Annotated in this window: 47 protein-coding genes and 1 tRNA gene (1 of these 48 cut by a window edge); 22 read left to right on the top strand and 26 right to left on the bottom strand. The window is 46.0% G+C overall.

All coding sequences use genetic code 11. The features are described 5' to 3' along the window. Positions 1–14: 14 nt before the first annotated feature. Entirely contained in the window at positions 15–896 is an 882-nt protein-coding gene (locus tag C9I98_RS05945) for a putative PEP-binding protein (RefSeq protein WP_107271705.1), read from the bottom strand. A 629-nt stretch (positions 897–1,525) separates the two neighbouring features. On the opposite strand from C9I98_RS05945, the gene C9I98_RS05935 reads away from it, so the two are divergent. From C9I98_RS05935 to C9I98_RS05915, 5 genes are all read left to right on the top strand, one after another. After that, the gene (locus C9I98_RS05935; RefSeq protein WP_107271704.1) at positions 1,526–2,584 is read left to right on the top strand and encodes a 3-deoxy-7-phosphoheptulonate synthase; all 1,059 of its coding nucleotides are present in this window, start codon (positions 1,526–1,528) and stop codon (positions 2,582–2,584) included. Positions 2,585–2,625: 41 nt separating this feature from the next. Then, entirely contained in the window at positions 2,626–3,108 is a 483-nt protein-coding gene (locus C9I98_RS05930; RefSeq protein ID WP_107271703.1) for a YajQ family cyclic di-GMP-binding protein, read from the top strand. Between the two features lie 292 nt (positions 3,109–3,400). Beyond that, a complete protein-coding gene (locus C9I98_RS05925) occupies positions 3,401–5,056 on the top strand; it encodes a glycoside hydrolase family 19 protein (protein ID WP_051902173.1) in 1,656 nt (551 codons plus the stop codon). A 521-nt stretch (positions 5,057–5,577) separates the two neighbouring features. Next, on the top strand, positions 5,578–6,870 hold the full coding sequence (locus tag C9I98_RS05920; protein WP_036821979.1) for an HAAAP family serine/threonine permease: 1,293 nt from the start codon (positions 5,578–5,580) through the stop codon (positions 6,868–6,870). A gap of 176 nt (positions 6,871–7,046) precedes the next feature. Beyond that, on the top strand, positions 7,047–7,886 hold the full coding sequence (locus tag C9I98_RS05915; RefSeq protein ID WP_107271702.1) for a pirin family protein: 840 nt from the start codon (positions 7,047–7,049) through the stop codon (positions 7,884–7,886). A 73-nt stretch (positions 7,887–7,959) separates the two neighbouring features. Here C9I98_RS05915 and C9I98_RS05910 read toward each other — a convergent pair whose 3' ends face one another. The 10 genes from C9I98_RS05910 to C9I98_RS05865 all read right to left on the bottom strand — a co-directional run bounded on the left by C9I98_RS05910 (position 7,960) and on the right by C9I98_RS05865 (position 25,173). Next, a complete protein-coding gene (locus tag C9I98_RS05910) occupies positions 7,960–9,261 on the bottom strand; it encodes an HlyD family type I secretion periplasmic adaptor subunit (RefSeq protein ID WP_051902416.1) in 1,302 nt (433 codons plus the stop codon). Further along, on the bottom strand, positions 9,258–10,982 hold the full coding sequence (locus C9I98_RS05905) for a type I secretion system permease/ATPase (RefSeq protein ID WP_051902314.1): 1,725 nt from the start codon (positions 10,980–10,982) through the stop codon (positions 9,258–9,260). The genes C9I98_RS05910 and C9I98_RS05905 overlap by 4 nt, the downstream gene beginning before the upstream one ends. 81 nt (positions 10,983–11,063) lie before the next feature. Next, positions 11,064–16,937: a calcium-binding protein gene (locus C9I98_RS26995; RefSeq protein WP_107271701.1), complete on the bottom strand. Its 5,874-nt coding sequence runs from the start codon at positions 16,935–16,937 to the stop codon at positions 11,064–11,066. A 301-nt stretch (positions 16,938–17,238) separates the two neighbouring features. Beyond that, positions 17,239–18,621 (bottom strand): alanine/glycine:cation symporter family protein, encoded by a 1,383-nt coding sequence (locus C9I98_RS05895; RefSeq protein ID WP_036825364.1) that lies wholly within the window; start codon positions 18,619–18,621, stop codon positions 17,239–17,241. Positions 18,622–18,833: 212 nt separating this feature from the next. Next, positions 18,834–19,763, bottom strand: a complete 930-nt coding sequence (gene lpxL / locus C9I98_RS05890) for an LpxL/LpxP family Kdo(2)-lipid IV(A) lauroyl/palmitoleoyl acyltransferase (protein WP_036825366.1) — start codon at positions 19,761–19,763, stop codon at positions 18,834–18,836. A gap of 316 nt (positions 19,764–20,079) precedes the next feature. After that, positions 20,080–21,045 (bottom strand): LpxL/LpxP family Kdo(2)-lipid IV(A) lauroyl/palmitoleoyl acyltransferase, encoded by a 966-nt coding sequence (gene lpxL, locus C9I98_RS05885; RefSeq protein WP_036830899.1) that lies wholly within the window; start codon positions 21,043–21,045, stop codon positions 20,080–20,082. 341 nt (positions 21,046–21,386) lie between these two features. Beyond that, on the bottom strand, positions 21,387–21,968 hold the full coding sequence (locus tag C9I98_RS05880; protein WP_036830897.1) for a NapC/NirT family cytochrome c: 582 nt from the start codon (positions 21,966–21,968) through the stop codon (positions 21,387–21,389). A gap of 10 nt (positions 21,969–21,978) precedes the next feature. Next, positions 21,979–22,434: a nitrate reductase cytochrome c-type subunit gene (locus tag C9I98_RS05875; protein ID WP_036830895.1), complete on the bottom strand. Its 456-nt coding sequence runs from the start codon at positions 22,432–22,434 to the stop codon at positions 21,979–21,981. A 10-nt stretch (positions 22,435–22,444) separates the two neighbouring features. Then, positions 22,445–24,937, bottom strand: coding sequence for a nitrate reductase catalytic subunit NapA (gene napA / locus C9I98_RS05870; protein WP_107271700.1), 2,493 nt, complete (start codon positions 24,935–24,937; stop codon positions 22,445–22,447). 86 nt (positions 24,938–25,023) lie between these two features. After that, positions 25,024–25,173, bottom strand: a complete 150-nt coding sequence (locus C9I98_RS05865; RefSeq protein WP_425440724.1) for a periplasmic nitrate reductase, NapE protein — start codon at positions 25,171–25,173, stop codon at positions 25,024–25,026. Between the two features lie 164 nt (positions 25,174–25,337). Between C9I98_RS05865 and C9I98_RS05860 the strand changes: the two genes are divergently transcribed. Continuing rightward, a complete protein-coding gene (locus C9I98_RS05860) occupies positions 25,338–25,631 on the top strand; it encodes a winged helix-turn-helix domain-containing protein (RefSeq protein ID WP_036829331.1) in 294 nt (97 codons plus the stop codon). A 103-nt stretch (positions 25,632–25,734) separates the two neighbouring features. On the opposite strand, the gene C9I98_RS05855 is transcribed toward C9I98_RS05860, so the two are convergent. Continuing rightward, positions 25,735–26,088, bottom strand: coding sequence for a YajD family HNH nuclease (locus tag C9I98_RS05855; protein WP_107271698.1), 354 nt, complete (start codon positions 26,086–26,088; stop codon positions 25,735–25,737). 358 nt (positions 26,089–26,446) lie between these two features. Between C9I98_RS05855 and C9I98_RS05850 the strand changes: the two genes are divergently transcribed. The 4 genes from C9I98_RS05850 (at position 26,447) to C9I98_RS05835 (ending at position 32,303) form a co-directional block, all read left to right on the top strand. Beyond that, positions 26,447–27,106 carry a DUF2760 domain-containing protein gene (locus C9I98_RS05850; protein ID WP_036817952.1) on the top strand — a complete coding sequence of 220 codons (660 nt, stop codon included), beginning with the start codon at positions 26,447–26,449 and terminating at the stop codon, positions 27,104–27,106. Beyond that, entirely contained in the window at positions 27,106–28,941 is a 1,836-nt protein-coding gene (locus C9I98_RS05845) for an Hsp70 family protein (RefSeq protein ID WP_036817953.1), read from the top strand. Before C9I98_RS05850 ends, C9I98_RS05845 begins: the two co-directional genes overlap by 1 nt. Positions 28,942–29,157: 216 nt before the next feature. Continuing rightward, positions 29,158–31,992: an Hsp70 family protein gene (locus C9I98_RS05840; protein ID WP_036817954.1), complete on the top strand. Its 2,835-nt coding sequence runs from the start codon at positions 29,158–29,160 to the stop codon at positions 31,990–31,992. Positions 31,993–32,099: 107 nt separating this feature from the next. Beyond that, positions 32,100–32,303 (top strand): hypothetical protein, encoded by a 204-nt coding sequence (locus tag C9I98_RS05835; RefSeq protein ID WP_036817956.1) that lies wholly within the window; start codon positions 32,100–32,102, stop codon positions 32,301–32,303. 98 nt (positions 32,304–32,401) lie between these two features. Here C9I98_RS05835 and C9I98_RS05830 read toward each other — a convergent pair whose 3' ends face one another. The 3 genes from C9I98_RS05830 to C9I98_RS05820 form a co-directional block, all read right to left on the bottom strand. After that, positions 32,402–33,244, bottom strand: a complete 843-nt coding sequence (locus C9I98_RS05830) for an ABC transporter (RefSeq protein WP_107271697.1) — start codon at positions 33,242–33,244, stop codon at positions 32,402–32,404. Next, positions 33,244–34,095 (bottom strand): ABC transporter ATP-binding protein, encoded by an 852-nt coding sequence (locus tag C9I98_RS05825; RefSeq protein ID WP_036830907.1) that lies wholly within the window; start codon positions 34,093–34,095, stop codon positions 33,244–33,246. Before C9I98_RS05825 ends, C9I98_RS05830 begins: the two co-directional genes overlap by 1 nt. Before the next feature lie 401 nt (positions 34,096–34,496). After that, positions 34,497–34,799 carry a hypothetical protein gene (locus C9I98_RS05820; protein WP_036830905.1) on the bottom strand — a complete coding sequence of 101 codons (303 nt, stop codon included), beginning with the start codon at positions 34,797–34,799 and terminating at the stop codon, positions 34,497–34,499. A 493-nt stretch (positions 34,800–35,292) separates the two neighbouring features. On the opposite strand from C9I98_RS05820, the gene C9I98_RS05815 reads away from it, so the two are divergent. The 4 genes from C9I98_RS05815 (at position 35,293) to C9I98_RS05800 (ending at position 39,270) form a co-directional block, all read left to right on the top strand. Continuing rightward, positions 35,293–36,240, top strand: a complete 948-nt coding sequence (locus C9I98_RS05815; protein WP_158262662.1) for a ribonuclease T2 family protein — start codon at positions 35,293–35,295, stop codon at positions 36,238–36,240. Between the two features lie 143 nt (positions 36,241–36,383). Further along, positions 36,384–36,460: transfer RNA gene (locus C9I98_RS05810), tRNA-Pro, on the top strand. A 159-nt stretch (positions 36,461–36,619) separates the two neighbouring features. Beyond that, entirely contained in the window at positions 36,620–37,309 is a 690-nt protein-coding gene (locus C9I98_RS05805; protein ID WP_036830911.1) for a SanA/YdcF family protein, read from the top strand. A gap of 590 nt (positions 37,310–37,899) precedes the next feature. Continuing rightward, entirely contained in the window at positions 37,900–39,270 is a 1,371-nt protein-coding gene (locus C9I98_RS05800) for an SLC13 family permease (RefSeq protein ID WP_107271696.1), read from the top strand. Between the two features lie 93 nt (positions 39,271–39,363). Here the strand turns inward: C9I98_RS05800 and C9I98_RS05795 are convergent, their stop codons facing one another. The 8 genes from C9I98_RS05795 to C9I98_RS05760 all read right to left on the bottom strand — a co-directional run bounded on the left by C9I98_RS05795 (position 39,364) and on the right by C9I98_RS05760 (position 48,533). Continuing rightward, positions 39,364–40,344, bottom strand: coding sequence for a Gfo/Idh/MocA family protein (locus tag C9I98_RS05795; RefSeq protein ID WP_036824649.1), 981 nt, complete (start codon positions 40,342–40,344; stop codon positions 39,364–39,366). Positions 40,345–40,470: 126 nt separating this feature from the next. After that, positions 40,471–41,721, bottom strand: coding sequence for a DEAD/DEAH box helicase (locus tag C9I98_RS05790; protein ID WP_107271695.1), 1,251 nt, complete (start codon positions 41,719–41,721; stop codon positions 40,471–40,473). Between the two features lie 100 nt (positions 41,722–41,821). After that, the gene (gene nagK, locus C9I98_RS05785) at positions 41,822–42,784 is read right to left on the bottom strand and encodes an N-acetylglucosamine kinase (protein WP_107271694.1); all 963 of its coding nucleotides are present in this window, start codon (positions 42,782–42,784) and stop codon (positions 41,822–41,824) included. Between the two features lie 167 nt (positions 42,785–42,951). Beyond that, positions 42,952–43,692 carry a tRNA-uridine aminocarboxypropyltransferase gene (locus C9I98_RS05780; RefSeq protein WP_107271693.1) on the bottom strand — a complete coding sequence of 247 codons (741 nt, stop codon included), beginning with the start codon at positions 43,690–43,692 and terminating at the stop codon, positions 42,952–42,954. A 67-nt stretch (positions 43,693–43,759) separates the two neighbouring features. After that, the gene (locus tag C9I98_RS05775) at positions 43,760–45,799 is read right to left on the bottom strand and encodes a methyl-accepting chemotaxis protein (RefSeq protein WP_036822703.1); all 2,040 of its coding nucleotides are present in this window, start codon (positions 45,797–45,799) and stop codon (positions 43,760–43,762) included. 215 nt (positions 45,800–46,014) lie between these two features. Further along, complete coding sequence (locus tag C9I98_RS05770) at positions 46,015–46,374, bottom strand: DUF3802 family protein (protein WP_036822701.1); 360 nt, start codon at positions 46,372–46,374, stop codon at positions 46,015–46,017. Between the two features lie 159 nt (positions 46,375–46,533). Next, positions 46,534–47,523 (bottom strand): GGDEF domain-containing protein, encoded by a 990-nt coding sequence (locus C9I98_RS05765; protein WP_036822698.1) that lies wholly within the window; start codon positions 47,521–47,523, stop codon positions 46,534–46,536. Beyond that, the gene (locus C9I98_RS05760) at positions 47,523–48,533 is read right to left on the bottom strand and encodes a response regulator (protein ID WP_036822710.1); all 1,011 of its coding nucleotides are present in this window, start codon (positions 48,531–48,533) and stop codon (positions 47,523–47,525) included. Before C9I98_RS05760 ends, C9I98_RS05765 begins: the two co-directional genes overlap by 1 nt. A gap of 375 nt (positions 48,534–48,908) precedes the next feature. On the opposite strand from C9I98_RS05760, the gene C9I98_RS05755 reads away from it, so the two are divergent. From C9I98_RS05755 to C9I98_RS05745, 3 genes are all read left to right on the top strand, one after another. Further along, entirely contained in the window at positions 48,909–49,271 is a 363-nt protein-coding gene (locus C9I98_RS05755; RefSeq protein ID WP_036824663.1) for a glutathione S-transferase N-terminal domain-containing protein, read from the top strand. Between the two features lie 161 nt (positions 49,272–49,432). Continuing rightward, the gene (locus tag C9I98_RS05750) at positions 49,433–50,110 is read left to right on the top strand and encodes a DUF3334 family protein (protein ID WP_036824661.1); all 678 of its coding nucleotides are present in this window, start codon (positions 49,433–49,435) and stop codon (positions 50,108–50,110) included. Positions 50,111–50,300: 190 nt separating this feature from the next. Continuing rightward, on the top strand, positions 50,301–51,428 hold the full coding sequence (locus C9I98_RS05745) for a ParB/Srx family N-terminal domain-containing protein (protein WP_051902309.1): 1,128 nt from the start codon (positions 50,301–50,303) through the stop codon (positions 51,426–51,428). 76 nt (positions 51,429–51,504) lie between these two features. Here the strand turns inward: C9I98_RS05745 and C9I98_RS05740 are convergent, their stop codons facing one another. Together C9I98_RS05740 and C9I98_RS05735 are read right to left on the bottom strand one after the other, a co-directional pair. Further along, on the bottom strand, positions 51,505–51,972 hold the full coding sequence (locus C9I98_RS05740) for a YaiI/YqxD family protein (protein WP_107271692.1): 468 nt from the start codon (positions 51,970–51,972) through the stop codon (positions 51,505–51,507). A 97-nt stretch (positions 51,973–52,069) separates the two neighbouring features. Continuing rightward, positions 52,070–53,665 (bottom strand): ABC-F family ATPase, encoded by a 1,596-nt coding sequence (locus tag C9I98_RS05735; protein ID WP_107271691.1) that lies wholly within the window; start codon positions 53,663–53,665, stop codon positions 52,070–52,072. A 216-nt stretch (positions 53,666–53,881) separates the two neighbouring features. On the opposite strand from C9I98_RS05735, the gene C9I98_RS05730 reads away from it, so the two are divergent. The 5 genes from C9I98_RS05730 (at position 53,882) to C9I98_RS05710 (ending at position 57,662) form a co-directional block, all read left to right on the top strand. Then, positions 53,882–54,796 carry a DUF6731 family protein gene (locus C9I98_RS05730; RefSeq protein ID WP_036821535.1) on the top strand — a complete coding sequence of 305 codons (915 nt, stop codon included), beginning with the start codon at positions 53,882–53,884 and terminating at the stop codon, positions 54,794–54,796. A 1-nt stretch (position 54,797) separates the two neighbouring features. Continuing rightward, the gene (locus C9I98_RS05725) at positions 54,798–55,301 is read left to right on the top strand and encodes a hypothetical protein (RefSeq protein WP_036821532.1); all 504 of its coding nucleotides are present in this window, start codon (positions 54,798–54,800) and stop codon (positions 55,299–55,301) included. A gap of 1,069 nt (positions 55,302–56,370) precedes the next feature. Continuing rightward, positions 56,371–56,934 carry a hypothetical protein gene (locus C9I98_RS05720; protein ID WP_036821530.1) on the top strand — a complete coding sequence of 188 codons (564 nt, stop codon included), beginning with the start codon at positions 56,371–56,373 and terminating at the stop codon, positions 56,932–56,934. 54 nt (positions 56,935–56,988) lie between these two features. Further along, positions 56,989–57,372, top strand: a complete 384-nt coding sequence (locus tag C9I98_RS05715) for a hypothetical protein (protein WP_036821528.1) — start codon at positions 56,989–56,991, stop codon at positions 57,370–57,372. Next, a complete protein-coding gene (locus C9I98_RS05710) occupies positions 57,372–57,662 on the top strand; it encodes a hypothetical protein (RefSeq protein WP_036821526.1) in 291 nt (96 codons plus the stop codon). Before C9I98_RS05715 ends, C9I98_RS05710 begins: the two co-directional genes overlap by 1 nt. Here the strand turns inward: C9I98_RS05710 and C9I98_RS05705 are convergent. Further along, positions 57,659–57,671 carry the end of a recombinase family protein gene (locus C9I98_RS05705; RefSeq protein ID WP_245907093.1) on the bottom strand. The gene runs 803 nt beyond the window's last position, so 13 of the gene's 816 nt are visible here — the last part of the coding sequence; the start codon falls outside the window, past its right edge — the gene reads right to left on this strand; its stop codon occupies positions 57,659–57,661. The two genes, C9I98_RS05710 and C9I98_RS05705, sit on opposite strands and share 4 nt — an antisense overlap.

Genomic DNA, 57,671 nt, shown 5'->3' with positions numbered 1-57,671 from the left:
GGTAAAAAACCGGCTTACTGAGTAATGACCGTATCAACATCATGATCAAGCAGCCATGACTGAAGCTTTGGTGCTTTCTCAATGTAGTGGCTAACCACAGCACAACCCTTGCCAGTTGTCGCAGCAGCTTTCAAGGCTTGGCGCACAAGTAGCAAGACCGCTTCATTTTGATCATCATGAAGGTAATCCAGCGATGGATGGGTTTGGTCAAGCCCAAGCGAGAATTGAGCAAGCTGATCAATGTCGATCACCAGGCCATCGAAGTATTGTAAGAACTTATCTGCAAGCAATGCATTCGCAGGCAGCTCCGCCATTAGATGTACTTTCAAACCATGCGCGCCGCGGCATAGGCCTTGCTCAGCCAGCAAATCGATAATTGTCGCCGCTTCGCTGAACGTTCGTACAAATGGAATCACCAGTTCAATATTTGTCATACCCTCGGCATTTCGAGCACGCTTGATAGCTTCGCATTCCAGCTCAAAGCTCTTACGGATAGACTTATCAGCAAAGCGCGAAACACCACGCAAGCCGATTAACGGATTCACTTCGCTCGCTTCCAGCTCAGCACCAAGCAACGTCTGGCGTTGATGTGAATCAGCACCACTTAACCTAACACGCAATGGCTGCTCCCCTGCAAGCTTCGCCGCTTGAATCAACTGCTTAGCGAGAGCAGAGACAAAATATTCTGCTGGGTTTCCATCACACTGGTTAAGCAACTGTGTCTGGGTTTCATCATTCAAGTCTGATGGGTACGCCACAGCATAGGGATGAAGGTTTAACTCTTGGATTAAGCCGTCTATCGATACCAGGCCGATTGTTAATCCGTCTTTATTGAGTTGAGTTGTTGATTTGATTAATTCTGTCAGGTTTAAACCTGGCTGAGTGCAGTTTGTCATAAGGCACCATACAACTTAAGTTAGCCAAAATCAGGAAGTTATTCAGGGCTAAATGCTCACTTCCGTGTCTAACTACAACATACGCACTCAAAGTTTGAGAGGCAAGCAGAAAAAAACAAAAAACGAAAACATAATCACCAGAACCGCATAGATAAGCAGTTATTAATTAGCCCAGCGGTACATCTTCGAAACGAATATACCCAAGTTACTTCAAGATGCAGGATTCAGAGGGATGTCAGCCCACTCAATCCAAGGCGAAGGTTTGCAGGAATGGCATTCCCTTTCAAAAAGCTTCAACGCAGGAGTGGGTGGGCTGACACCCTCTCGGAGGGCGAGTTTTCTAAGTTTGTATACAGCGTTATTGTTTTTCGATTTAGAGCCTCTAGATCTTCAAAACAATGCCTTGCCTACAAGCTTAGAAATTCTCGCTGAACCTGCATCTTGAAGTAGCTTGGGTATATGCTTAAAAAACATGCTTTTTACGATCAGTACTGGCTACCAATGAAATTTTCATGAATTGAAAAGAATAAAAAACTAAGCTATATCACAAGTTTGGTTTATTCCTACGCCCTTTTGGGCTATCTTTACGCGTCGTTAATTTTTGAAGTACCGAGAAAGGCAACTGAATTATGCCATTGAAAACAGATGAACTCCGTACCGTTAGCCTTGGCTTGATGCCAACGCCAGCTGAGGTTGAAGCCGCTTACCCGATTACTGACGAAATAGCCGCACATGTTGCCGACTCTCGCCGTCAGGTTGAAGCGATTCTTACAGGGCAAGACTCTCGCCTTCTGGTTGTTGTTGGCCCTTGTTCGGTACATGACCCTGATGCAGCGATTGATTACGCTAAGCGCCTTCTCAGCGTACAAGAAAAATACCGTGACCAGTTATGTATCGTCATGCGTACCTACTTCGAGAAGCCGCGTACCGTTGTTGGCTGGAAAGGTCTTGTGTCTGATCCAAACCTTGATGGTAGCCTAGACCTCGCAAAAGGCCTTCACACAGCACGAAAACTACTTGTTGATATCAATACACTGGGTTTGCCAACTGCAACCGAGTTCCTTGATATGATCACTGGCCAGTACCTTGCGGATCTCATCACGTGGGGAGCCATCGGTGCTCGTACGACTGAATCTCAAATCCACCGTGAAATGGCTTCTGCCCTGTCTTGCCCGGTAGGTTTTAAAAACGGTACTGATGGCAACATCAAGATTGCGGTAGATGCTATTCGTGCAACCCGTGAATCACATGTGTTCTGTTCGCCAGCAAAAAGCGGTGAAATGACCATTTACCGAACGGCAGGCAACCCGCATGGTCACGTTATTCTACGTGGCGGTAAAATGCCAAACTACCACCGCGAAGACATCGCAGCTTCTTGCGAGACTTTAAGCTCATTTGATCTGCCAACCCGCCTAGTGGTTGATTTCAGCCACGGTAACTGCCAGAAACAACATAAGCGTCAATTAGATGTGGCGGCTGATATTTGTCAGCAAATCAAAGAAGGCAGCAACTTTATCGCGGGTATCATGGCCGAGAGCTTTATTATTGAAGGCAACCAGCCGGTCGATACAGACAATCTATCTGCATTAACTTACGGTCAATCAATCACTGATCCTTGTATTAATTGGGACGATACTGTGACCATGTTCGATATGCTGGCTGAAGCGATTGCATCGCGCCAATCATAATTATAAATTTTGTATAAAATAGTCTAACTAGGATTAAGCACATGCCATCTTTTGATATTGTTTCTGACGTCGATTTTGTAGAAATCCGAAATGCTGTTGATAATTCATCACGTGAACTTGAAACACGTTTCGACTTTCGCGGAGTAGAGGCGAGCTTTAAGCTAGAAAAAGAAGTGGTAAAAGTGACCACTGAGTCTGATTACCAATTAACCCAGCTTATTGCGATGCTTCGTTCAAACTTAGCGAAGCGCTTTGTGGATGCTCAGGCAATGGATCAGAAAGACATTGTTCGCTCTGGTAAGTTTTTCACTTGTAACGTTGCATTCAAACAAGGCATCGAAACCTCGGTTGCTAAGAAAATCGTGAAAATGCTGAAGGAAGAGAAGCTTAAGGTACAGGCTTCAATCCAAGGCGATAAAGTTCGCGTAACGGGTAAAAAACGTGATGATCTACAAGCGGCAATGGCACTCGTCCGTGGCGCAGAACTTGGTCAATCATTCCAGTTTGAAAACTTCCGTGATTAACCCTTCAATTTAATAGGGCTAATACCATATTTAACGGGGAATGCATTCATTCCCCGTTGTTATATCTGCAAACAGAACAAATTATAATTATAAATACTGCTCACTTATCTTTATCAGCCTATTCATACTACAAATTATTTCGAGTCAATTCACGGTCACTACTTAGCTAACTGCAAAATAAGTGAAAATAGTTAATGGCGCCTCGAATAACAGTTTTTTGTACCCTGCAGCACTATCCAATACAAACTATCTTTTGTTGTTTTTTTAAACACTAACCAATATAGGTGAAACAATGGATAGTACCCTTCGTCTGAATAAGACCAAAAGGCGCTTATCGGCTCTCATTTTACCCTCATTATTTTTAGCCAGCAGTGCCCTCGCCTCATACCCTAACTATAACCCCGAGGCGGTATACAACACAGGGGATCTAGTTATCTACCAAGGCAACACATACCAAGCCAAATGGTGGACGACTAACGAATTGCCGAATGCTAACTCAAGCGGTGTATGGTCAGTTGTCACAACAACGACATCCCCCCCTCCAACACATTCGCCTGAACCAACACCAACGCCTTCAGCCAGTTATCCTGCTTATCAGGACGGTACTGTCTATGTTCAAGGGGATAGAGTCAGCCATAATGGCAAAATATATGAAGCCAAATGGTGGACACAAAACGAAGCACCGGATGCCCCCAACGGAACCGGGGTTTGGCTGTATATTGAAGACGACTCTGGTACCCCACCGGACCCCGGCCCTGGACCAGATCCTGATCCAACACCTGATAATGGCATCATCGGAGAAAACCCCGATGGCACCTATATCATGAGCAAAGCTTTTCTCGATGCAAAAGAGGCGTCTCTCACCAGCTCGCCAGAGTTTGAACAGGTACTGGCTTCAATTGCAACACAGCCCAACAGCATTGTCGAAGCCATTGCTCCGGGCTCCACGACCAATCCTGAAAACGTAAAACGTGTTGAATCGCTGATTAGTGAGCAAAAATGGGACTACCTATTTCCTGAGCGCAATCCTGTCTATACCTATAACAACTTCTTGAAGGCTGTGGGTAAATTCAAGGGCTTCTGTGCTACGTATACCGACCATCGCGCAGCTGATTCCGATGCCATTTGTGCCAAATCCCTTGCGGTCATGTTTGCTCACTTTACTCAAGAGACGGGGGCGCACAATCCTCACTCTCCGAATGAAGAGTGGCGCCAAGGGCTTTACTTTGTACGTGAATCGGGCTGTTCAGAAGACGCCACCTCATGTGGCTATAACAGTGAATGTGCAGCAACGAACTGGCAGACTGAACAATGGCCTTGTGGTACAACGCCTGACGGCCACTATGTGAAGTACTTTGGCCGTGGTGCTAAGCAACTCTCTTACCACTACAACTATGGCCCGTTCTCTGACTTCATCTTTAATGATGTTCATGTGCTGTTAAACCAGCCTGATCTTGTTGCTGATAGCTGGCTAAACCTTGCTTCTGCCGTGTTCTTCTTTGTCTACCCGCAGCCACCTAAACCATCCATGCTTCACGTCATTGATGGTACATGGCAACCGACTGCGACCGATATTGGAGAAAAGCGCATACCCGGGTTTGGTGTGACAACCATGATCATTAATGGTGGCATTGAATGTACGCTTGATACTGAAAAACCGCAGTCGGTGAACCGTATTAAGTACTACCGCGGTCATGCGGATGCCCTCGGTGTTGCAATTCCTGCCGATGAGCAGCTTGGTTGCGCTGGCATGAAGCCTTTCAAGAAAACAGAAGGAAGTAACTTTGGCCTATATTGGGAAAATGACTGGGGCTACTACCCAGATAACCCAGGTGGCGCAAGCTTTGCCTGCCGTATTGAGTCAGGGTATCAAACAGCGCATACCACGCTAAAACAAGGCGACTATGCTAAGTGCGTGCAAAAGTATTACAACGTGACTATTGAGTAATCAATAAGTTAATAAGACAAATGCTCGCTTTGTGACGATGCAAGGCGAGTATTAACATTTCTTTACCTTTTGACGTAATTACTCATAACCTTCCGAGCTCGCATTGTCTACATGTGCATATAATTTATCCAAACAATACGCGAGAATGCCAAAAACCATAGTTGTACTACGGATAATCCCCTATACTCCCGTCCGTCCTATTTAGGGTTCCTATGTAATTTTAAAGGTTTATAAATTAGAGATATCGAGCAGACATTACCTATAGCGTTGTGACCGCACGGAACTAGCACTATTCGATTATGGACGTCAAATGAACATGCCTTACCAATTGTAAGCATTCTCTTCATCCCCCACATTAGCTTCATCAATGTTCTTCAGAACATCAGTGCATTCCATCGTACTGCCTTCTGCTCATATTCCTTTGTATTGTCCCCATGGGGCATATTACAAAGCACGGATGATATGCAGTGAGAACCCTTTTAAGGCTATATAAAACTATACCTATAAAGGAGATGTCCATAATGGACTCTGTGAAAAACGATACTGTTCATTCTCAATCAACAAGCAAGGCTAAAGTAGGCTGGAGTAAAAACGATACCGTGTGGGTGTTGGGTTTATACGGTACCGCCGTTGGTGCCGGCACACTATTCCTCCCTATCAATGCAGGTGTCGGTGGTCTTATTCCACTATTGGTTATGGCCATCCTTGCCTTGCCAATGACATTCTTTGCCCACCGAGGCATGACACGTTTTGTGCTATCAAGCTCAAACCCAGGTGCAGATATTACCGAAGTCGTTGAAGAGCACTTTGGTATCGGCATGGGTAAAGTCATCACCCTGCTTTACTTTTTCGCGATCTACCCAATTCTATTGGTATACAGCGTTGCCCTAACCAACACGGTTGAGAGCTTCATGCTATACCAACTTGAAATGACACCACCACCACGTGCCATTCTTGCGCTAGGTTTGATTGTTGCGCTTATGGCTGTGGTTCGCCTTGGTGAGCAATTGATTGTTAAAGCAATGAGCGTGTTGGTGTTCCCATTCGTAGCGGTACTGTTGATGCTGGCACTTTACCTAGTACCATACTGGAACGGGGCTATCTTCGATCAAGTGCTTCCTGCAGAAGGCGGTATGACATCAGTGCTGATGGCGGTTTGGTTGATCCTACCTGTGATGGTATTTTCGTTTAACCACTCACCTGTGATTTCTTCTTTCGCTGTTGCGAAGCAAAAAGAATACGGCGACAAAGCTGAAAAGCAGTGTTCTCGCATCCTCGCTCGCAGCCACATCATGATGGTGGTCACTGTGATGTTTTTTGTGTTCAGTTGTGTATTGAGCCTATCTCCAGCAAACCTTGCTGAAGCAAAAGCACAAAACGTATCGATCCTGACATACCTAGCCAACCACTTTGACACGCCAATGATTGCTTACGCGGCACCTGTTGTTGCTATCATTGCAATCACGAAGTCCTTCCTTGGCCACTACCTTGGCGCAAGTGAAGGCTTAAACGGCCTTGTGGTTAAAATGGCTCGTAGCCGTGGCAAAGAAGTGGGTCCGAAAGCACTGAACACGTTCACCGCACTATTCATGCTTGTCACAACTTGGGCTGTTGCGACTATCAACCCAAGCATTTTAGGCATGATTGAAAGCCTTGGCGGCCCTGTGATTGCAATGCTGCTATTCATCATGCCGATGTACGCTATCAAGAAAGTACCGTCAATGCGCCAATACTCAGGTGCCCTGAGCAACGTATTCATTGTTATCATCGGCCTGATTTCAATTTCAGCGATTTTCTACTCGCTAGCTCAATAAGCATTAAACATGCTCTCAAAGGCCATCATGGATGGCCTTTTTCTTTTCACCCAGCATCTACACACTCCGGTCTTAAAGTCGTTCAAATTTTTCAAACAAGCTGTTCGTTTTTGCCCCCTGTTTGCATTGCCCGTAGCTTCCTACACTACAGAAAAGAGAGAAATTTGGAGGCAACTATGGCAATCCGACATATCAAACAAATTATTCAATCCCATCCATCCTCTGACGGTGATGGCGTTAAGATCCAACGTGTACATGGATTTAATAACAACAGCTTTTCACCGTTCTTAATGATCGATGAATTGAAATCAATCAGCCCGGATGACTATATCGGTGGGTTTCCTCCTCACCCACATCGCGGCATCGAAACTCTTACCTATATGCTAAATGGCCATTTTCAACATAAAGACCATATGGGCAATGTCGGTGAATTACGCGATGGTGGCGCTCAGTGGATGTCGGCAGGCAAAGGGGTTATCCATAGTGAAATGCCAATGATGACTGATGGCTCACTTCATGGTTTCCAAATCTGGATTAACTTACCAGCGGCCAAAAAGATGCAACCTGCCCAATACACTGATTTTCAACCTGAAATGATCACGGAAAAAGTACTTGGCGATAATAACTTAGTCCGCCTAATCTCAGGTGATCTCACCATCCAAGGCGAGACTATCAAAGGGCCATTGCAGCAAACGGGCGTGCCAACCGCCATCGCAGATTGGCAAGCCGCGAAAGGCAAACAGTTTACAAGCTGCCTGAACCCGGACTTCCAAGCAATGCTCTACGTCTACAAAGGCGCTATTGAAGTCGAAGGGCAAACCGTCTCAACAGGTCAATTGGCATTACTTGATCATGGCGAAGGGCTTGCTATCACAAGTAATGAAGACAGCGGTGTACTGTTACTAGCGGGTATCCCAATCAATGAGCCGGTTGTGCATTACGGTCCGTTTGTAATGAATAGTATGGAAGAGATAGAGCAAGCCGTTCAAGACTACCAACAGGGTCAATTAGTGTAATCGCAATGGGTGGCCACCAAGGAAAAAGCGCAAGGTATTAAGCCTTGCGCTTTCGTTTGTAACGATATGAACGTTAGGCTTCCTTAAACGCACGATAATATGAGCTCATCAATGGTGCGGTGAGGTAGTCCCACAAAGTACGGCTTTCAAGTAACACAAACACCTCTGTTGGCATACCCGGATACAGTTCGATATCCTCCAAGGCCGCCAACTGTGCTTCATCGAGGCGAACTTTAATTAAGTAACCAGCCTGCTCCTGCGAGTGCTTGGGCTCGATTTTATCTGCAGCAACATAGATCACTTCACCGTTCACTGGCGGTGTCTTACGGGCATTGTAAGCACTCAACCTGACCTTGGCAGACAGCCCCTGATGCACCACATCAATATCTTCCGACTTCAGTACGGCTTCGATAATCAAATTATCACTGTCAGGGACAATCTCCATGATGACATCACCGGAGTTAACCACCCCACCAATACTATGCACATTCATGCCAACCACAGTGCCATCGTGCTCACTACGAATCGTAATTCGATCGCGTACTTCGCTCGCGGCAATCAGCGCTTTTTCTGTATCGCGCAGTTCACGCCCAACACTCTCTTGCTCTGCCATCAAGCCCGAGCGGATCTCTGCTGTTTCAGTTTTGTAATCATACTCAAGTGACGAGATTTTCTGAGCTGCCAGCTCTGTTCCGGCATTGAGCTCCGCCAACTTAGCCTCAACCGTTGCTCGATGACGCTTGAGCTCCAGCATCTTGGTTTTCGACACATAACCTTTCTCAGCCAACCCCTTGGTCATGGTGATCTCTTCATTGATCAATCCCAATTGAGTCTTCACCGCCGTCACTTGTAGCCGATTACCTTGCAACTGTTCCACCAAAAGTTGACGCTTTTGTTGGTAGTAGCTATTGCGTAACTGCTCTTGCATCAAAAACTGCTGATGCTTGATTATTTGAGTATTCAAAATGCTATTGGCTTCAGTCGGCATCAGCGCCCACCGCCCTGTGCTTTCAGGCCATTCAACCGTATTATGATTATCGATTTCTGCCTGCAGCTCGGCTTGCTGGGTCTTGAGGGTGTAGTACTTAATCGACAGCCTTGAGAAGTCTGCTTCCGCTTTACTGTTAGCCAACTCTAGCAAAACGTCCCCTTTACTGACCTTTTGGCCTTCAGTGACATAAATGGCCTTCACCCAACCACCTTGCAAGTGCTGAACTTTCTTTCGTTGAGATTCAACCACTATAGTCCCACTGGCAATGGAAGCCGCATTCAGCTTGGCGGTAAACGACCATACAATGAAGCCGACAACGCCGAACAGGATCAGCAAGCAGCCATATAGGATTGGCTTATTGGTATCGAAACTGACTGGCTTCATGCTGCACCTCCCTGTTTTCTCATCACCACTTTGGACTTAGATTTTTCAACCGCTTTCTTGTCATCAATACCGCCAATAGCCCCCAAGAACTTGTCACAAGTACCGGCTTTTTCTATCTTGCCTTCATTGAGGAATATGACCCAATCCATTTGGCGCAAAAAGCCAGGGCGATGGCTGATCATCACCACCGTGATTTTGTTTTCTTTGCAGTATTGCAGCACGATGGAAAGGGCGATTTCTCCCTCGGGGTCTAAGTTCGAGTTGGGTTCATCGAGGATCAAAATACTCGGGTTTGAGAAAATTGCCCGTGCTAGGCCAATCCGCTGCCTTTGCCCACCAGACAATTGCGCCCCGCCTTCACCTAGGTAGGTATCGTAACCTTGAGGTAACGACACGATTAGCTCGTGGATACATGCCAGTTGCGCCGCATGAACAATTTCATCATCGCTGGCATCAGAAAAACGGCAAATGTTTTCTGCCACCGTACCGGCAAGCAAGCCGACATCCTGCGGCAAGAAACCAATATGTTGGCCAAATTGATCTTCCGGCCATTGCTCTATGTCCGCCCCGTCAATTTTGATACTGCCAGCGGCAGGCTTCACAATCCCCATGATGACAGAGGCTAGCGTTGACTTACCGGAACCAGAGTTACCCATGATTGCCAGAGCATGGCCGCCACCCAGTTTAAAATTAATGTTCTGCAAAATGGGTTTCTTGTGCCCTTTCATGCGCACAGAGATATTCTGTAAATTCAGCTCACCCTTTGGCTCTGGCAAGGCGGTTTTGGCATGAACATAATCATCATCCATGTCCTTTAAGCGCTTGTATGCTTTGAACCCACTCAACCAACTCTTCCAGCCCATCACTGCTTGTTCAAACGGGGCTAGCACCCGTGACATGATAATTGAGCTCGCAATGATTGCACCTGCGCCAAGCTCTTGATTGATTGCGAGATATACACCTGCGGTAAGGACAGCGATTTGCAAGATAGTTCGTGCATATCGGCTAAAGGTTAATACTCGTCCTATTTTAGAATTCAGCGCCCACTGCAATTGAAGCAGCTCTGAGTTCTTATCTTGCCAAACCCGCCCAATATCCTGGGCCATCCCCATAGCCCTAAGCATCGGCGCATTACGCAAATAATCATTCAGCTCCATATTGGTGCGATTGGTCAGGGTTAATGACTCTTCATTTGGTTTCTTGGCTGCCAACATAACAACAGTTGATAAACCAATGAAAATTGCCATACCAATCATCGCAATCACGCCAATGACAGGGTGAAGCATAAATAGAATTAACAAGAATATCGGTACCCAAGGGATATCAAATACCGCTGACAGCGATGGGTTAACCAATAGGTTCTTTACTTCAGTTAAATCCTGCAGCCCCTGCTTTTGAATTCTATTGGATGTTGATGAGCGCCTGATACTCTCAGACAACATAAAAGGGCTCAGGCGTTCATCAAGCTTCAAGCCTGATTTTTGTAATAGCACAGTACGGGTGTGTTCTAGTAACGCTTGGACTGTCAGTAGCCCAACGGCAATCACTACTAAGGCAATCAGGGTATCAATACTACTGCTGCCCATGACGCGGTCGAACAGCTGCAAACTGTACATAGGTAGCGTTAGCACCAAGAAGTTAATCGCGAAGCTGAATAAGCCAACATAGCGTAAATCGCGGCGACAGTAGCCAAACGCTTTCTTTAGTTCATTTCGAAGCAAGGTAACCCCCAATACTCAATCCTGTGAGTTGTTCGAATAAACGCAAAAAGCCCAGAGCACGACACCCTGGGCTTCATTGCATTACAGATCGCTTCCGTTGAAGCTGATGCTGTCGGCATCACTATCACTCCAGATAGTGACTTCCTGGCCTTCTTCATTAGTGAAGGTATAGCCATTCAACGCATCAGCATCAATATCGCTTCCTTCCAAGCTCTCAAGCATGTCTGCAGGCATATCACTTGTCGTGCCTGTCATTGACCAACCATCACCCTCAAGCTCTACAGTTTCTGCACCTTGAACAACAAAGTTGCCACTTGAATCACCAGCACCATCATTCTCAAGTACATTATCCAGCGCCAGCTTGATTTGTGCATCACTCACATCGAAGTTCACCGCCTCCACTTCTTGGAATGCGGTTTGAGTCATATCAATGGTTTGACCGCCACTGTCTGCACCAACGGTAAGTACATCGAAGCCATCACCACCGCTGTAGTGAACAGTATCGCCATCACCACCCGCGATATCCTCATGGTCATAAACAAGGATGTCATCACCGTCACCGGCAAATAGCTGGTCAATACCACTGCCGCCATCAAGGGTGTCGTTACCTTCACCACCGAAGACAAGATCATCTCCCGCGCCGCCACTTAATACATCGTCACCGGCATCCCCCTTGATCGTGTCATCACCCTCACCACCCGTAATGGTGTCATTGCCATCACCACCAACCAGGTAGTCATCACCGGCTCCGCCGTCAATCTTGTCATCACCATCTTGGCCATAGAGACGATCGTTACCTTCACCACCAGCAATTGTGTCATTGCCATCGCCCGCGTAGACGGTATCTCTACCCTCACCACCATCGATGTTGTCATCACCAGCACCGGAACGAATAACATCGTTACCTTCGCCAGCCACAATGGTGTCGTTGCCAGCACCCGATAGAATCGTGTCACTACCCGCCCCGGCATCAATGGTGTTATTGCCTTCGCCAGCATTGATCACGTCACTGCCATCGCCTGCACTGATTCGATCGTCTCCAGATCCCGTTGTGATCTGGTCTCGGCCATCCCCTGCGGTGACTTGGTTATTACCAGCGCCTGCATCAATGACATTGTCACCATCACCCGCATCAATCACATCATTACCAGCACCTGTGGTTACCGTATCGTTCCCTTCGCCAGCATCAACAGTGTTGTTCCCAGACATTGAGGTAATGGTGTCATTGCCTCGGCCACCCGACAGGTTATCGTCGCCTTCTCCGCCATCAATAACATCATCACCTTCGCCGCCAGTGATAGTGTCATTGCCAGCACCACCTTCAAGGCGATCATCGCCCGCACCGCCATCAATCGTGTCGGCACCAGCACCACCGTAAACGACATCGTTACCTTCACCGGCTAGAATGGTGTTATCACCTGCTTCAGCGTGGATTTCATCGTTGCCAGCACCACCTTCGAGGTAATCATTACCTTCACCAGCAAAGAGCTTGTCATCGCCTTCACCACCAGAAAGCTTGTCGTCACCATCGCCACCAAATAGTAGGTCATTACCGGCTCCACCTTGCAGCTGATCGTTTCCAGCACCGCCTTCAAGTTGGTCATCACCAGCACCACCAGAAAGGTTATCGTTACCTTCACCGCCGTACATCAGATCATTGCCTGCGCCAGCTGTCGCTGTGTCATCACCGGAGCCACCAAACAAGGTGTTGTTACCTTCACCAAGATCAATGGTGTTATTACCAGCTTCACCATAAACCACATCGTCGCCTTCGCCAGCGTTGATGGTGTCATCGCCCGAGCCAGCAAACAGCGTGTCATTACCTGCACCGCCAGAAATGTTATCGTTGTCGGCACCGCCATAAAGGGTGTCGTTACCGGCACCGCCCACCAAGGTATCGTTACCTTCACCACCATAGATATGTTGGCTACCACTGTCAGAGGCTATCATGGTGTCATCACCTGCTTCACCGAGCAGCACATCACCACCATCATCAACCATGTAGTCGTTACCTTCACCACCCGCAAGGAAGTCGTTGCCTTCTCCGCCGATCATCTTATCGTTGCCAGCACCACCATAAAGGACATCATTACCAGCACCACCTTGAATGCTATCGTTACCTGCCCCAGCGTCAACGAAGTCATCGCCCGTCCCAGCATCAATCACATCATCGCCATCACCAGCAAAGACGGAGTCATTGCCCTCGCCTGCTGTTATCGTGTCGTTATCAATACCGCCGTACACGAAGTCATCACCGGCACCGGCATCAATGGTATTCGCACCCGATTCGCCGTGGATTTCATCGTTGCCCGCACCGCCTTCTAGGGTGTCGTTACCTTCGCCGCCGAAGATTTTATCGTCGCCCTCGCCGCCAGATACGGTGTCATTTCCGGTACCACCAAACAGCAAGTCGTTACCAGCACCGCCGTCAATCGTATCGTCACCCTCACCACCTTCAACGTGGTCGTTACCTGCGCCAGCACTCAATTGATCGTTACCAGCACCACCATGCATCACATCATCACCACTGCCAGCGGTGGCAATATCATCGCCTGAGCCGCCAAACAAGGTGTTGTTACCTTCACCCAGATTGATGGTGTTATTTCCGGCTTCGCCGTAGACGGTATCGTCGCCAGCACCCGCATCTATCTTGTCGTTACCTTCGCCAGCATAGATCTCATCATTGCCTTCGCCACCCGTAACCTGATCATCGCCTGCACCAGCAAACAGCACATCGTTACCTTGACCACCATCGATATTATCGTTACCTTCACCGCCGTAGACAGTATCGTGCCCTTCACCAGCGAGAATGGTGTCATCACCGGTACCGCCATAGACCTGATCGTCGCCAGCACCCGCATCGATTTGGTTCGTGCCCCCTTCGGCATAAATCGCATCGTTTCCGTCACCAGCATCCACTTTGTCATCACCTAGACCTGTGACTATGGTGTCATCGCCAGCACCGCCTGACAGCTTGTCATCACCCTCGCCACCATCGATATAGTCGTTGCCAGCACCGCCTGTAATCGCATCATTACCAGCGCCGCCTTCTAGGTGATCATTGCCTTCACCACCATCGATGGTGTCGTTCCCCGTACCACCGAAGACAACGTCATCGCCTTCTCCGGCCAAGATTGTGTTATCACCTAACTCGCCGTGTATTTCATCGTTGCCAGCGCCACCTTCTAAGTGGTCATTACCCTCGCCGCCAAATAACTTATCATCACCCTCGCCGCCGAGTAGGGTGTCATCACCCTCGCCACCGATTAGCAAGTCGTTCCCTTCACCGCCAGCAAGGGTATCGTTGCCTGCGCCACCTTCCAGTTGGTCGTTGCCAGCACCACCAGATAGGTTGTCGTCCCCTTCGCCGCCATACATCAGGTCATCGCCAGAACCCGCGACCGCAGTGTCATTGCCCGAGCCGCCATAAAGGGTGTTGTTCCCCTCGCCTAAATCAATGGTGTTATTACCTGCTTCGCCGTACACGGTGTCATTACCTGCTCCGGCATCAATTTTATCGTTGCCTTCTCCAGCGAACAGTACGTCATCGCCTCCACCACCTGTGATGGTATCGTCATCAGCCCCGCCATATAGGGTGTCGCTAGCATCACTACCAATCAGGGTATCGTTACCCGAACCGCCATAGATGTTATGGCTACCCGTGGCCGCTGCAACCATGGTATCGTCGCCTTCCTCACCAAGCAGAACGTCTCCACCGCTGTCAGTTAAATGGTCGTTACCCGCGCCACCCGCGAGGAAGTCACTTCCCTGACCACCCGTAATACGGTCATTACCCGCACCGCCAAACAGCACATCATTGCCATCACCACCGGTTATGATGTCGTCACCATCACCCGCGTCGACAAAGTCATCCCCGCTACCAGCATTGATCACATCGTCGCCTTCTCCCGCGAAGACCTTGTCATGGCCATCACCGGCATCGATAGTATCGTCACCCGTACCGCCATAAACTTCGTCGTCGCCTTCACCAGCGTCAATCTGGTTCGAGCCGGATTCGGCATAAATTGTATCGTTGCCTGCTCCACCGTCGAGGATGTCATCTCCAGTACCTGCGATTAAGGTGTCGTCACCAGCCTCGCCAGACAGAACATCATTGCCTTCGCCACCCTGGATAACATCGTTACCCTCACCACCACGGATTGTGTCGTTACCAGCAAAACCTTGGAGACTATCGTTGCCTGCACCACCGTCGATAGTGTCATCGCCAGCAGCACCAAATACGCTATCATCCCCCTCGCCGGCATTAATGGTATTACTGCCCGACTCTGCATGAATTTCGTCGTTACCTGCACCACCCTCTAGCAAATCATCGCCTTCACCACCAAAGAGTTTATCGTCACCATCGCCGCCTGACAGGCTATCATTGCCAGCCCCGCCTAATAGAACATCGGCACCAGTACCACCTGTGATACGATCTCGGCCGGCACCACCTTCTAAGTGGTCATCACCGCCACCACCAGTTAGTTGGTCGTCATCAGCCCCACCGTACATGGCATCATTGGCATCACTACCGATTAAGGTATCGTTACCTTCTCCGCCATAAACCTGATCACTGCCTTGGGCCGCTGCAATAAGAGTGTCATCACCACCTTCACCCAACAGCACATCATCACCGTCACCGGTAATGGTATCGTTGCCTTCGCCACCGGCTAGGAAGTCAGTGCCTTCACCGCCAGTCAAAGTGTCATCACCATCACCACCAAGCAGCACATCATCACCTGCACCACCAACTAAATTATCCGCACCAGCACCACCATCAAGCTGATCATTCCCAGCGCCACCGTCGACACTGTCATCACCATCGCCGGCATAGACGGTATCATTACCTTCACCGGTAATAATGGTATCGCCATCGACGCCACCGTAAACTTGGTCATCTCCCGCACCAGTATTAATCTGGTTAGCACCAGACTCACCATATACGGTATCCGCACCATCACCCGTGCTGATCACATCATCGCCAGTACCGGCAAAAACCGTGTCATTACCTGCGCCAGCCTCGACATTGTCATTCCCTTCTCCGGCAAATAGCGTATCATCGCCGCCGCCACCGGTAATGGTGTCATTATCTTCACCGCCATAAAGGGTGTCGCTAGCATCACTACCGACTAGGGTATCGTCACCTTCGCCACCGTAAATCTGATGGCTGCCGGAATCCGCCGCCACCAAGGTATCGTTTCCTGCCTCACCTAAAACGGTATCGCCGCCTTCATCGGTGATTTTGTCATCACCTGCACCACCTGCTAGATGGTCAGCACCTTCACCGCCCACTAGCGTATCGTTACCTTCGCCACCGAGTAAGGTGTCGTTACCTGCACCGCCCATCAACTGGTCGTTGCCAGCTCCACCTTCCAGATTATCGTCCCCAGCTTTGCCCGAAAGGATATCGTTACCTTCACCGCCGCTTAGGGTGTCATTTTCATTTGAGCCAGTAAGTTGGTCATTGCCATCACCGCCGTACAGAGATGATGCATTATCACCAGCATTAATTTTATCGTCGCCCGCTTCACCATAGAGCTCATTATTACCAGAGTCGCCGCGTATAACGTCGTCACCCTCGCCAGCATAGACGGTGTCGTTGCCACTGCCAGCCTGAATGCTATCGCTGCCTTCACCACCGTAGACGGTATCGTCACCCGCACCGGCCTCGACTAAATCATCCCCGCTATCGGCAAAAATCGAGTCGTTACCCTCACCGCCAGATATCGCATCGTCGCCCTCTCCACCCGCAATAATGTCATCACCGGCATCACCTTCTAACACATCATCGCCAGACTCACCGTATAGCTGATCATCACCATCACCACCAAGTACGATGTCATCACCGTCACCTGCTGTTACAAGGTCCTTTTCGTCACTACCAACAATAAAGTCCTCGCTTTCGGTTCCAGCTTCGTAGTTCTTTGTTCCATCAGGGTTTTTAATGTCAGCCATACGGGTTATTCCTTTTTGTGTTAAATAAACGACTCAGATATGAGATTAGTCGCATATCAACAATGTGCAAACGGAATTTTACGTCTATGTATGAAAATTTAGTCATTTAGAAAAACGCGCTAAATCACTGTTTCGTGAACGATCATTGAATTGCTTTCAAGCAAGCTTATCCATTAAAGAAAACTCGAATTTCATTTAGCCGTTGGCGCTAATATCGAGATATGACAACAGGAAGGAAAAAAGCCTGCTCAATAAGCAGGCTTGTAGTAGATGGCTCGATTATTCTATTCAGTTACGACAGTTAATCTTGGTCGGATTGGTTAAGCTTTTCTTGCGCCAATAACGTGAAATACTCCTTCGTCAACTTAAACACCACCGGGCTTAACAACACCAAGGCGATCAAATTCGGTATCGCCATCATGGCATTTAAGGTATCAGCCAGTAACCAAATAAACTCTAGCGAACTTGTGGCACCAATCGGAACGGCTATCACCCATAACGCCCGAAATGGCACTATCGCTTTCACCCCGAATAAATACTGGACACATTTTTCACTGTAGAAGCTCCAACCCAATATCGTGGTAAAAGCAAAAATGGATAAAGCAATGGCAACAACATAATTGCCAATACCCGGCAACGCCGATGCAAACGCTGCCGACGTTAATGCCGCGCCCGTCTCACCGCTTTGCCAGCTACCGGACACAATTATCGCCAAACCGGTAATACTACATACAATGAGGGTGTCGATGAACGTACCTAGCATGGCCACTAAACCTTGCGCTACCGGGTTCTTAGTCTGAGCAGCTGCGTGAGCAATAGGTGCACTACCTAAGCCGGCCTCGTTAGAAAAAATACCACGAGCAACACCGAAACGGATTGCCGCCCAAACCGCTGCGCCAGCAAAGCCCCCTTGTGCGGCAACTGGCGTAAAGGCACTGGTCACTATCAAACTGAATGCGGCAGGTATTTCAGAAAAGTTCATGATCAAAACAATCAGGCCAGAAGCAATATAGAAAGTCGCCATCAATGGGACTAACTTACCGGCAACATCGGCAATTCGCTTGATGCCCCCCATCAAGACCAAGCCGACCAACACCATCATCACAAGCCCGGACATCAGGGGCGAGACCCCAAAGCTTGACTCAACCGCAGCCGCGACCGAATTGGATTGCACCGTATTACCAATACCAAAACCGGCAATCGAGCCGAAAATCGCAAACGCCGTGCCTAGCCAAGCCCACTTACTACTAAGGCCATTCTTGATGTAATACATTGGGCCACCAACATGGTTCCCATTAGCGTCGGTTTCACGGTATTTCACCGCACAAACCGCTTCTGCAAATTTGGTTGCCATACCGACAAGTGCGGTACACCACATCCAAAATAAAGCACCAGGCCCACCTAAGAATATCGCCGTGGCAACACCGGCAATATTACCCGTACCTATCGTCGCAGATAATGAAGTCATTAACGCGTTAAATGGACTAATCTCACCCTTGGCTTTTTCATCTTTTTCAGGAATACGGCCCGACCAGAGCAACTTGAAGCCGGCACTTATTTTTACAATCGGCATGAGCTTCAATCCCAAGGTAAGGTAGATCCCGACCCCAAGAATGAGCACCAGCATGGGGACCCCCCACACAAAACCATTAATTGCAGAGATAAAATTCGATAGAGCTTCCATCCGCATTCTCGCTTTTTATTATTTATATATGCAGAAAACATAGGCGTGGATGGCTATAAATTCAACGCAAGGCCCGATGAAGTATCTTACGAATAAGACGAAACAGCATACAATGTGTCAGAGACGAGAAAGCCAATTAAGCAGAAGTAACAATCAAAAAAAGCGCTTCATCAAGAAGCGCTTTTCAGGGTATCTAATAAAGACAGCTACGTTTAATCGTATAACGATGGCTCGCCTTCAGGACGCGTTTTAAAGCGACGATGTAACCACATATATTGCTCTGGTGCTTCCATAATTGAACGCTCAATCGCTTTATTTACGTAAGCGGCGGCAGCTTCTGGATCATTTTTAGGAAATGCTTCCAGCGGCGGAAATACTTTCAATGTATAACGACCGTGCTCATTATTACGCACCATGGCAAAAGGTACCAATGCGCAGTCAGAAGCATCCGCAAGCAAGCTTGTACCTGTTGTTGTACACGCGTTTTCAACGGCAAACAACGGGGCAAACGCCGAACGACGACGACCATAATCATGATCGGGAGCGTACCACACTCGCTCACCTTTACGCAGTGCTCTAAGCATGCCTTTTACATCTTTACGATCAATCATGTACTTATTTGAACGTACACGGCCATGAAACTGGAAGTAATCAAAACATGGGTTCTTATTAGGGCGGTAAACCCCCACTCCCGGTGTCTTCATTCCAAATGCACGGGCACCCAATTCAAGGTTTAACGAGTGAACGGCAATTAGCAGCACCCCCTTGCCCTGTTTTTCCAATTCATGAATATGCTCAAAGCCTTCGTAGTCAACATGACGTTCAACACGAATATCCGGCCAAAACCAAGCCATCCCGGTTTCGAATAATGCCAAACCCGTATTATCGATATTTTGCTTTACGATTTCGTCACGCTCTTCTTTTGCCATATCTGGAAAGCAAAGTTCAAGGTTGCGCTCAATCGTTTTCTTGCGTTTTTTAACAACGCGCATGCCCAAACGGCCGAATACCTGCCCAAGCCTATATTGAATAAAATAGGGTAACCAACTCATGAGATACATTAACCCCATCATCGCCAAGGTCACCCAGTAGCGTGGGTGTAGCAATGATTTGGTAAAAACAGGTGCAGTCACATGGCTCATAGTTATTATCCCATTCTTTTTCCATTGAAGCTTATTTGAAGCCAGCCTAACCCACTACTAGGTTATGCAACCAAGCTTAATGATTATGTTGAACAGCGTATTCTATTGCCTGTTTTTATTTGGTGCAAGCATGTGAACAGGAGAAACCTTATTGCTCAGCTATGGTTAAGAAAGTGATGGCTATCACTTCATGCTGATTAAATAGCAAATATTGGTATGAATATCTGAGCTATTTTGAAAAGTAATACTGCGGCCAATAGCACAATAGGCAGAGATGAAAACGCCCTTCAGGGTGAAGTGAAGGGCGCGAGAAGGATTATGCGACTTTAGGTTCAGCCTCTTTAACCTGTACGGGGCCATACAAAGACGCTTCCCCTTCTGGTCGGGTTTTGAAACGTCGGTGCAGCCACATATATTGTTCAGGCGCTTCCATGATTGACTGTTCAACAACATTATTAATAAATGCTGCCGCTTTTTCAGGCTCATTACGCGGGAAGTCATGCAAGGGTGGTAAAATCTTCACGGTATATTGGCCCGAATCACAATCACGGACAAATACAAAAGGCACGACTTCACATTCAGCGCTATCTACCAGCAAGCTGGTCCCCATAGTCGTACACGCATTTTCAACGGCAAACAACGGCGCAAACGTACCACGGCGTAAACCGTAATCATGGTCTGGCGCATACCAAACTCGACCGCCCGTTTTTAGTGCCTTTAGCATGCCCTTTACATCTTTACGGTCAAGCAATGTACGGTTCGAACGGCTTCGCCCTTTACACTGGAAATAGTTAAAGCAAGGGTTGTTATTGGCACGCTGAACGCCGATACCAGACTTCATTACACCAAAAGCTCGAGCCCCAAGCTCAAGGTTCAAAGAGTGAACGGCAATAAACAATGCCCCTTTCCCTTGCTTTTCAAGCGCTTCTACATGCTCCATACCTTCATACTTAACATGACGCTTAACCCTCGCATCAGACCAAAACCAAGCCATACCAGTTTCAAACAAAGCTAAACCAGAGTTGCCCATGTTCTGCTCTGCCATTCGCTCCCTTGCTTGCTCACTCAAATGAGGAAAACACAGCGCAAGGTTTCGCTCGATCGTAAATCGGCGCTTCTTCATAAAGCCCAATAAAAATTTTCCCAACCCCTGCCCTAAGCGAAACTGCACCGAATATGGCAACAAGCTCAACAGGAACATTACGCCAATCATTAATAATGTCGGCCAATAACGGGGGGAAAGATAAGATAATGAAAATGAAGGAGCGACTGATTTGCTCATGGTTTAAGGATCACAATGCTAGACGACTTTCGTAACTACCAAAATTGATAGCTACCCAAATAACGGCAAGCATCATACTGCGACTAATAGTCAAATGACAGCACTTTTATCAGCATAAAAGCAAGCTTGAGAAACAACACTTACTATTATAAAAAAACTGATAAAAGCCCTTATATGAAAAGCCAGAAACAAAAAGGAGGCTAGAAACAAAATTGGTCAGAATTGACTCAAACACAGCACAAAGCCATATAAAATAGTCAATCTGACCAATATGCACCAAGGAATCGTCAAAAGTATAAACTTTATATATAACCCCTCAATGCTTGAGGACACTTTATCTGCTAAAAGCCCTCAACCCCCTTCATATCAGGTAGTCGGTGAGCTATCCCTTTGTGGCAATCAATACAAGTCTTATCCCCACTCGCCAGGTTCGTCGAGTGTTGATTAGAGGCACGTGAAGACTGCTGGGTAAAATCCATATAACTAAACTCATGGCAATTACGGCATTCGAGAGAATCATTCTTCTCCATCCTTGTCCATTCTCGCTGCGCCATATGTAGCCTTCGAGCTTCAAACTTCTCTGGGGTAGAGATTGCGCCCGTTATCCATGCCCAAACCTCTTTTGATGCCTGCATCTTACGCGCCATCTTATCAGTCCAGTCATGAGGAACATGGCAATCCGAACAAATCGCTCTTACCCCGGTTCGGTTTGTAAAGTGAATAGTACCTTGAATTTCCTGGTATACATTGTCCTCATGGCAGCTCACGCAGAAGGTTTCAGAGTTGGTAAACTCCATACCAGTATTAAATGCGCCCCAGAAAATAATACCGGCAACGAAACCACCCAAAGTTAAAAAGCCGAGACTAAAGTACTTGGCTGGTGAACGAATTAACGTCCACCATTTTTTAATCCAACGCCACATACGTTTCTCCCTATTCCGTTTCGCTTAACAGCGTATCGAGATCGGTAAACGTAGTAGCCACCAAAGGTTTTGCATCGGTTTGAACAACGTGGCACTGCTCGCAGAAATAGCGCCTAGGCGATAGTTCCGCCAAGAAATTACCGTCACGATCCATATAGTGTGTGACACTGATCATTCTCGCCTGTGTCTCTTCAACACGGCTACGCGCGTGGCAAGACATACATTTGTTCGCATTCAAATCGACTTGGTAGTTATCTATTTTGTGCGGGATCACCGGCGGCTGCATCGGGTAACTCCGCTTAGGTATAATATCGTTATTAATGGTTTTGCTCATGGCTGGCGGTTCAGGCTCCGTGTTCAACGGTGCCCCCCGCAATGTGGCCAGTTCATCACCCTTAATTACTGCTGTCGCACCAATAACAGTTGTGGCAAACAACAGTAAAAGCATTGAAATGAATGGTTTCATCGTCTTTCTCCTATGCTTTTACAACTTTGACTGCACACTTTTTAAAGTCCGTTTGTTTCGACAACGGATCGGTAGCGTCCAAAGTAACTTTATTGATTAACTGGCTTGCATCAAACCAAGGAACAAAGACCAAACCTTGCGGTGGCTTATTTCTTCCTCGTGTTTCTACCCGCGTTATCATTTCACCACGGCGGGAAACCACTTTCACCGCATCACCCCGACGCAAACCTCTCGCCTTGGCATCTTCAGGGTGCATGAAGACTTGCGCATTCGGGTAGGATTTATGGATTTCTGGTACACGTTGAGTCATTGAGCCCGAGTGCCAGTGTTCAAGTACACGCCCGGTAGATAGCCATAAATCGTATTCTTCATCTGGACTCTCTGCTGGCGGTTCAAAAGGCAAGGCAAAAATAATAGCTTTGCCATCCGGCTTACCATAGAACTCGAAGCCCGCCCCTTCTTTCACATAAGGGTCAGCTCCTTCTCGGTAACGCCAAAGTGTTTCTTTGCCATCAACAACTGGCCAGCGCAACCCGCGGGTTTCGTGGTAGACTTCAAACGGTGCTAGGTCATGTGCCTTGCCACGGCCAAATTGGGCATACTCCTCAAATATTCCTTTCTGAACATAGAAGCCGTATTCCGTTGACTCATCATTGGCATGCCCTTCGGCAATGTCTTCAAGCGGGAATTGATCGATTTGACCATTCTTATACAGCACATCAAACAAGGATTTGCCCTTGTACTCCGGGTTGGCATCAAGCAGTTCTTTCGGCCACACCTCATCGGTTGTAAAGCGTTTAGAAAACTCCATTAACTGCCATAGATCTGATTTTGATTCACCCGGCGCTTGTACCATTTGGTGCCATAATTGAGTGCGGCGCTCCGCATTACCATAAGCCCCTTCCTTCTCTACCCACATGGCAGCTGGCAGGACTAAATCAGCAGCTTGGGCTGTTGCCGTTGGATAAGCTTCTGATACGACAATGAAGTTTTCCGGATTTCGATACCCTGGCAGGGTTTCTTCATTAATATTCGCGGCAGCCTGCAGGTTATTATTCACCTGGATCCAGTAAGCATTAATCTTACCGTCTTTGAGCATCCGGCTCTGCAATACCGCATGAGCACCTACCTTCTCAGGGATTGTGCCATCTGGTAGCTTCCATATTTTTTCAGCCACTTTGCGGTGTTCAGGGTTAGCAACAACCATATCTGCCGGCAAACGGTGGGCAAATGTACCAACTTCACGTGCCGTACCACACGCAGAAGGCTGGCCAGTTAAAGAGAATGGGCTATTCCCTGGGGTGGAGATTTTTCCGGTAAGCAAATGGATGTTATAAACCAAGTTGTTACACCACACCCCACGGGTGTGCTGATTAAAGCCCATGGTCCAGAACGAAGTCACCTTTGTATCCGGATCTGCATACAGCTCTGCCAGTTCAACCAACTTCTCTTTGGTGACACCCGACATTTCACTGACTTTTTCAACGGTATATTCGGACACAAACTCTTTAAACTCATCAAAGCTCATTGGCTCTGAATCACCGCTGTCAGGGTTCTTCGCCTTCTGCTGCAACGGTACTTCAGGTCGAAGACCATAGCCAATATCCGTAGCGCCGCGACGGAAGTTCACATGCTTGCCAATAAAGTCCTTATTCACCTTGTCATTTGTGATGATGTAGTTGGCAATAAAATTAAGGATGGCCAGATCTGTTTGTGGCTCAAACACGATAGGAATATCAGCAAGTTCAAAACTGCGATGCTCAAAAGTTGATAGCACTGACACCTTAACATCTGGCTTTGAAAGACGACGATCCGTCACCCTCGTCCACAAGATGGGGTGCATTTCAGCCATGTTGGAACCCCAAAGCACAAACGCATCCGCCTCTTCAATATCGTCATAGCACCCCATCGGCTCGTCAATACCGAAAGTACGCATAAAACCAACAACTGCTGATGCCATACAGTGGCGCGCATTCGGCTCGATATTGTTTGAACGAAAGCCCGCCTTCATTAATTTGGAAGCCGCATACCCTTCATAAACTGTCCATTGACCAGAACCAAACATCCCGATACCTTCAGGGCCTTTTTCCTTCAAGGTAGCCTTCCACTTCTCGGCCATGATATCGAACGCTTGATCCCAACTGATTGGCGTAAAATCCCCTTCTTTATCGTATTTTCCATCCTTCATACGAAGCAATGGTTGAGTCAGACGATCCTCGCCGTACATGATCTTGGATAGAAAATAGCCCTTAACACAATTCAAGCCGCGATTTACAGGGGACTTGATATCACCATGCGTGGCAACGACCTTGTCATCTTTCACACCCACGTTGACTGAACAGCCAGTACCGCAGAATCGACACGGCGCCTTTTCCCAAGATATTTGGGTAACTGCGGCATCGGTTACCACATTACTTGCAACCACGGGAATAGAAACACCTGCTGCTGCGGCAGCTGATGCCGCTGCTTGAGCCTTGAGAAATTTACGCCGAGAACAGTTCATCGGAAGCTCTCCATTGAAGGTTTAACATTTCACATATACTTCAGCTGTAATTTATCTTATTGATTTTATGTATTAACGAGTCCAGATCAGCCAGATACCACCTGTAAAAACCACACAAAAAACCCGTAACCGCCTACAACGGCCACAGCCAAAATTGGAAATAAAACTATGGTAATAAACAGGAAAGCTTTTAACTCTGAACGGTGGCGATTGTCGTCTGTCATCACACACTCCATTTACGTTATATACAGATAACTCTAGTTAGCTTCTGAAAAATTGATAACTTCACTGGGTGAAAAACAGAAAAATCGCCTGTTCATCGCATGATACAAATAATGTTAACGATAGGTTTGGGTGTTACTATGGTGATGAAATGGAATAAAAAAGTAAGGAAACCAACGTGGTTATCAGCAAGACAAAATCCAGTTTTTACCGCCGTCTTTATGTCGCTTATCTCATTGATACTGGAATTTCCACCGTACCGGGGATCCTTGAATATACAGGTATGCCACGACGTACTGCACAAGATACAATCAAGAGCCTAGCCGAGCTTGATATCGTTTGTCAGTTTAAACAAAGCGAAGGGGAAAGAAACCGTACAGGAAAGTACGAAATTAAAGACTGGGGCGCAATTAACAAACAATGGGTACAAGAGAACCTTACAGACATTAAGCTGGTACTTGACTACCCATAAGTCGTTAAAAGTAAATGGGCTAATTTATTGAAATATTAACGTCAATATCTCAATCTAAATTAGCCCAATATAATGAAGCTTTAAATGATAGAACGCGATAGCGTTACTTTTTCTTTTCCATCATGGCTTTCAGATCAGCAAACGGGTTGAAGGTCGCCGCCTCGTGATCATTCTCACCCGCTTTCACAACGCTGCCCATTTGGTTATCTGCTTCAGTATATTTCTCATGTTCATGGTCATGGCAGAACAAACAGAGTAATTCCCAGTTACTACCATCTTCTGGGTTGTTCGTATGGTCGTGATCAACATGGTGTACAGTCAACTCACGTAGGTTGGAATACACGAATTCACGAGAACATCGCCCACATACCCACGGATAAAGCTTCAAGGCCTTCTCGCGGTAGCCTTGCTCTTTTCTCGCATACGCTGCACTTGTTCCGTAATAATCTGATGACATGATAACACCTAGTATTGAGTCTAATTCTGATGCGGATTTTACCGAATTTTTAGCATAAAGCCCGTTATGAGCGTAGGAAATTATGAATTAACTCACCAAAAATGGCAGAAATACGCTAAAAATGAAGTTAACTGAATAAACATTTTGCCCCTAAACGACACGATACCACGGCCTTGATAGGGCGATGACAAGGCAATGTAAAACCTTTTTTGATGCTAATTTAAGCGACGAAAAAGCTAAATAGTTCAAATAGGGCAAAAAAGTGATGCCCCTAGGTGTAATGCACCTTGATTATGATAATATTCGACCCAAATTGTTAATAGTGAACCACTATTTTACTTAAATAGAGAAGACGGATATGGCTTTTGATTTTTCGCAACTAACAGTAGATTTATCGGCAATGCCGACAACAATTGATATGGGACACGCATGGCTAGGTGGCCTAGTGCTTGTCATGCTGGTTCTCTATATCGCTAAAAAAGGCAAACCTGTCGAAGTCGAAAAAGTCGTTGAGAAAGAAGTCGAAAAAATTATCGAGGTTGAAAAGCCTGTCGAGAAGATCGTAGAAGTCGAGAAAGTGGTTGAAGTTGAAAAAATCGTAGAGAAGATTGTAGAAGTTGAACCAAAGCTAAAAACATCTACACCTGACTCCGCCCTACAACTACTATCACTGCTTCAGCAAGAAGCTCGCTTTATTGATTTCATGCAAGAAGACCTTAAAGGCTTCGCTGATGCTGAAATCGGTGCGGCTGCCCGTGTTATCCATGAAGGCGGCCAGAAAGTCTTAAACGAATACTTTAGCTTTGCCCCAGTACGCACTGAGGAAGAGGAAACCCGCATCACCTTGCCACAAGGTTTCAACGCCTCTGAAGTACGCCTAACAGGTAACGTTGTCGGCGAAGCGCCATTCACTGGAACCCTAATCCACCGCGGCTGGAAAGTGACTGACGTTAAACTGCCTAAACTGGCAGAAGGTCATGATGCACACGTAGTTGCCGCCGCTGAGGTAGAACTGTAATGCAAGAAACCCAAGAACACCGTTACAGTGTTGGTATCGACCTTGGTACCACCCACTGTGTTTTATCATACGTTGACCTGCAAGACGAAGATGCTCGCGTCAATGTTATGCCTATTGCCCAACTCACCAACCCGGGCAATGTAGAGGAAAAAGATCAGCTGCCTTCTTTCATGTACCAAGCACATGAATCAGAGCTAGCTGAAGGCGATACTGCCCTGCCGTGGGACAGCCAACCAAAAGCCATTGTCGGTGCCATGGCACGTTCACTGGGCAGCAAAACACCTATCCGCTTGATCGCAAGTGCAAAAAGCTGGCTATGCCACGGTGGTGTCAACCGTCGTGACGCTTTCTTGCCACTTAACAGCCCAGAAGAAGTGGCTAAAGCTTCACCGCTAGAAGCAACGCGCAATTACCTTGCCCACCTTGCTGCGGCATGGAACCACCAGCACCCGGATACACCCCTGTTTGATCAAGATGTCACTATCACAGTGCCTGCATCTTTCGACCCTGCAGCCCGTGAGCTTACCGCGGAAGCAGCGCGTGAAGTCGGCTTCAAGCACATGACATTGCTTGAAGAGCCGCAAGCTGCCGTGTACAGCTGGCTGCGCAACAACGATGAAACGTGGCGTGACCAAGTGTCTGTTGGTGACATCATCCTCGTTGTTGATATCGGCGGTGGTACCACTGACCTTTCGCTAGTTGCCGTAACCGAAGAAGAAGGTAACCTAACGCTAAACCGTGTCGCTGTTGGTGATCACATCCTTCTTGGTGGCGACAACATGGACTTGGCCCTAGCCTACCGACTGAAGATGAATCTTGCTCAAGAAGGCAAGCAGCTTCAGCCATGGCAAATCCAAGCTATCACCCATGCCTGCCGCGATGCGAAAGAAGCACTACTGAGTGATGCAAACCTACAAGCTGTGCCGATCGTTGTGCCAAGTCGTGGCTCTAAGCTACTTGGCGGCACGCTACAAACTGAACTCACTCAAGAGGAAGTTCAGCAAACACTGGTTGAAGGTTTCTTCCCTCGCAATAACATTGAAGATCACCCTGTTGAAATGCAGCGTGGCGCCCTAACCCAAATGGGTCTGCCATACGCACAAGATGCAGCGGTATCGCGTCATGTTGCCGGCTTCCTAAGCCGTCAGTCACAAGCTGTAGACGAGCTATTCGAAAAGTACGACCAGCTTCACGAAGGCTTTATTCGCCCAACCGCCATCCTGTTCAATGGTGGTGTACTGAAATCAGATCTACTTTCTAACCGCCTGCTTTCTATCATCAACAGCTGGCTAACAACGGCGGGTAGCGAAGAAGCGAAGTTGCTTGAAGGCCTTGACCTTGATCTTGCGGTTGCAAGCGGTGCGTCTTATTACGGCTCAGTACGTAAAGGTAAGGGCGTGCGTATCCGTGGTGGTATTGCAAGCAGTTACTATGTGGGTATCGAAAGCTCTATGCCTGCTATCCCTGGGATGGAACCACCACTTGAAGCACTGTGTGTTGCACCATTTGGTATGGAAGAAGGTACACATGCTGACGTACCAAGCCGTGAGTTCGGTTTGGTTATCGGTCAACCTGTACAGTTCAAGTTCTTCGGTTCAACGGTGCGCCGTGATGACCCAGCTGGTACTCACCTTGATTGGTGGCAGCCAGAAGAGCTGGAAGAACTACCAGCCATTCAGGTAACGCTACCTGTTTCAGATGGCCGAACAGCTGGTGAGGTTGTTCCTGTTCGCCTAGCCTCTCGTGTCACTGAACTGGGTACACTATGCCTTGAAGCACTACCAACTGATGGTGGTCAAAAATGGCAAGTTGAATTTGACGTACGCGAAAAATAATCAACAAAAACGGCGCTCACATGGCGCCGTTTTTTTTGCCTGCACTTTTGGCTGCCTACTTCAGTATTATCAGTGCTTATAGCTTGTCTAGCTGGCTTGGTATTAGATATAAATCATAAAATTAACGTTTTATAACAGCACATTATATCAGGCGGCGGTATAATACGCCCATTATCTAAAGATAGAAAATCAGAACGAACAGCTCTGGAGAAATACATGCCTTCCCCCCGTTATCTTGTCGGTATTGACTTAGGGACCACCCATACTGTTGTTGCCTACACCCCTATCTCGGACGATCTTGAATCAAGCCCAATTCGTATTTTCGATATCGACCAGTTGATTGCGCCTGGTGAAGTGGCCAGAAAACCACTACTACCCTCTTTTCGCTATCACCCTGCAGAAGGTGAAATCGACCCAACGCAAATGGTGCTGCCATGGGATGTGGAACCCGTTCAGGGCGACATTAAACACGCTATTATCGGCGAGTTAGCGCGCGATTTAGGTGCTAAAGTCGAGGGTCGACAGGTTGTCAGTGCAAAAAGTTGGCTGTCTCACACCGGTGTCGATCGTAGTGAGTCCATTTTACCTTGGTCATCTAATTCAAGTGTGGAGAAAGTCTCCCCGGTCATCGCCAGCGCAAGTTATCTAAACCACGTACGCCAGTGTTGGGATTATCATCACCAAGACGCCAAGCTAAACGAGCAGGAAGTTGTAATCACCGTTCCTGCATCATTCGATGAAGCGGCTCGTGCCCTAACGCTGGAAGCTGCAGCAATGGCGGGGCTCGATAATATCCTACTACTGGAAGAGCCACAGGCCGTTTGCTACGACTGGTATGCAAAAAACAAAGACAACGCAGAAGCGCTTCTAAAAGATATCCCACTCATTATGGTGTGCGATGTCGGTGGGGGGACAACCGACTTAAGCCTAATTAAAGTCGGCACCAAAGACGAAAAACTCACCCTAGACCGTATCGGTGTGGGCGATCACCTTATGCTCGGTGGTGACAATATTGACCTAGCCCTTGCTCACAAGGCTGAACAGCGTCTACATGGCGGCAATAAAAAGCTCAGCGCTTCTGGGTTATCGAAACTGATCCAGCAAACTCGCAAAGTCAAAGAGCAGCTTCTTTCAGGAAATGCACCTGAGACCGCGAAGGTGACTATGCTAGGTAGCGGCTCACGCTTGATTGGCGGTGCCAAGAGCATTGACCTTAGCCGTGAGGAAGTACACCAAATTGCACTTGATGGCTTCTTTCCGCAAACACAATTTAGCGACCAACCAAGCCAACGCCAAGCTGCTGTTGTCGAGTTTGGCCTACCCTATGCCGCTGATCCGGCGATCAGCAAGCACCTGGCGCAGTTTATTGAATTACACGATAGTGTTTGCCGCGAATCGCTGAAAGACAGCCAATTAGACGTCGCTGCAGATTTACCTGCTATCCCGGCTGCAGTATTGCTTAACGGTGGTGTATTCAACAGCCCGCTACTTTCTGAACGCATTCTATCGACCTTCTCACAATGGCGAGGTGACACAGTCACAGAGCTGGTCAACCCACACCCAGATCTGTCTGTTGCCTATGGTGCAGTCGCCTATGCAAAGGCACGCCATGGCGCCCAACTTAAGATTGGCGGTGGCTCAGCACGCTCATTCTTCTTGGCTTTAGAAGATAAAAAGAAAAACCGCAAAGGCCTTTGCATCTTGCCAAAGGGACTGGATGAAGGCACAGAGATCAGACTAAAAGATCGCAAGTTTGCACTTACCTTAGGTGAGCCTGTTCGCTTCAACCTTGTGTCGTCAACAGATGATAGCCATACCCAAGCAGGTGAAATATTCCCGATTGATGATGACAGTTTTGTGTCGCTGCCACCATTTATCGCCACACTCGACAGTGAACGCGATCGTGCTGAACTGGCCGCAAACCAAAAGGATCGTGAAGAGGTCACTCTTGCCTGCCAGCTAACCGAAGTCGGCACCCTACAGATTGAGTGTGTCAGTACCAACGATGAATCTAAACGTTGGAAAGTGGAATTTGCGATTCGTAAGGATCTCGCCAAGCTCAACCAAAACAAAGAAGACTCGACACTGGCGCAGTCTGCCTTACCGGCAAAAATGGATGATGCAGTCGCACTGATCAAGCAAGTATATGGTGGCAGTACGAAAACTGCAGACCCTAAGGCGATAAAAACGCTCCGCAACCAACTCGATAAAATGCTTGGTAAGCGTGATAACTGGGAAACACCAACCCTTCGCGAAATTGCCAATACCTTGCTGGAAAGCAAAAAACGTCGCCGCCGCTCTGACATTCACGAACGCAATTGGCTAAAACTTTCAGGCTTTACTCTACGCCCAGGCTTTGGCTACCCTTCAGATGAATGGCGAATGGAGCAGGTATGGGCGCTTTACCAACACGGTATCCAATTTGATAGCAATACCCAAACATGGAGCGATTGGTGGACATTTTGGCGCCGCGTCTCAGGCGGCCTGAACCAAGAACAACAGTTGGTGATCTACAAAGACATCGCTAAATACATAAACCCAAGCGCGACTCGAAACAGCAAGCTAGCGAAAGAGATGCAAGAGCGTAGCTATGAAGACATGGTTAGGTTGGCCGCTTCGCTAGAAAACTTACCGTTTGATAAAAAGCTCCAGCTTATCGAATGGATCTTCGGTCGCTTGCAAAAGCCTCAGTACTCACAAGCCCACTGGTGGGCAATTGGCCGCATTGCCACCCGAAGCCCGTTCTACGGAAGTGCGCACAACTTGCTCACGGCTCAGCATGTTGCCTACTGTTTACCTGAACTGATGGACTTTGATTGGCGCAAAGATCCCAACATCGCTTTTGCGGCAGTCATGATGTGTCGGATGACCGGAGATCGTGCTTTGGACATTGATGAAGAAAACCGAAATGCGGTGATCGAGAAGCTAAAATCTAGCAAAGTGCCAGAAAGTTGGGTCAAAATGGTTTCAACCGTCAAAGTACTGACGGAGAGTGAAACTAAGCGCGTATTCGGTGATGCGTTACCAACAGGATTACGCTTAATCGATTAAGGTTCTGTTAGGGTTCGGCTGGTACTCTTCTAACCATAAATAAAAACTAACTTTACCCCTCTAACTATTTACGAGGGGAATATTTATGCCTAGCGAGTACTACCATAATGAATCGTACACAATATCAAATCATTGCCCAGCGGATTTTTAAATCTGAAAACCAACGTGTAGCTGTAGAAGCGGTTATCTTTGATGGCCTTTCAAGCTACGAAGCAGAGAAGCGCTTCGAGGTACCAAAAGGTACACTATCTCGAAACGTTCGCAAATACAAACGCGAAGTGGAATACCTCGAGAGCGTTGTAACAGCTTAGTCATCAAAAAAACGGAGAGTATTACCTACTCTCCGTTTTTGCATCTTAACTAAAGGCTCTATAAACAGCAGAACACTTTACTCTGCTGTCGCAACTGGCTACATCTTCAACATTTCATCTCTACCACGCAGCCAAGCACTGGCAAAGAACAGCCCTACCCCGGCCAAAATCAACACTAGGTTACTAAGCAAGCCAAACTCAAAGTAAGCGGTCAGCGGTGAGTCACTTGTTAGAATGGTGAACGGCAATCCATAAATATCACTCATGGCATTACCTAGTTCACTGTTACCCGTCGCTTGATACATCGCGATCTTGAACATAACGACGGCAATAATGACAGTCAATAATGGATAGCGAGTAAGTTGTGATATCACCAACAAGCCACATGCCAGTGGAAACAAGGCTAAGCTCATCAACGCCACTCGGGCTATAAAGCTGCCCCAATGGATGAACATCGACAATAACGTCACATTAAATGACGACACCATGTCGTCAGGCATAAAGAAGGAGGCTAACAGCCAAACAATAAAATCCGAAAATAACAGTAAAATAGAAGTTATCACGGGTACTAAGCACAAGACGAAAATTAACTTAGCACCAATAGCCAAATGATCAGACACTGGCATTGATCGCCAAAACATCAGGCTGCCATCTTGCTTCTCTTTCCTAAGCGCTTTTGGCACATAAATAAGAAATAAGACGAGATAAACAACACCCGCCACAATCTCATTCAGCTTGCCGATAAGGCCAGCAAATTGATCGCTACCAGCAGACCAGTTAAAAATACCATTACCTGATGTTTGCACCGACACCGATACGTTATCGCCTGTCATGACAAACGCGAAATTTAGAACAGCAAATAAAGCTAAAAATAAAGGTAGCTTAACGACAATTCGGTACTCCAAAAGCTCTTTTTCAAGCAAAGTAATTAGCTTTTTCATTATGATTCCTGCTGTACCGCGACAAAAATTTCAGCCAGTGTCGGCTTTGTCACCTCACCTAGCGAAGCCAGTTTATCTTCTTTCATGTTATCGAATATACAGGTTGAGTGATTAACAGCTTCCAACACTTGAAGTGGTCGAGCAGAATAGGCCTGCTTCATTTTTACCTCAGGCACAGCCACTTTATTATATCGCTCAATAACAGAATCAATGCTACCACTCACCACTGGTGCGCCTTTTCTGAGAATCAGCACATCAGTTAATAAACTAGCAATTTCATTGACTTCATGACTAGCAATAATCAAAGCCTTATCACCTTGATTAAACCAATCCAAAAGTTGCTGATAAAACTTAGTTCTGAACATCAAGTCCAAGCCGAGTGTTGGTTCATCTAACACCAAGACTTTGACATCCGTTGCCAACACCAGCGCAAGGTGAAGCTGTACTTTCATTCCCTTTGAAAGGCGACCAATTTTCGTTTTTAATTGAATGTCTGTTTCGGCTAGATACCCATTAACTTTCTCTTGCTGAAACCTCGCATGAACGCCAGCGATATAATTGATTATTTGCTTCACCGTCATCCATTCCGGTAATACCGCAACATCTGATATGTAGGCTAACTGTTGTACGATTGCCACACGATTTTTTTGCGGCTCCATGCCTAGTACGCTCAACTCGCCATCATAGCTATGTGCGCCTAGTAAACTCTTAATTAAAGTCGACTTTCCAGCACCGTTATGTCCAAGTAACCCCAGCACTTGTCCAGGTTGCAAATCTATATCAACACCTCTCAGCGCCCGAAAGTGCCCATACGATTTTCCTAATGAACGGGATTTAACCAGTGGTTCCACGTTTAAACAGCCTATATTTCTAAATTTTAAGTAGTATATACCCAACGGCCTTCAATAGGCAGTATTCCGGCTTTTACCGCCCGCCTTACTCAAACAGATCGCTATTTTGACAAAACCGTATTCAAAGTTTAGATAGGGCAAGTGATATGAGTTTACTTTGATGTGTTAGGAATAAAGGAAAGATCATCTCTATTGTAATAAATAGAGATAACAAAATAAGTGCGCCACGATAATCATAGCACACTGAAAGAGGTATAACTGAAGGCTTATATCAAAGCCTTTGTGATCATAAGAACAGCACTAATAATATGCGATGGCAATTATTGTAAATTCATAGAGTATTGCTATTCTGATCGGCAACAACCATCACACCAGATAGGCATGATATTGCACATGTAGTTTTATTCTGCTTGTTCAATTAGATCTTCTGGGTGAACACCATCTTTTTCCATCATGGCAAGAATTTCGTGCATTCTCACTTCGCGTGCTTCTTGCTTGAATTCATGAAGTACAGCAATAAGGTTATTGATCTTATGCAGTGGCATACGCTTAATTACGGCTTTCTGACGACCTGGCACTTCATCTGCGAAGTCAATTAACATTTGGCGGTAGTCAGCACGTTCTTCTTTTACATGACCTGTTTTCTGGTCAACGTTTTTTAGCATTGCTGATAATGCTTTCTCAGCAGCTGCAAAATTATCCATGGGTTATACCTCTTAAATCAAACTACAACGATGTATACCAACAAGCGTTGATGTGGTCTGCCTATTCACAGTCACATGTAAAAAGCATGCTTGAGATAACAACATTTAAAAATACTAGAATGGCATTTACTATTGCATAACCACATTCTACGTAGTCACTTCTTCATAAGGAAGCTGAGAGGGTGGTAATAGCAAAGCACCACATTGAGCAGATGCGCTGATGATACCTCTAGTTTGAGTGCTTGTGAACTTAAATTTAAGCTATTTAACACGTAAAGTTAGCCGGATAATGATCGCCATCAAGCCTAATTTCATTCTGGCTCAGACTCCACAGTTTAGCAACTGGTAAATATTCCTTTTATTTCCAACCCATTCCAATCGTTCCATCGCATTTCACAGACAAACAAATGCTACGTTATAATAGGACATTTACCTACCAATTTACGCCACTATCAATATGCCAAATAACATTAGATGCTTGAAAGTTGCATTAGTGCTTTTTGTTAATGTGATACTTTTCTCAAATTTTTCTCAGGCAGCAACCAAGCTTGATGGCACTTTTATCGCTACCGAGCAATGTCCAGCCTATCAATCCATCAAGAAAAAGACCAACCCCGGCAAGATCACAACAAAGATAGATGCCTCTTATCAAACACTTGCTATTAATAAACCTGATGGTGATTGGCTACAACTTAGATTCGAAAATGCTAGCCCTAGCGTTCGCTGGGTGAATATAAACTGTGGCCACTTAAACAGCACCTCGGCTATAGCAACTCGCAATGCCAACCAATCAAGCTGCTCTATCGCTAATCAACAAGACTCCTATGTGCTGGCTGTGAGTTGGCAACCAGGCTTTTGTGAACATGCCAACTTCAAAGGGAATAAGCCAGAATGTACTGCACTGGATGATGGCAAGATAGCGATCAACCACCTAACCTTGCATGGGCTCTGGCCAAATAAAAAGTCTTGCGGCATTAACTACGGCTATTGCCAACCTTATAAGGCAATGAAGCTTTCTGATGACACCGTAGCGTCAATAGCCCAATGGATGCCCAACTTTCATTTCCAAACAGATTTTGGTTCTTACCAGTGGAAAAAGCACGGCTCCTGCCAACACCGCTCTGATGACGAATATTTCATCACGGCAACCAAGCTTGTTGAACAAGCAGACGCGTCACCAATCGGTACATACATCAAGCAACGCATAGGCCAAAGTATTACTGTCGATGATTTTAAGCGTTACCTAACCAGTCAGTTGGGGAGCAAAGCCGCTAAACGTATCCAACTTTCGTGCGCTAAGGGCAAATACCTGCAAGAAGTCAGGATTCAACTACCACGAGACTTTGAGCAGTACCCTTCTTTTAGCGAAAAACTGAATGCGGCCCCACTCGCCCGCTCGTTTAAAGGCAACTGTCATTCGCGTATTCATGTAGAAGATTGAAGCGATTCCAAACATCAAGCCAATGTTGTTTAATGCTGATTATGAGATCACTCTAACATTTCTCTAATCACTTGGGTTGATTTCGGCCTTGAGTACGCTAGACTACTTTTGTATTGTAACAATATGAATATAAAGCCTTTTGGCGGACATTAGCGCAGTTTGGTAGCGCACTATTCTGGGGGAGTAGGGGTCGCTGGTTCAAATCCAGTATGTCCGACCAAAAGGCTTTTTTTGCTTTTCCCCTGCCCCTTTACCATACAACCAAGCATTTGTTCAGTTTGCTTCATTAGCCCATTCCCAAATTGACGCTGATTTTACACAACATTATCAATAAATTAAGGTAGTATACTTGGGTAATGAACGTAATTTCCGGGTTGTTATGCAACTGCTAAACCTTCTTAGAGTAAGTGCAGTGCTCTGTATCCTTGCTGTTTCAAGTGTACTTCTGCTAGATCGATGGGTATCCGCTCAGGCATCTGCTCGCATTTATGAAGCGCCTTCTGACATCCCCAACCGCTCTATCGGACTGGTATTAGGGACGAGTAAATATATCGCCAAGTCATTGAACCCATACTACACCTACCGAATGGAAGCGGCTTTAGAGCTATATGAACTTGGAAAAGTGAACGTGCTATTACTCAGTGGCGACAACGCTCACCGTTCATACAACGAGCCCTGGACCATGAAGCGAGACCTCCTAAAAGCTGGCCTACCAGAACAAGACATTGTGTTAGATTATGCCGGCTTTAGAACATTAGACTCCGTTGTCAGAGCGAAGAATGTGTTCGAGGCAGATCATTTCGTCATTATTTCTCAGCGCTTTCATTGCGAACGCGCGTTATTCATTGCAAGCCAGAATGATATTGATGCCATCTGTTTAGCGGTACCTGAGCCCAAAGGCCTTGCAGGCATGAAGATAAGGGTGCGAGAGGTACTTGCCCGGGTGAAAGCCATGATTGACGTCTATATTCTCGACATGCAACCAAAATTTTTAGGCCCTAAAGAGCCGATCCCCCATGAGAGTGTAGAGTTAGAAGGTCCACCGGCAGAACAGCAAAAGCCATTATAAAATGGCTTTTGCTGTATCACTAAGACGCTCGCCCGTCGGCATCCGATTCTGAAAATGATTTAATAAACTTACTACGGACACTACGCAAATGTGTTTGTACATCACTTTGTATACGCTTACGTATTACCTTTTTTTTAGCACTCATCAACCCTAGCCTTTATTATTAATTCCTTCTGCCGCCAATAATAACCAGCTCTGATTTATCTAAAAATGCTTTTATAATCACCAAATGAATGATGGGAGGCAAATCACTGTTTTATATCTAAAATCAACACATATGCCACATATCGCACACAAACTAGCAATTAAGCGCTTTGCCCATATACTCAAGCAGCTTCAAGGTGCAACTTCAAGTAACTCGGGTATACCATTTAACTGAATTCGGTTAAGTTCAATTTGCCGCTCTCTGTTCAGCCGAAATAAATGGGTAGATTTCTACACATTCCTCAATCACAACATCACAAATAAGATTATTCACCCGCCAAACGCGCAACAAACACGCAGTTCGCCATTAACAAAAACCACACGCTTGATAACATATTTACAAGAAGTAAGCCCTACATAACTATAATCAAGCGAAAGGAAAGTATATGACGGCCTTAACCATGACACTACGTAAGTGGCTGTTTGACCGGAACAGTATCATACTGCTGGCAGACATCGCCCTATTTACAATATTGTTAAATACCCTACCCTTTGAAAAAGATGTCGTTGTTGGTTTAAGTATCTTAGCGTTTGTTGCTGTCTTGTGGTTAACAGAAGCACTACACGTCAGTATCACAGCGATTCTGGTGCCATTACTTGCGGTTGGTTTTGGTATTTTCCAAACGCCTCAAGCCCTGAGCAACTTTGCCAACCCGATCATTTTCTTGTTCCTAGGGGGCTTTGCATTGGCAGCTGCCTTGCACAAGCAAGAACTTGATAAAGCCATTGCCGACAAAGTACTGCTTATCGCCAAAGGGCGCATGTCTGTGGCGGTATTTATGTTGTTCGGTGTAACTGCCTTCCTGTCTATGTGGATCAGTAACACCGCAACGACCGCGATGATGCTTCCTCTAGTTCTAGGTGTACTGAATAAAGTTAATGCCAAAAGCGAGCGTAGCACCTATGTATTTGTGCTATTGGGTATTGCTTACTGTGCAAGTATCGGTGGTATCGCCACGGTAGTTGGTAGCCCACCTAACGCCATCGCTGCTGCCGAAGTTGGACTGAGCTTTACTGAATGGATGGAGTTTGGCCTGCCAATCTCGCTAATCCTACTGCCTATCACTGTCGTATTGCTGTACTTGATGCTTAAGCCAAATCTTAAGCACACATTCGAACTTGACCACAAACCTGTTGAGTGGAGCAATGCCAAGCTAGCTACATTGATTATCTTTGGCATTACTGTTTGTTTGTGGATTTTCAGCAAGCCTATCAATGCATTCCTGGGTGGTTTCAGCAAGTTTGATACACTCGTTGCGCTTTCAGCCATCGTTATGCTGGGCGCATCACGTGTAGTTCAGTGGAAAGACATTGAGAAATCAACAGATTGGGGCGTGTTGCTACTGTTTGGTGGTGGTATCTGCCTAAGTAATGTCCTTAAGGCTACAGGCACAAGTGTATTCCTTGCGCACAGCCTAAGCGGCTTCCTAGAGCAAGCGGGCCTGTTCTTTACCATCCTTGTGATTGCTGGCTTTGTAGTATTCCTTACAGAGTTTGCGAGTAATACAGCAAGTGCAGCGCTACTTGTCCCTGTTTTCGCCACCGTTGCCGAAGCTCTGGGTGTATCGCCAGTCATCTTGTCAGCACTTATCGCAGTGTCAGCATCATGTGCATTCATGCTACCAGTAGCAACACCACCGAATGCTATCGTGTTTGGTTCTGGCCATATCAAACAATCAGAGATGATGAAGGTGGGTATTTACCTTAACATCGCATGTATTGGTGCACTGTCAGTCTTTGCTTACCTGTTCTGGTAAGAACGTAAGCATAAGCACTCCCCCTATAAAAAGAAGTAGCAAGTTGTTCCTTTAGGTGGTCAGAAATGACCACCTTTTTTTTGTTTCTGATAATTAAATTACATCTGCCGGGAAACGTACCCCTATGATTTCTCGCGCTTGGGTAATAATCGCACTCACAATTTGGCTGCGGATCAACCCTTGATGATCAACTGTTTTGTTCGCGACTAATTGAGCGAACACTTCGGCTTCATAACGCATGGCGTTTTCATCCTGCTCAACAGTCAGATCGAGTACCGGTTCATCGCGACGATGGAGTTTCACCCCATGACATTCCGATACAAAGTCGACCAGCAGCGTCCCCTGCTCGCCTTGTAATTCACTCGGGATCACACCATCACTGACTTTTGAATGGGCAATGGTGACATCAAAATCTTGGTAATGCAGAACCAGTGTTCCGTGGGCATCAACCCCAGAATCCAATAGCGTGCCTTGTGCAGTCATGCTGTTAGGCTCGCCAAACAAAGCAATGGCAGTACTCAACGGATAAATGCCAATATCCATCAATGAGCCATTCGAGAATGCGGGATTAAACGTATTCGGGTTTTCACCATCAAGGTACTTTTGATAGCGCGAAGAGTATTGGCAATAAGACAAATATACCTTGCGTAATTTACCCAGTTTCGGCAACGCTTTTTGCATTGCAAAGAAGTTAGGCGTATACACAGCCTTCATCGCTTCAAACAGCACCACGTTGTTTTCCTGCGCCTCAGCTATCAGGTCTTGTACCTCGATAATGTTAGACGCCAATGGTTTTTCACCAATAACGTGCTTACCATACTGAATAAATTGCATCGCCTGCGGTGCATGAAAGGAATTAGGGCTAGCAATATAAACCGCATCAATTACATCACTTTTTGCCATCCCCTCAAGTGAATCAAAACACTCGACACTGTCGTATTTTTTGGCAAACAGCGCCGCGGTTTCAAGGCTACGCGAATACACTGCGTTAAGCTGATACTCCCCGGTAGATAGCGCGGCACTAATAAATCGGTCTGTGATCCAGTTTGTTCCTATAACACCTAAGCGAATCATCTGTATTTCCTTGTATAAAAACAATCCACAAAGCCTCTTGAGTCATTTGGTGTTTATCCAAATTAAGCTTTGATTTTACTTTCAAATAAAAAAGCACCGCGGCAGGACGGTGCTTTCATTAACCGATTATCGCTTGGTATGGCGACCTCGGTTTTTATGGATTTTATGCTTGGCTTTGGCTCTGCGCTTATCACTAGAGCGCCCACGACGGCGGTTTTCAGGCGGCTCAATGGTTGGATCGGGCTCATAGCCTTCCAGCCATTGCTGTGGCAAACGTGTATCCAGTAACTCTTCGATAGCTTTGAGCGCCCACTCTTCATCAATACTCAATAAAGAAATTGCGTGGCCAGTTTGCCCTGCACGCCCGGTACGACCAATACGGTGAACATAATCCTCTGCCTTAAATGGCATGTCAAAGTTCACCACATACTCTAACTGCTCGATATCCAATCCACGGGCAGCAACATCAGTGGCAACCAATACACGAGCCTTGCCCGATTTAAAATCGTCCAATGCACGCTGGCGGGCACCCTGGCTCTTATCGCCATTAATTGATACCGCCTTAATGCCATCTTTACCAAGCTCTTTCGCCAGCTCGTCTGAGCCCTGCTTAGTTTTGGTGAAAACCAACACTTGTTGCCAGTTTCGCGAACCGATCAAATAAGCCAATAATTCAGCCTTACGGTGCTTGTCAACTGGGTAAACCATCTGCTCTACCGTTACCGCAGTCGTGTTGGCTGGTGTTACCTCAATAAGCTTTGGCTCGGTGAGAATATCATACGCAAGTTTCTTTACCTGCTTACCAAAGGTGGCAGAAAAGAATAGTGTTTGGCGCTCGGCTTTCATACGCTTCATAATTCGCTTAATGTCGTCAATGAAGCCCATATCCAACATGCGATCCGCTTCGTCCAACACCAAGTAGCTCACTTGACTCAGGTCCACCGTGCCTACATAAGCGTGATCAAGTAAGCGTCCTGGGGTTGCGACCAGAATATCAACTCCCGCTTCGATAGCCTTCACCTGCATTTTGATACTGGTACCACCGTAAGCAACGGCAATTTTGATATCAACATCTTTGGCATACGCCGATAAGCTATCAAACACCTGCTGGGCCAATTCACGAGTAGGCGTAAGCACAAGGGCTTTCACTTGTTTTTCTTGGCGCTCAAGATTTGCAGAAGACGCTAGAATACGGTCAATCAGTGGTAAGCCAAATGCAGCCGTTTTACCGGTTCCCGTTTGCGCACCAGCTAATACATCATGTCCTGCAAGCACTTCAGGAATAGCTTGTTGTTGAACAGGTGTCGGCGTATCGAAACCTAACTGGGTCACGGTATCGACAAGTTGGCGCTCAAGGCCCAAAGAATGGAAGGACATGAATATTTCCGGGGTCATCTACAAAAGAGCACGGATTCTAACAAAAAGCACCGCTCGAAGGCAGTGCTTTTAGGTATCTCTTTATACGCTAATGCGTCGTTTAGTTTTTGATATTCAGGAAGGCAGCACCGCGAACACCACCTGAGTCACCGTGCTTGGCTTTGATAATCTTCGGACACTTAGCCACAGACAATAGGTGTTTTGGAATACGCTTAGGCATCTCTTCATAAATCAGGTCAAAATTCGATAGGCCACCGCCCAGCGCAACAACATGCGGATCCGTTGCAGTAAATAGGTTGGCAAAACAGATTGCAAGCAGCTCCATAAAACGTTCGACGTGTTCTACAGCCTTTGCTTCACCTTCTGCATGCGCTTTGATGATCTCAATGGCTTTCTTCTCTTCGCCATAGTAATGCGCATAAATCAGCTCAAAACCACGGCCTGATAAGTAGCTGTCTAAACAACCCTTCTTATCACAGCCACAGCCAAGCAGTGGTGCATTTTCGCCAAGGTGGAACCATGCATCGATAGGCAGGCGCGTGTGACCCACTTCGCCAGCAACATGGTTACGACCAGAGAATACTTTACCTTCGTAGATAAAGCCGCCACCAAAGCCAGTACCTAAAATCAAGCCCAATACTGAAGGCTCATCTTTTAGCTCTTCATCCCAAGCTTCAGAAAGCGCAAAACAGTTGGCATCATTTTCAATCTTAACCGTACGACCAATTTTTGCTTCAAGATCCTTACGCAGAGGCTGGCCTTTTGCGGCAGGAACATTCACAGTCAGAACTGTACCATCATCGGCATCTTCCATACCTGGTAGACCCAAACCGATAGTGCCTTCGCAACCAAACTCAGCATCGTATTTGTTAACCAAACCTGCGATAGTGCCTTCGCAACCAAACTCAGCATCGTATTTGTTAACCAAACCTGCGATAGTTTCAACCAACAGCGCGTAATTGTCTGTCGGGGTTGGCACACGTTCAGTCGCTACACGTTCGAGTTTCTCGTTAAACGCACCAAATTCGATTTTGGTACCACCTACATCAAAGCCGTAGTACATCCTGCACTCTCCGATCAATTTCTTTTAAAAAAACAAAACTGAAAAAATTATCCACACAACTACACCTACAAACTGTGACAAACCACTAATTTAATGGAGTTTTAGTCTGCTAATCGTCGCAATTGCTGAAACTAAAATCACTCAGTTACGAAAGTAACCCACAAAACTTAAGCTACTTCACGCTCCGATGAATAATTAACCATATAATTTTCAAGCTGTTTTAACGCTGAATCATCAGGTAAAACACGGTTCATTTTGCCGGTTATATAGTTCTCTCGAAACACATCAAACCATAGATCCAATACATCGGCATTCTTCTGTTCACCAAACAAATCAATGATACGCGCAGCCACTTCAGCGGTACCCAACTGATTTTCTTTCGACGCCTCCCTCACCTTATAGCGAGATGGCTTTTCCGGATTAATTGATAATACCGGGAATTGATTAAGGTAAGGGCTCTTACGAAACATTTTTTTGGCTTCAGCCCAGCTGCCATCAAGCATAATAAACAGCGGTCGCTTATCCGATGCCACGGCAACATTCTCGGCAACACGCTCTGGTTCGGCATATTCAGCAGGAAACACCACATAAGGCTGGTATTGCGGATCTTCGAGTAAAGCCAGCATCCCCGGATTTGGTTCGGTACGTGACCAGATATAGGCATGGGTCTCTTCAAACAAGTCAGCAATCAATCGACCAGTATTGCTTGGCTTTAGTACCTCATCATCGTACATCACCAAAAGGAATGCCGCATTGGACTGAATTTGTGGCTTACTTTCACAAATGCAAAGGTGCTCGCGCAACATGCAGTAGATGCAACGTTCAACTTTACAACCGCGAGCGCGGAAAGGACGAGTTGAACGAGCAAGGCGTTCATCATATAACTTATGGACAGCATGGATACGCATAACAGCTTTACCTAAAAACAAAAAACGCCAGCATTTTACTGGCGTCTTGTTAGGTTGCAATGTTTTGTTAAGTGGTTAACTGATATTTCGACAACAAGTCCTGCTGATGGTGGGCTATATCAGCTACCGTACCCGCTTCTTTTACCAAGGTTTTCAATTGCGAGCTGTTGGTTTGCGCCCGCCGAGTGACCTCCTCAACGCTTCGTCCCACTTCAATCGAGGCATTTTCTTGTTGCTGCGTCGCGGCAGCTATTGTGATGATCTTATCGCTAATCCCCGCGATCATATTTTGGATCTGATCGATCGAAGCTTGTACTTCGCTACTCAGCTCAATGGATGACGTCATCTCCTTACGACTTACCACCATGGCATCATTGGCCTCTTTCGCGGCATGATGTAATTCAGTGATCGTCTGCCGGATTGATTCGGTTTGCTGGTTAGTTTGACTGGCTAACTTGCGCACTTCATCGGCCACAACAGCAAACCCACGCCCTTGCTCCCCTGCCCTTGCGGCTTCAATGGCGGCATTAAGCGCTAGCAGGTTAGTATTATCAGCAATCGAGCTGATAAGCTCTACCACCTCGGTAATTTTATCAACATGGCTGTCAAGCTCGACCATCCGCGCTTCATTGACCGCAAATTGCTGATCTAAAGAGCGAAGGCGTGACGTACTTCGCTCAATCACCTCAACGCCTTGCTGCGCCAAGGTATTTGCCTTTTCGGCCTCCAGCTCAGATTCGTTGGTGCTGCTTACAATCTCCTTGATCGAAACCTCCAATTGGGAAATAGCCGCAGCTATCGCCACCAACTCATCACTTTGCTCTTTTAAAGCAATACGCGATTGCGATGCTGCTTGCTGACTGCTTTCCGCCGCAATATTCAAGCTCTGACTATTTTCGACCAATCGGCCAAGGGTCTGACTGTTATTACTATTAGAGTGGTTAAGCAACCTGCCGAGAACTGCAAATTCTTTGGGTGCATTTTCTGTCGCGCGTACGGTTAGGTTGCCGTTACTCGTCGCTTCAACAACCCGATCAATTTTAGACAGCGACCGCTTCACCGTTTGGCTCACCCAAATACTTGAAACCACACCTAGAATGAGACCGGCAACACTCAAACCAACAAACAACGACATGGCATTGTCCGTTGCATCCATAACACCTGCCTCGCCTTGCTTCACCAAAACATCAGCACCACGGGTCAATGCATTAAGCTGCTCCATAATGGAGGTTATCTGATCTTGAGCTTCTGCCACCTTAAGCGATTGAGCCTGCATCAAACCCAACGTTTGCAAATGTAGGTCGACAATTTTACCTTTATCAAACAATTCCCCCACCATCTGAAACGGTAACGTGACACTGCTATATTCACTGATAGTGCTATCTATGCGATTAAGCTCTTGCCACGCATAATTCATCCCAGACAAATTAGTACCACGAAGGTTGCGAACATAACCCTCAGCTTTAGTGACATCCGTTTCTAAAAGCAATGCCATCAGATGGCTAGCCATTTCTAAAGAGTGATTAACAAAATTGGTGACATGGTTGATGCCTTCCAGATTGCCACTATAAACATCCATGCCAACGCGACTCATCTCTGCACGAACAGACGACACTGCATAATTCATCATGGATTGGTCATTGCTAATTTTGTTCTGATTAACCAAGATCTGCTGTTGAGATTGGTAAAGGTTACCGGCGGTTAATGCAATGCCATCTAATTGGGACGTTAAATTTGCGACATCTTGATTCAGCCAGGCAATCTGATGGCTTCCTGCTACCACGCTTAATTCAGACAGTGCTTTTAAAACGGTTTGATGGCCTTCATTAAACGCATTAGATGCCGCATCCAACTGCTCGACAGAAGCACTATTAAACATCTCAGCTAAGTATTGTGCTGACTGCATCGACGCTTTCACAATCACTGTGTTATTCATGGTAACAGGCAGGGCCTGCTGGCTTAATGTTTCAAATTCCTTTGATACGTTATTTAAACCGTTGCTGCCAAAATAAGAAAGTAAACCGCCGGTTACCACTAAGAGCAAAAATACGACCTGAATAGAAGTGACGATCGATAATTTAGACCGACCTTGAGAGGACAATTCCATTTTTTTATCCCTGATAGCCGTATAGCATCCGCCTACGACCTATGAATTTTATAAACTTAGGCTAAGTTACTAAGGATTTATGACAGAAAAATTTCAGGGAAAGTGGTTTATCAATAAATTAATAAACCCAAGCCATTCACGAAGCAGTTTTGAATTCGTAAAATGCTTGGGCTACTGTATTTCGCTTTGCACTCTAAATAAGCACAGCTATTTTACTAGGCTGGGTTATATTGTGCTTGGCGGCTAATTGCACTATCGAATAAGTTCTTTACAAGACCAATATAATCTTCGAGGAATACAACTTGTTCATTGGTTGGGCAGCGTGTCCAAGCTCCTGCTAGCACTTCGTTGAGGTCGGCCATTACCGCATCTGCTTCTTGCATTAGCTTGAAGCGAAAATCTGATTCCAGATCTGGGTTCTGAGCAAACACTGCCATCAGGTTAGTGGCAATCATATCAGTCACAACATCTTCAACAGTTTCTTGGCAACCTTCGCTCTCGGCCTTTTCAAAAAGCGATAGGTGCTCAGTAAAATACTCGATTAGTGCGTGATAGCCTTCTGATTCTACAACCATAATTCCTTAGCTCGATTCGGTATATAACAATGGAGCATATAGCTCAATGACCCTATGTCAGAACATTATGCCAGAACATAGTCAAGGCCATTCTAAAAACTCAGCCAAGAATTACAATGAAATCAATCAAGGATTGTTAGAACTTCCTACAATCTCACGCTATGCCGATGCTGGTTGCTCACTTCCTGAACTAACCCGTTGATAGACATTAGATTGATTTCGACCTTGCTGCTTAGACTGATAAAGGGAGTGATCGGCACATTCTAACCATTGCTCATAACTTCTAAAGCTGGGCGCCCACTCACAGACACCCAAGCTGATCGTCACGCTGATATTTCGCAAATCGGTCACTACCGATGACTCCTCAACACGGGTTCGCAGTCTTTCAGTAAAGTACAACGCCAACTCGGCAGAAGTCGCTGGCAGGATCACCCCAAACTCTTCACCACCATAACGCCCAGCAATATCGCTTTGGCGCTTGGTTCTGCGCAGTATATTCGAGATGTTTTTTATCACCCCATCTCCAGCGATATGGCCAAAGGTATCGTTCACTTTTTTAAAGTGGTCAATGTCAAACATTACCAAGGTTGATGGAAGCTGGGTTTGCCTGCATCGTTCAAACTCTTCCGCTAAGCAAGCCTCCCAATGCCCACGGTTAAATAACTGAGTTAGCCTGTCGGTCATACTCAAATGCGTCAGTTGCTCGTTCGATTCACGCAAGTGCATCTTACTCTTCGCGATATCAGAGACATCGGTAAGAGTTAAACAAATATGCGAGTAATCACCATTTAATGACTTCAATGGTGTCAATGTCATATTTTGGTACATCATCGATTCACCACCCGTAATCGGGCTGAAATTAATGAAGTTAAAAATACACGAGCGATCTTCCCAGCTACTGAATGAGCGAGTACGCAATTTAAAGGTGGATGAAATTTTATTCTTTAGCCACTCTTCAGGCAGGTTATCAATGACATCAAATAAATTCTTGCCCATGATACGTTCAACGCTAATGCCACTATAGGCTTGCATAAACGTATTCCATGCCAACACGGTATAATTACGGTCAAGGATAACAACACCAGCGTCAATATTATCCATCACCTGCATTGTTAGATGAAAGTCAGAAAGTGTCACCGTATTATCCATTAATGCAGGGTCTCCATAATTCGCTTGATCACCGACGTCGAATTTTGATCCATCATAAACAGCACATCACATTGTACGTCCAAGACTTCGGCTTGATACCGATACTCAACGGTGAAATAGTCATTTTTTTCACAATGAATATCTCCCCACGCCATATAGTCTTCCAGGACTATGGGCTGGCGAACTGAAAACGGAATATTCATCTGCTCAGATAAAGAAACAAGAAATGATGAAACCATCAGATTTGCAATATCAATCACCACTTCGTTTTTATATTCATCAATCTGGCTAAACCCCAAGCGATGGCCAAATCTGGCTATGTCTTTACCTTGCAGGCAAATTAATGCCTCACCGTGGATACCACCACCGACAAAGCGTTGAGCAATGGCCACAATTTCACTCTGGTGTTTAATATCATTGATCGCCATCACCAATTCCGCCGCACTGAGCATGGCGACATTTGGCACTGGCATTTTAATAAAATCACCAAAATGATCTGAGATGATAGCAGCACCGCGCCCCAGTGCGATATTCGCAACTTCTTTAAATGAGGCGACATATTGGCTAGGCGCCAGAGCAGCAGGCTTAACCCCTTGTGATGGTACAGCAGTCTTCACCTGAGCTGGCTGTGGCGGTGTAAACCTCACCCCTACTTTCGACAGCGCTGTTGCTAGCTGAGGCTGATTGAACGGCTTAGAAAGAAAAGAATTGGCACCTAAAGCCAAGCAACGTTCAATGGCTTCTTTTTGCACATCTGCGGATAACACAATGACATGCGTTTCATGCTTACTCACTGGCAGTCGCTGCAATACTTCAAAGCCGTCCATGACAGGCATTGTTAAGTCTAAAAACAGTACATCAATTTGATTATTTACCAGACACTCAATCGCTTGCTCGCCATCTTCAGCATAATGAAGTGACAGCTCAGAGTAATGCGACAAATATTTTGCCATCGCTTTGTGGACAACGGGAGAGTCATCACAAATGAGTACGTTTCTAAGTTTATGCACGCTTACAATGCCTTCCGGCTTAAGAACAGTAATGATTAATAATAATAAATTTATGCGTTAATCATAATTAAATGCGGCATTTTATATGCCACTAAGTGAACTAGATCGTCTTTTTTACTTTTAATCACACTAATTTCTTTAATATATTCGATGCACATTACTAAAGCTTATCAGCGACATATAAGCACTACCTTTAGCAACAATAAGTTTAAATTTAATTAATGGATTAACCAAAGAAACGTTATTCCGGTTAAGAATATCGCCCATGTGTATACACCATACTTATAGACCACATGATAATTGTGGTTTTAACTCTCAACACGAATCGTTATCATTGCGTTAATTAATAAACAAATAATCATAGGGAAGTTAAAAATGAAAGTTGTTCGTATAGTGTTAGGCCAGCTTATTCTCCTACTCAATGCGATTTTTTCGCCTAAGTCATTAAAGCGTAGCGATGAGGACCAGCAAGAGGTCGAAGAGTCACTAAAAGGTATAAAGCTCTATCAATTTGATGCCTGTCCATTTTGCGTCAAAGTACGTCGTGCAGCTAAACGCTTGAACTTGCCGCTGCAAACCATTGATGCAAAGCAAGCAGAACATGAAGAAGCCTTAATCAACGGTGGTGGTAAGCGCAAAGTCCCGTGCCTTCGCATTGAAGAAGCATCAGGAGACGTAACCTGGATGTATGAGTCAAACGATATCATTGCTTATTTAGAGCAGCGCTACGCCAACTAGTGGTCGCTTATTGTTAATGGAAAGAATTGCACGACAGCTTACGTACTCTTCAGCCAAGCGAATAAAAACAGTGACCTGAATCAATTCATGACTTAATCGCTGTGCAATTCTTCTCATTTAATGACACACTGCCGCTCTCAACACTATTGAAAAAGAACACCATGAAAAAAACAAAAGTCGTAACGACAGACGATATTCTGCTCAAGCTATGCCAATCAATTTCTTCAGTACTAACAACCGCTACGGATAGCCCTGTTAACTACTCTGCAATGGTTCAAAAGATCAACAAAACCAGCTTGAAACCGGACATTGGTTGTTTTGTTCTTTTTGATGGTGGTTTTACCGGCCTAGTCGTCACCAACTTCTCGCATCAAGCCGCGTTGGAGTTATACCAAGACTACATGCTCAAGATGGGTATGTCGCAAGATGATCTGGCTATTCACCACTCTTCCGATGAAGTAGCAGACGTGCTGGGTGAGCTAATGAACCAGATCGTGGGTGACTTCACGAGCAAAATCCGCCGTGAGCTACAAGTGTCTATCACTCAAAACCAGCCTAAGATGCTGGCGTTGAACAAGCAAGTGTTGCTATCGGTAGATACCAACCTAGACCGTCCACAAGCTCGCCGTGTTAGCTTTACAACTGCTAACAACAACATTTTCTATCTTGAACTTGCGATGGACAAGACTGAGTTCATTCAAATCGAAGAATTTGAGCAACAAGACGATATCGACCCTGATAGCATCATTGCTTCAACACAGCAAAAGAAGCAAGAGAAGAAGCCTGAGCCTCAACCTGCTGAAGTCGATCTCGATCTGCTAGATGAGCTGGGTATCTAACATTACGGGTAACAGCACACAAACCTAAGCAGCAAGGTATCCCCTTGCTGCTTTTATATATGCCGTATTTTCATACCAACCCCACCAATCTGACCAGATATTAAATGGGATGGGTATTACATCTAACACACGCGACAGATCATGCTTTGCTAGACTTTGACAGGTAGGTTTCACTGCGGAGTTTAGGTGTATGCACCATCGGCTTGTTCTGCTCTCTTCATCATTATTTATGCTATTCACTCTTAGCCTGCCACTTGCTGCCGAAGAGGCAAGTGAAGAAAGCGTGGAAAACCAAGACGAACAATCAGAGTACCAAGCACTCGAAAATGGTGACATCATCACCATAACGCTGGATCAACTGCTACCGACCCAAGCCGTGCTTGATCATGACGCTGAAAACGCCAATCTTCAGCGCTACAAAAACGATCTTAAATTTATGTACGATGATCTTTGTCGATTAAACGGTGGTAAAGGCATTAAGAGTTGGGACGAAAACTCTGTCCCTACCGATCCCAACTCATACACTTGCAAAGGCAAGCTGGGCTCAGACAGCGAAGCACTCAGTACTATTGTGGTAGGCCCTGAGGATGGTGTTTTGTATCTCACTACCAACCACACTATCCTTTCGACATTCTGGGACATGCCAAACGGTGGTACCAGCGTGCCGATTACCGTAAAAGTGAACCACAACCTTATCAGCTCTGGTGACGATTTTTGGGCCGAGATGATCAATGATAAGGAGGTCTGGTTGGTGAATCAAAAAGGGAAAAAAGTAAAACCCGACGACTTACCTGAATACATCGGGCGCAAACAGCTTAAGCATGATAAGTACCTTTCCCTGGCTCACTTCCTAACCGGCATTAGTTACCAACCGCCTAAGCCAGATGGCAAAGACAATAAACAAGCGACCATTCCCTACCTCGCGCTCAATTGGGCATTGGCATTACGCGGGAAGATGAAAATCAGCAAATATGACCTCAATGATCCGGAAGAATACGCAACAGCCATTACCGAAGCTGCCACTATCATGGTGGATATTCCTGACGATGAAATCATCGGTAAATCAAAACTGACAGCCAAAGAGATGGGCCAGATGGATGCGGTTGACAGCAAAGCGCTAGAAGCCTTGCTAACCGGGGAAAACACCAACTTTACCCTAGCCACCACCTACCGTGTTAACAAGAAAGAAAAATCGACACCTAAGGCCGTGCTAGAAGAACAAAAAGCCCAAAAAGAGAAAGAGGAAAATGACAAAAAATCAGCAGAGTCCGAGGAGGTAAAAGAGTCGGCCAAGGGCGATGTTGAAGGTAACGGTTAAGCTAGGCACACGGCATAGCTAGCGCCAAATAGACGCTGTAATTAGCACTATGCCGCAATGCAAAACTAATGCTTGATTAACGCTTGGCGTTTTTCGCTAAAAAGTTTTTCGCTAAAAAGCTATCTAGCTTGTTCGCAAAGTTTTGGCGATCTGCCTGACTCAACGGCGCTGGTCCTCCGGTTTGTACACCAGAACTGCGCATGGTCTCCATAAAGTCACGCATTTGAAGGCGTTGCTTGATGGTATCCTTGGTGTACATTTCACCACGAGGATTCAAAGCGTGAGCACCTTTGGTAATAATTTCATCAGCCAACGGAATATCAGCCGTAATCACTAAATCCCCGACTTCGGCTTGCTGAACAATGAAATTATCAGCCACATCAAAACCCGACTCTACCTGAATCGATTTAATATGCGGTGACGGTGGTACGCGAATAAACTGGTTCGCAACCAAAGTCACTGGCACGCCAACACGATTTGCCGCACGAAATAGGATCTCTTTGACGACATTAGGACAAGCGTCAGCATCTACCCAGATTTTCATTTTCTACCCTTTTCAATGAGTATTCGTTATACCAAATGGCTGTAACTAACAAAAAGCCGCCCAGTTAGGCGGCTTATTCATAATCCTTTGGCGAAGATTAGCCGATCAGGCCTTTTTTCGCTAGGTACTCTTCGTATGTACCGTGGAAATCTTCAACACCGTCTTTGGTGATCTCAATGATACGTGTTGCGATCGACGAAACAAACTGACGGTCGTGAGAGACAAACATCAAGGTGCCTTTGTAGTTCTCCAGCGCCAAGTTCAATGACTCGATCGATTCCATATCCATGTGGTTCGTTGGTTCGTCCATCAATAGGATGTTTGGCTTTTGCATGATCAACTTACCAAACAGCATACGACCTTGCTCACCACCAGAAATCACTTTCACTGACTTTTTGATGTCATTCTGAGAGAACAGCATACGACCTAGGATGCCACGAACGGTTTGCTCGTCGTCTCCGTCTTTCTTCCACTGACCCATCCAGTCTAGTAGCGTCATATCTTCTTCAAAATCAGCGCTGTGATCCTGAGCATAGAAGCCGATGTTGTGGTTTTCCGACCACTTGATCATACCGTCCATCGGCTCCATCTCACCCGCAAGGGTGTTCAGGAAAGTCGACTTACCAATACCGTTTTCACCGATAATTGCGATACGCTCGCCAACTTCAACAAGCAGCTTAACACCGTTGATCAGGATGTTGTCGCCATAACCTTGTTTCAGGCCCTCAACTTCAAGTGCGTTACGGAATAGCTCTTTTTCTTGATCAAAGCGGATGAACGGGCTCTGACGGCTAGATGCTTTCACTTCTTCAAGTTGGATCTTATCAAGTTGCTTCTGGCGAGACGTTGCCTGCTTCGCCTTAGATGCGTTAGCAGAGAAACGGCTTACGAACGTTTGTAATTCAGCCATCTGCGCTTTCTTCTTCGCATTGTCAGCATGTAGGCGCTCACGCGCTTGCTCAGCTGCAATCATGTATTCATCGTAGTTACCAGAGAACAAGCGAAGTTCACCGTAATCCAAGTCAGCCATGTGAGTACATACGCTATTTAGGAAGTGACGGTCGTGCGAGATAATGATCATGGTGCAGTTACGCTCAAGCAGAATTTGCTCTAACCATGAGATAGTGTGGATGTCCAGGTTGTTCGTCGGTTCGTCAAGTAGCATGATATCTGGGTCTGCGAACAGAACCTGAGCAAGAAGAACACGTACTTTTAGGCCAGGTGCAACGGCACTCATCAAACCAAAATGCTGCTCTTCAGGAATACCCAAACCAAGTAGCAATTCACCTGCACGCGCTTCCGCTGAATAGCCATCCATTTCAGCAAATTCAGTTTCTAGATCACCAACGCGCATACCGTCTTCGTCAGACATCTCAGGTAGTGCGTAAATACGATCGCGCTCTTCTTTTACTTTCCACAGCTCTTTGTGACCCATGATCACGGTATCGACAACTGTGTACTCTTCGAATGCAAACTGATCCTGGCCAAGCTTCGCCATGCGCTCATTAGGATCCAATGAAACAGTACCGCCTGACTGCTCTAATTCGCCGCCAAGAATTTTCATGAACGTTGACTTACCACAGCCATTTGCACCGATAAGACCGTAACGATTACCGCCACCAAATTTAACTGAGATATTTTCAAACAATGGCTTATCGCCAAACTGCATTGTAATGTTCGCTGTACTGATGATAACTATGTCCCTCCAGCGGGAATTCTTTCTAAATCATGCATTAAAAAAGCCGACAATGTATGTCAGCCCTTTAAAATTCGTTGGGACGTATTATAACAGAGATTGTGAGCTACATCACCTAATCAGTTAAACTATTGTTCTTACTAAATCCGTCAGTAGCGTCGGTATACCCTTACAGATATACTGGCTCAAAATAAGCAATTGAATGCAATAACTATGGCTACAAAACAATTTCATTTCGATTTTTACCAATGTGTTACAAACACTGCTCAAGATAATGCCTTGCCAATGGACATTAATGGTGTACTCCGTCGTCTTTATGAGCAATATCAGGAAGATCCTGCTACTACGGTCAAAAGTATTGGTCGAGCACTTTTTGAACTTCGTTCACTTGAAGAAACCCCTTATGGTTTTAAAGGGATCATAGGTAAACACCGTAAAAACAACCTTCCGCATGCAGCTGTTGCAGGTGGCGATGAACGTGAACTTGAGCTAGAAGACAATGAAAACCTTCTAGAGAAGGCACATTTCACATTTTACACAGAGAATTCGTTGCTGATTATCCAGCGTAACCGCTACTGTGTGAACTACAAAAACCTTGCTGCATACCTTTCCCCTGCAAATTACACAACGTCAGTTGATCCGATCATTGAACCTGCCGACTTGCAATGGTTGGCAAATGATCACGTGCATATTAAGACGGCTGAGATTAGAATTGCCCGTCCTCGGAACCCTGACATTTTCGATGGTATCGAGCATAACTTTAACAACGCTATCGTTCAGACTTTAAACGGTACTGGTTCTGCTGTGTTGAACTTATCATTCCGTGGTGACGGTCGAGCAGAAGCACCAGAAGATCGATACCTAGGAAATGCTTTTAAACGAGCATTACGTGAGACACAAGAACGCTTTAATGTTGAAAAGCTAGACTTACTCACAGAGAACGATGTAACTGGAGAGGTGCACCCTGTTGATCTAGTAAGTGGACGACTTACATACTACGATGATGTAGAGATGGGTGGACGTTACCCAATGTCTGCAGACATGTGGGAGAAGTTAGAGGCCGCTAAAGCAAGTAAAGAAGCTGAATTGTTAGCATATTTTGGACGACCAGAAGATAGACTAGCCTAAGATGGAACAAAGAGTAACTACGACAAATAACCCCGTTAATTGGGGAAAACTAACAACACCGTTAACATACTTAGCGGTGCTGGGCTTTTGCTATCTGTCGTGGCCTATTATTTCCGGTCTAAAATCAAGCCAAATTCAGCCAATTGCATCTACTGTTGCAACGTTTGCAGGTATCCTTTTCGGTTTTGTAATGGCTTCAATGACCTTGTTAGCATCAGCCAAAGACAATACCTTAGTACGCAATACACAACGCACAGGTTATTTGCCAAAACTTGTTGCCCGCCTTCATAAAACCATGGGCTGGCTACTAGCAGTCTGTATTACATTCATAATAACAATGTTTTTGCCAGATTCACTGTCTTTCACAGTTGGAGAAGGAGAGACGACATTAAAGTACACATACTCAAGTGTATTGGTTCAGTTGGGTGTCTTCATACTGATACTGGCGTTTAAAGAGTTTTTCCACACTTGGCAGCAATTCAAGAGATTTACTAGCTTGATGTGATTTTCAGTAGGGCATAAAATACTATTTTGTGTCCTACTTACGTCAATCCTTCGTCAAACATACAGCCCCACTCCCCGACTGAACTGATTCCTGAAAACCAGCTGATCAAAGTCAAACTGAACAGACTAGACAGAAACTACCGTGATACAGCTCAATCTTTAAAAGATTAATGTAAAAGTGTTCTGGTTAAAACGCGCCAACCTCTAGCACACCCAACCATTAACGTCAAACCAAAAAAACCTGATCCAGATCAACAAAAGACAAGAAAGCTAAGCATTTACATATGCAACCAGTGGAAATTGGGGTTGACAAGATTTCGAGATCGTGGTTATATAGTTACAGGCTCTTAACTTTAAAGTGTTTGCTGTTGCGTTAGCAGAAAAGAATGAGCGAAGCGAAAGATTAAAGCTCTTAACCTTTACAGATAACTTTAAAGACTTCTCAGTTACGTTAACACTAACTGTGAAGTATTCCTGTAACTACAAGTTTTAACAGGTACTGTTAACAGGTGGGGCTTTGCCCTTGATCACCATACCTTACTAAGTTTTTCCCTTTAAAGCTTTCACTGCAAAGATTACCGAATCAGGTATTAATCAGTATTATCAAAGGTCTACTATACAGAACTAGTTGTCTAGTACAGACTTATGGGTCTAACTACTCTCTCCCCTGACTTCAAAAGAGTGCCTGTGCAATATCAGGCTAACGAACTAGTAGCTTACAGCACCAAACTGTAAAGACTCAGAGAATGAAAGAAGGGTGATCGCCCTCTTCTCTACTATACAGCAACACCTATACAGAACCCCGTTCAGTTCGACTGCCCCCTTCCTTGGCAGTTCCTGAACGGGGTTTCCTCGTACTTACTTCACAGACAACACTTCACTCCTAATAGTCGTGGTCGTTCACCTTTTAGAGTTCTGTCTGTACTTCATAGCCGCCTAGGTCTTTACTCCTACTTCTGCCTAGTGCGGCTTTTTTCTGTCTAACACCAAGGAAACAGTCATATCGATGAGACACCAAACGAGACTTTACCGTCTATCTCAAACCAACCAACGTTTAAGGAAACAGCACAATGCAGACATACGGCTTACTAAGCACGATCAAGGATAGCGACCAGATCACTCAAGCAGTTGAGATCCAACAGCCTAAACGTACAGAGCCAGCTGTACAACAACCAGCTAATACGAAAACCAACAGAGTTAACCTGGAGGTTGAATCAGAGCTACGTTCACAGCTAGATAACCCCCTGACATCCCCTCTATACCGCACTGTACGGCTCACAGAGCGCTTCTGTGAAGAAACGAATACACAGGTGAGGATAAGCGTCGAAGATGGCTTCAAGATCGTTACAGATCACCTGAACAGTGACGACTGGGAACTATCACACATTGACGCACCATACGACCTTACAGGTAACGATCCTCACAGTCGGTTTGTCTTCAAGCTGATTGGTGAGAAAGCTGATCAAATCACTGAGAAGCTACGTGAAGAATTACGTGTTCAGGTACAGAAACGTATCACTCGTGAGGACAAAGAGCGCAAAGAGAGAGAACAGCGTCTTAAGCGTTACCGTGAACTGGCTAAACAGCGAGCTGAATTCGACGAGCTTAACAGAGAGTTCGGAGACGGTTACTAAGTAGCCGTCACCAATCAAGACAACCTGATTACTATCAGTAAGGAGAGATTATGAATGACGATTGACGATATGTACACGTACCTTGACCGTGGACAACGTGAGAAGGTAGACAACCTAACAGGTGAAGCCCGTGTAAGACTAATCGAACAGACTTATCAGCGACAACGTCAACGAGAGTGTGACAGGGAACTTCACCGTCAACGTGAGTTTATCCGATACCAGAACTGTGACGGCATGGCCTATCAGGAAGCCGTTGAAGTAACCCGTTCAAGGCAAGCAAATGCGCTAGCTAAAGGATTGAAAGCAAGGGCAAAGCCCCAAGAATCGACACAGACCACCTTAAAGGCTTCACTGTCACCTACTGATCAACGCTTCAACAACATGCTCATTGCTAAACAATCCCTTCTTCACGCTTACCAACGACAAGGAGTCCTGTAATGACAGTCATACAAGACAACAGCCATGATCTCATCAAGTCGGTGCAGGTTTACCTAAGAGAATTCAACAGAGACTTACACGACGTCAAAGTGACAGCTGCTAGGTTCAGCCCTTGCGGTTCCGACATCATAGCGCAGTACAACATACAGCGTATGGTCAAAGTCACTAACCCATTCGGTGAAGTTGTATCACAAAAGACAATTAACCAACCGGAATCAGTAGCGATACCAGTACAAGACTTTCAACTGGCTTTGTTGGTTCACCTAACAGCTATGCTTCACAAGTTTTAACCTTTCATC

Source organism: Photobacterium sanctipauli (assembly GCF_003026495.1).
Lineage (GTDB): Bacteria > Pseudomonadota > Gammaproteobacteria > Enterobacterales > Vibrionaceae > Photobacterium > Photobacterium sanctipauli.
The sequence above is the reverse complement of the archived record's forward strand: the minus strand, read 5'-3'. Positions and strand labels throughout refer to the sequence as shown.

Excerpts from the sequence above, each read along its gene's own strand:
- C9I98_RS05945 (WP_107271705.1), bottom strand. The coding sequence starts at position 896 with ATGACAAACTGCACTCAGCCAGGTTTAAACCTGACAGAATTAATCAAA.
- C9I98_RS05935 (WP_107271704.1), top strand. The coding sequence starts at position 1,526 with ATGCCATTGAAAACAGATGAACTCCGTACCGTTAGCCTTGGCTTGATG.
- C9I98_RS05930 (WP_107271703.1), top strand. The coding sequence starts at position 2,626 with ATGCCATCTTTTGATATTGTTTCTGACGTCGATTTTGTAGAAATCCGA.
- C9I98_RS05925 (WP_051902173.1), top strand. The coding sequence starts at position 3,401 with ATGGATAGTACCCTTCGTCTGAATAAGACCAAAAGGCGCTTATCGGCT.
- C9I98_RS05920 (WP_036821979.1), top strand. The coding sequence starts at position 5,578 with ATGGACTCTGTGAAAAACGATACTGTTCATTCTCAATCAACAAGCAAG.
- C9I98_RS05915 (WP_107271702.1), top strand. The coding sequence starts at position 7,047 with ATGGCAATCCGACATATCAAACAAATTATTCAATCCCATCCATCCTCT.
- C9I98_RS05910 (WP_051902416.1), bottom strand. The coding sequence starts at position 9,261 with ATGAAGCCAGTCAGTTTCGATACCAATAAGCCAATCCTATATGGCTGC.
- C9I98_RS26995 (WP_107271701.1), bottom strand. The coding sequence starts at position 16,937 with ATGGCTGACATTAAAAACCCTGATGGAACAAAGAACTACGAAGCTGGA.
- C9I98_RS05895 (WP_036825364.1), bottom strand. The coding sequence starts at position 18,621 with ATGGAAGCTCTATCGAATTTTATCTCTGCAATTAATGGTTTTGTGTGG.
- lpxL (WP_036825366.1), bottom strand. The coding sequence starts at position 19,763 with ATGAGCCATGTGACTGCACCTGTTTTTACCAAATCATTGCTACACCCA.
- lpxL (WP_036830899.1), bottom strand. The coding sequence starts at position 21,045 with ATGAGCAAATCAGTCGCTCCTTCATTTTCATTATCTTATCTTTCCCCC.
- C9I98_RS05880 (WP_036830897.1), bottom strand. The coding sequence starts at position 21,968 with ATGTGGCGTTGGATTAAAAAATGGTGGACGTTAATTCGTTCACCAGCC.
- C9I98_RS05875 (WP_036830895.1), bottom strand. The coding sequence starts at position 22,434 with ATGAAACCATTCATTTCAATGCTTTTACTGTTGTTTGCCACAACTGTT.
- napA (WP_107271700.1), bottom strand. The coding sequence starts at position 24,937 with ATGAACTGTTCTCGGCGTAAATTTCTCAAGGCTCAAGCAGCGGCATCA.
- C9I98_RS05865 (WP_425440724.1), bottom strand. The coding sequence starts at position 25,173 with ATGGAGTGTGTGATGACAGACGACAATCGCCACCGTTCAGAGTTAAAA.
- C9I98_RS05855 (WP_107271698.1), bottom strand. The coding sequence starts at position 26,088 with ATGTCATCAGATTATTACGGAACAAGTGCAGCGTATGCGAGAAAAGAG.
- C9I98_RS05850 (WP_036817952.1), top strand. The coding sequence starts at position 26,447 with ATGGCTTTTGATTTTTCGCAACTAACAGTAGATTTATCGGCAATGCCG.
- C9I98_RS05845 (WP_036817953.1), top strand. The coding sequence starts at position 27,106 with ATGCAAGAAACCCAAGAACACCGTTACAGTGTTGGTATCGACCTTGGT.
- C9I98_RS05840 (WP_036817954.1), top strand. The coding sequence starts at position 29,158 with ATGCCTTCCCCCCGTTATCTTGTCGGTATTGACTTAGGGACCACCCAT.
- C9I98_RS05835 (WP_036817956.1), top strand. The coding sequence starts at position 32,100 with ATGAATCGTACACAATATCAAATCATTGCCCAGCGGATTTTTAAATCT.
- C9I98_RS05830 (WP_107271697.1), bottom strand. The coding sequence starts at position 33,244 with ATGAAAAAGCTAATTACTTTGCTTGAAAAAGAGCTTTTGGAGTACCGA.
- C9I98_RS05820 (WP_036830905.1), bottom strand. The coding sequence starts at position 34,799 with ATGGATAATTTTGCAGCTGCTGAGAAAGCATTATCAGCAATGCTAAAA.
- C9I98_RS05805 (WP_036830911.1), top strand. The coding sequence starts at position 36,620 with ATGCAACTGCTAAACCTTCTTAGAGTAAGTGCAGTGCTCTGTATCCTT.
- C9I98_RS05800 (WP_107271696.1), top strand. The coding sequence starts at position 37,900 with ATGACGGCCTTAACCATGACACTACGTAAGTGGCTGTTTGACCGGAAC.
- C9I98_RS05795 (WP_036824649.1), bottom strand. The coding sequence starts at position 40,344 with ATGATTCGCTTAGGTGTTATAGGAACAAACTGGATCACAGACCGATTT.
- C9I98_RS05790 (WP_107271695.1), bottom strand. The coding sequence starts at position 41,721 with ATGTCCTTCCATTCTTTGGGCCTTGAGCGCCAACTTGTCGATACCGTG.
- nagK (WP_107271694.1), bottom strand. The coding sequence starts at position 42,784 with ATGTACTACGGCTTTGATGTAGGTGGTACCAAAATCGAATTTGGTGCG.
- C9I98_RS05780 (WP_107271693.1), bottom strand. The coding sequence starts at position 43,692 with ATGCGTATCCATGCTGTCCATAAGTTATATGATGAACGCCTTGCTCGT.
- C9I98_RS05775 (WP_036822703.1), bottom strand. The coding sequence starts at position 45,799 with ATGGAATTGTCCTCTCAAGGTCGGTCTAAATTATCGATCGTCACTTCT.
- C9I98_RS05770 (WP_036822701.1), bottom strand. The coding sequence starts at position 46,374 with ATGGTTGTAGAATCAGAAGGCTATCACGCACTAATCGAGTATTTTACT.
- C9I98_RS05765 (WP_036822698.1), bottom strand. The coding sequence starts at position 47,523 with ATGGATAATACGGTGACACTTTCTGACTTTCATCTAACAATGCAGGTG.
- C9I98_RS05755 (WP_036824663.1), top strand. The coding sequence starts at position 48,909 with ATGAAAGTTGTTCGTATAGTGTTAGGCCAGCTTATTCTCCTACTCAAT.
- C9I98_RS05750 (WP_036824661.1), top strand. The coding sequence starts at position 49,433 with ATGAAAAAAACAAAAGTCGTAACGACAGACGATATTCTGCTCAAGCTA.
- C9I98_RS05745 (WP_051902309.1), top strand. The coding sequence starts at position 50,301 with ATGCACCATCGGCTTGTTCTGCTCTCTTCATCATTATTTATGCTATTC.
- C9I98_RS05740 (WP_107271692.1), bottom strand. The coding sequence starts at position 51,972 with ATGAAAATCTGGGTAGATGCTGACGCTTGTCCTAATGTCGTCAAAGAG.
- C9I98_RS05730 (WP_036821535.1), top strand. The coding sequence starts at position 53,882 with ATGGCTACAAAACAATTTCATTTCGATTTTTACCAATGTGTTACAAAC.
- C9I98_RS05725 (WP_036821532.1), top strand. The coding sequence starts at position 54,798 with ATGGAACAAAGAGTAACTACGACAAATAACCCCGTTAATTGGGGAAAA.
- C9I98_RS05720 (WP_036821530.1), top strand. The coding sequence starts at position 56,371 with ATGCAGACATACGGCTTACTAAGCACGATCAAGGATAGCGACCAGATC.
- C9I98_RS05715 (WP_036821528.1), top strand. The coding sequence starts at position 56,989 with ATGACGATTGACGATATGTACACGTACCTTGACCGTGGACAACGTGAG.
- C9I98_RS05710 (WP_036821526.1), top strand. The coding sequence starts at position 57,372 with ATGACAGTCATACAAGACAACAGCCATGATCTCATCAAGTCGGTGCAG.